The 51,462-nt window shown below is 71.7% G+C and carries 58 protein-coding genes, 1 tRNA gene and 3 pseudogenes; 38 read left to right on the plus strand and 24 right to left on the minus strand.

Annotated features, from left to right (window positions below; genetic code table 11):
* From D3105_RS04450 to D3105_RS04470, 6 genes and pseudogenes are all read left to right on the plus strand, one after another.
* A pseudogene (locus D3105_RS04450) lies at positions 1-930 on the plus strand (hypothetical protein); the annotation flags it as partial.
* Positions 931-1,080: 150 nt separating this feature from the next.
* Positions 1,081-1,770 carry an LmeA family phospholipid-binding protein gene (locus tag D3105_RS04455; protein WP_118900198.1) on the plus strand — a complete coding sequence of 230 codons (690 nt, stop codon included), beginning with the start codon at positions 1,081-1,083 and terminating at the stop codon, positions 1,768-1,770.
* Positions 1,771-2,050: 280 nt separating this feature from the next.
* Positions 2,051-2,131 (plus strand): putative leader peptide, encoded by an 81-nt coding sequence (locus D3105_RS35965; RefSeq protein ID WP_350310325.1) that lies wholly within the window; start codon positions 2,051-2,053, stop codon positions 2,129-2,131.
* Between the two features lie 187 nt (positions 2,132-2,318).
* Positions 2,319-3,158 carry a sulfurtransferase gene (locus D3105_RS04460; RefSeq protein WP_118900200.1) on the plus strand — a complete coding sequence of 280 codons (840 nt, stop codon included), beginning with the start codon at positions 2,319-2,321 and terminating at the stop codon, positions 3,156-3,158.
* A gap of 39 nt (positions 3,159-3,197) precedes the next feature.
* Entirely contained in the window at positions 3,198-3,485 is a 288-nt protein-coding gene (locus tag D3105_RS04465; protein ID WP_003968135.1) for a DUF1416 domain-containing protein, read from the plus strand.
* A 173-nt stretch (positions 3,486-3,658) separates the two neighbouring features.
* Complete coding sequence (locus D3105_RS04470; protein WP_118900202.1) at positions 3,659-3,916, plus strand: DUF3099 domain-containing protein; 258 nt, start codon at positions 3,659-3,661, stop codon at positions 3,914-3,916.
* 23 nt (positions 3,917-3,939) lie between these two features.
* Here the strand turns inward: D3105_RS04470 and D3105_RS04475 are convergent, their stop codons facing one another.
* Positions 3,940-4,302, minus strand: coding sequence for a DsrE family protein (locus D3105_RS04475; RefSeq protein WP_010063599.1), 363 nt, complete (start codon positions 4,300-4,302; stop codon positions 3,940-3,942).
* Between the two features lie 153 nt (positions 4,303-4,455).
* Here D3105_RS04475 and D3105_RS04480 point away from each other — a divergent pair, with 153 nt between their 5' ends.
* The 6 genes from D3105_RS04480 to D3105_RS04510 all read left to right on the plus strand — a co-directional run bounded on the left by D3105_RS04480 (position 4,456) and on the right by D3105_RS04510 (position 9,327).
* A complete protein-coding gene (locus D3105_RS04480; RefSeq protein WP_165890961.1) occupies positions 4,456-5,208 on the plus strand; it encodes a hypothetical protein in 753 nt (250 codons plus the stop codon).
* Complete coding sequence (locus D3105_RS04485; RefSeq protein WP_240646798.1) at positions 5,205-6,011, plus strand: hypothetical protein; 807 nt, start codon at positions 5,205-5,207, stop codon at positions 6,009-6,011. The genes D3105_RS04480 and D3105_RS04485 overlap by 4 nt, the downstream gene beginning before the upstream one ends.
* On the plus strand, positions 6,008-6,988 hold the full coding sequence (locus tag D3105_RS04490) for a hypothetical protein (RefSeq protein WP_118900204.1): 981 nt from the start codon (positions 6,008-6,010) through the stop codon (positions 6,986-6,988). The genes D3105_RS04485 and D3105_RS04490 overlap by 4 nt, the downstream gene beginning before the upstream one ends.
* Before the next feature lie 276 nt (positions 6,989-7,264).
* Positions 7,265-7,837, plus strand: a complete 573-nt coding sequence (locus D3105_RS04500; RefSeq protein ID WP_118900207.1) for an FABP family protein — start codon at positions 7,265-7,267, stop codon at positions 7,835-7,837.
* A gap of 56 nt (positions 7,838-7,893) precedes the next feature.
* Complete coding sequence (locus D3105_RS04505) at positions 7,894-8,352, plus strand: Fur family transcriptional regulator (RefSeq protein WP_118900210.1); 459 nt, start codon at positions 7,894-7,896, stop codon at positions 8,350-8,352.
* 9 nt (positions 8,353-8,361) lie between these two features.
* The gene (locus D3105_RS04510; RefSeq protein ID WP_118900212.1) at positions 8,362-9,327 is read left to right on the plus strand and encodes a YgfZ/GcvT domain-containing protein; all 966 of its coding nucleotides are present in this window, start codon (positions 8,362-8,364) and stop codon (positions 9,325-9,327) included.
* Between the two features lie 24 nt (positions 9,328-9,351).
* Here D3105_RS04510 and dtd read toward each other — a convergent pair whose 3' ends face one another.
* Entirely contained in the window at positions 9,352-9,801 is a 450-nt protein-coding gene (dtd, locus tag D3105_RS04515) for a D-aminoacyl-tRNA deacylase (RefSeq protein ID WP_073825347.1), read from the minus strand.
* A gap of 115 nt (positions 9,802-9,916) precedes the next feature.
* Here dtd and D3105_RS04520 point away from each other — a divergent pair, with 115 nt between their 5' ends.
* Genes D3105_RS04520 through D3105_RS04530 form a run of 3 tightly spaced genes read left to right on the plus strand, consistent with a single transcriptional unit; the run spans position 9,917 to position 12,889 of the window.
* On the plus strand, positions 9,917-10,570 hold the full coding sequence (locus tag D3105_RS04520) for an ABC transporter substrate-binding protein (RefSeq protein ID WP_240646799.1): 654 nt from the start codon (positions 9,917-9,919) through the stop codon (positions 10,568-10,570).
* A gap of 51 nt (positions 10,571-10,621) precedes the next feature.
* The gene (locus D3105_RS04525) at positions 10,622-11,608 is read left to right on the plus strand and encodes an asparaginase (protein ID WP_118900216.1); all 987 of its coding nucleotides are present in this window, start codon (positions 10,622-10,624) and stop codon (positions 11,606-11,608) included.
* Positions 11,609-11,632: 24 nt separating this feature from the next.
* Positions 11,633-12,889 (plus strand): GNAT family N-acetyltransferase, encoded by a 1,257-nt coding sequence (locus D3105_RS04530; RefSeq protein WP_118900218.1) that lies wholly within the window; start codon positions 11,633-11,635, stop codon positions 12,887-12,889.
* 31 nt (positions 12,890-12,920) lie between these two features.
* On the opposite strand, the gene D3105_RS04535 is transcribed toward D3105_RS04530, so the two are convergent.
* A complete protein-coding gene (locus D3105_RS04535; protein ID WP_118900220.1) occupies positions 12,921-13,754 on the minus strand; it encodes an ABC transporter permease in 834 nt (277 codons plus the stop codon).
* On the minus strand, positions 13,747-14,748 hold the full coding sequence (locus tag D3105_RS04540) for an ATP-binding cassette domain-containing protein (protein ID WP_118900222.1): 1,002 nt from the start codon (positions 14,746-14,748) through the stop codon (positions 13,747-13,749). Before D3105_RS04540 ends, D3105_RS04535 begins: the two co-directional genes overlap by 8 nt.
* A gap of 132 nt (positions 14,749-14,880) precedes the next feature.
* On the opposite strand from D3105_RS04540, the gene D3105_RS04545 reads away from it, so the two are divergent.
* Both D3105_RS04545 and D3105_RS04550 read left to right on the plus strand, forming a co-directional pair.
* Positions 14,881-15,663, plus strand: coding sequence for a TetR/AcrR family transcriptional regulator (locus D3105_RS04545; protein WP_118900224.1), 783 nt, complete (start codon positions 14,881-14,883; stop codon positions 15,661-15,663).
* A 19-nt stretch (positions 15,664-15,682) separates the two neighbouring features.
* Positions 15,683-16,402, plus strand: coding sequence for a TetR family transcriptional regulator (locus D3105_RS04550; protein ID WP_206272652.1), 720 nt, complete (start codon positions 15,683-15,685; stop codon positions 16,400-16,402).
* Positions 16,403-16,438: 36 nt separating this feature from the next.
* Here D3105_RS04550 and D3105_RS04555 read toward each other — a convergent pair whose 3' ends face one another.
* Genes D3105_RS04555 through D3105_RS04565 form a run of 3 tightly spaced genes read right to left on the minus strand, consistent with a single transcriptional unit; the run spans position 16,439 to position 18,812 of the window.
* Complete coding sequence (locus tag D3105_RS04555) at positions 16,439-17,269, minus strand: phosphotransferase (RefSeq protein WP_412080930.1); 831 nt, start codon at positions 17,267-17,269, stop codon at positions 16,439-16,441.
* Positions 17,266-17,961: an HAD-IA family hydrolase gene (locus tag D3105_RS04560; protein WP_118900228.1), complete on the minus strand. Its 696-nt coding sequence runs from the start codon at positions 17,959-17,961 to the stop codon at positions 17,266-17,268. The genes D3105_RS04555 and D3105_RS04560 overlap by 4 nt, the downstream gene beginning before the upstream one ends.
* Positions 17,958-18,812: an alpha/beta fold hydrolase gene (locus D3105_RS04565; protein WP_118900230.1), complete on the minus strand. Its 855-nt coding sequence runs from the start codon at positions 18,810-18,812 to the stop codon at positions 17,958-17,960. Before D3105_RS04565 ends, D3105_RS04560 begins: the two co-directional genes overlap by 4 nt.
* A gap of 111 nt (positions 18,813-18,923) precedes the next feature.
* Here D3105_RS04565 and D3105_RS04570 point away from each other — a divergent pair, with 111 nt between their 5' ends.
* From D3105_RS04570 to D3105_RS04585, 4 genes are all read left to right on the plus strand, one after another.
* A complete protein-coding gene (locus tag D3105_RS04570) occupies positions 18,924-20,102 on the plus strand; it encodes an alpha/beta fold hydrolase (RefSeq protein WP_118900232.1) in 1,179 nt (392 codons plus the stop codon).
* Between the two features lie 343 nt (positions 20,103-20,445).
* Positions 20,446-20,925 carry a helix-turn-helix domain-containing protein gene (locus D3105_RS04575; RefSeq protein ID WP_118900233.1) on the plus strand — a complete coding sequence of 160 codons (480 nt, stop codon included), beginning with the start codon at positions 20,446-20,448 and terminating at the stop codon, positions 20,923-20,925.
* A gap of 35 nt (positions 20,926-20,960) precedes the next feature.
* Complete coding sequence (locus tag D3105_RS04580; RefSeq protein WP_118900234.1) at positions 20,961-21,644, plus strand: hypothetical protein; 684 nt, start codon at positions 20,961-20,963, stop codon at positions 21,642-21,644.
* Between the two features lie 139 nt (positions 21,645-21,783).
* Positions 21,784-22,119, plus strand: coding sequence for a DUF2516 family protein (locus D3105_RS04585; RefSeq protein WP_118900235.1), 336 nt, complete (start codon positions 21,784-21,786; stop codon positions 22,117-22,119).
* Here D3105_RS04585 and D3105_RS04590 read toward each other — a convergent pair.
* The 3 genes from D3105_RS04590 to D3105_RS04600 form a co-directional block, all read right to left on the minus strand.
* The gene (locus D3105_RS04590) at positions 22,101-23,450 is read right to left on the minus strand and encodes a PP2C family protein-serine/threonine phosphatase (RefSeq protein ID WP_118900236.1); all 1,350 of its coding nucleotides are present in this window, start codon (positions 23,448-23,450) and stop codon (positions 22,101-22,103) included. The two genes, D3105_RS04585 and D3105_RS04590, sit on opposite strands and share 19 nt — an antisense overlap.
* Positions 23,451-23,837: 387 nt before the next feature.
* Positions 23,838-24,923, minus strand: coding sequence for a C40 family peptidase (locus tag D3105_RS04595; protein WP_118900238.1), 1,086 nt, complete (start codon positions 24,921-24,923; stop codon positions 23,838-23,840).
* A gap of 228 nt (positions 24,924-25,151) precedes the next feature.
* Positions 25,152-25,937, minus strand: a complete 786-nt coding sequence (locus D3105_RS04600) for a class I SAM-dependent methyltransferase (protein WP_118900240.1) — start codon at positions 25,935-25,937, stop codon at positions 25,152-25,154.
* Positions 25,938-26,139: 202 nt separating this feature from the next.
* Here D3105_RS04600 and mshA point away from each other — a divergent pair, with 202 nt between their 5' ends.
* Entirely contained in the window at positions 26,140-27,492 is a 1,353-nt protein-coding gene (gene mshA, locus D3105_RS04605; RefSeq protein ID WP_118900242.1) for a D-inositol-3-phosphate glycosyltransferase, read from the plus strand.
* A 91-nt stretch (positions 27,493-27,583) separates the two neighbouring features.
* Entirely contained in the window at positions 27,584-28,096 is a 513-nt protein-coding gene (locus D3105_RS04610; protein WP_118900244.1) for a YbjN domain-containing protein, read from the plus strand.
* 19 nt (positions 28,097-28,115) lie between these two features.
* Here the strand turns inward: D3105_RS04610 and D3105_RS35170 are convergent.
* A pseudogene (locus D3105_RS35170) lies at positions 28,116-28,319 on the minus strand (aminoglycoside phosphotransferase family protein); the annotation flags it as partial.
* Positions 28,320-28,584: 265 nt separating this feature from the next.
* On the opposite strand from D3105_RS35170, the gene D3105_RS04620 reads away from it, so the two are divergent.
* The gene (locus D3105_RS04620) at positions 28,585-29,394 is read left to right on the plus strand and encodes a hypothetical protein (protein WP_118900246.1); all 810 of its coding nucleotides are present in this window, start codon (positions 28,585-28,587) and stop codon (positions 29,392-29,394) included.
* 63 nt (positions 29,395-29,457) lie between these two features.
* Here D3105_RS04620 and D3105_RS04625 read toward each other — a convergent pair whose 3' ends face one another.
* The 4 genes from D3105_RS04625 to D3105_RS04640 all read right to left on the minus strand — a co-directional run bounded on the left by D3105_RS04625 (position 29,458) and on the right by D3105_RS04640 (position 30,739).
* Positions 29,458-29,700 (minus strand): hypothetical protein, encoded by a 243-nt coding sequence (locus D3105_RS04625; RefSeq protein WP_069738112.1) that lies wholly within the window; start codon positions 29,698-29,700, stop codon positions 29,458-29,460.
* Positions 29,697-29,945 carry a hypothetical protein gene (locus tag D3105_RS04630; protein WP_010063563.1) on the minus strand — a complete coding sequence of 83 codons (249 nt, stop codon included), beginning with the start codon at positions 29,943-29,945 and terminating at the stop codon, positions 29,697-29,699. Before D3105_RS04630 ends, D3105_RS04625 begins: the two co-directional genes overlap by 4 nt.
* A gap of 150 nt (positions 29,946-30,095) precedes the next feature.
* On the minus strand, positions 30,096-30,482 hold the full coding sequence (locus tag D3105_RS04635; RefSeq protein ID WP_118900287.1) for a YunG family protein: 387 nt from the start codon (positions 30,480-30,482) through the stop codon (positions 30,096-30,098).
* Positions 30,483-30,529: 47 nt separating this feature from the next.
* Positions 30,530-30,739, minus strand: a complete 210-nt coding sequence (locus D3105_RS04640) for a hypothetical protein (RefSeq protein WP_240646800.1) — start codon at positions 30,737-30,739, stop codon at positions 30,530-30,532.
* A 100-nt stretch (positions 30,740-30,839) separates the two neighbouring features.
* Here D3105_RS04640 and D3105_RS04645 point away from each other — a divergent pair, with 100 nt between their 5' ends.
* Positions 30,840-31,580: a class I SAM-dependent DNA methyltransferase gene (locus D3105_RS04645; protein WP_118900250.1), complete on the plus strand. Its 741-nt coding sequence runs from the start codon at positions 30,840-30,842 to the stop codon at positions 31,578-31,580.
* A gap of 34 nt (positions 31,581-31,614) precedes the next feature.
* Here D3105_RS04645 and D3105_RS04650 read toward each other — a convergent pair whose 3' ends face one another.
* A complete protein-coding gene (locus D3105_RS04650) occupies positions 31,615-32,037 on the minus strand; it encodes a hypothetical protein (protein WP_118900252.1) in 423 nt (140 codons plus the stop codon).
* A 250-nt stretch (positions 32,038-32,287) separates the two neighbouring features.
* Between D3105_RS04650 and D3105_RS04655 the strand changes: the two genes are divergently transcribed.
* Positions 32,288-32,827: a hypothetical protein gene (locus tag D3105_RS04655; RefSeq protein ID WP_118900254.1), complete on the plus strand. Its 540-nt coding sequence runs from the start codon at positions 32,288-32,290 to the stop codon at positions 32,825-32,827.
* A 124-nt stretch (positions 32,828-32,951) separates the two neighbouring features.
* Here the strand turns inward: D3105_RS04655 and D3105_RS04660 are convergent, their stop codons facing one another.
* A complete protein-coding gene (locus tag D3105_RS04660; RefSeq protein ID WP_010063558.1) occupies positions 32,952-33,713 on the minus strand; it encodes a phosphoglyceromutase in 762 nt (253 codons plus the stop codon).
* 211 nt (positions 33,714-33,924) lie between these two features.
* Between D3105_RS04660 and D3105_RS04665 the strand changes: the two genes are divergently transcribed.
* Positions 33,925-35,253: an MDR family MFS transporter gene (locus D3105_RS04665; protein ID WP_118900256.1), complete on the plus strand. Its 1,329-nt coding sequence runs from the start codon at positions 33,925-33,927 to the stop codon at positions 35,251-35,253.
* 83 nt (positions 35,254-35,336) lie between these two features.
* Here the strand turns inward: D3105_RS04665 and D3105_RS34450 are convergent, their stop codons facing one another.
* Together D3105_RS34450 and phoU are read right to left on the minus strand one after the other, a co-directional pair.
* Positions 35,337-35,486, minus strand: coding sequence for a hypothetical protein (locus tag D3105_RS34450; RefSeq protein ID WP_165890962.1), 150 nt, complete (start codon positions 35,484-35,486; stop codon positions 35,337-35,339).
* A gap of 275 nt (positions 35,487-35,761) precedes the next feature.
* Entirely contained in the window at positions 35,762-36,439 is a 678-nt protein-coding gene (gene phoU / locus D3105_RS04670; RefSeq protein ID WP_006125649.1) for a phosphate signaling complex protein PhoU, read from the minus strand.
* Positions 36,440-36,636: 197 nt separating this feature from the next.
* Between phoU and D3105_RS04675 the strand changes: the two genes are divergently transcribed.
* Both D3105_RS04675 and D3105_RS04680 read left to right on the plus strand, forming a co-directional pair.
* Positions 36,637-37,899 carry a sensor histidine kinase gene (locus D3105_RS04675; protein ID WP_006125648.1) on the plus strand — a complete coding sequence of 421 codons (1,263 nt, stop codon included), beginning with the start codon at positions 36,637-36,639 and terminating at the stop codon, positions 37,897-37,899.
* Positions 37,896-38,576 carry a response regulator transcription factor gene (locus D3105_RS04680; protein WP_003968183.1) on the plus strand — a complete coding sequence of 227 codons (681 nt, stop codon included), beginning with the start codon at positions 37,896-37,898 and terminating at the stop codon, positions 38,574-38,576. Before D3105_RS04675 ends, D3105_RS04680 begins: the two co-directional genes overlap by 4 nt.
* A gap of 112 nt (positions 38,577-38,688) precedes the next feature.
* On the opposite strand, the gene D3105_RS04685 is transcribed toward D3105_RS04680, so the two are convergent.
* Positions 38,689-39,417: a DUF461 domain-containing protein gene (locus D3105_RS04685; RefSeq protein WP_118900258.1), complete on the minus strand. Its 729-nt coding sequence runs from the start codon at positions 39,415-39,417 to the stop codon at positions 38,689-38,691.
* 687 nt (positions 39,418-40,104) lie between these two features.
* Between D3105_RS04685 and D3105_RS04695 the strand changes: the two genes are divergently transcribed.
* The 7 genes and pseudogenes from D3105_RS04695 to D3105_RS04725 all read left to right on the plus strand — a co-directional run bounded on the left by D3105_RS04695 (position 40,105) and on the right by D3105_RS04725 (position 46,836).
* Positions 40,105-40,587 (plus strand): CarD family transcriptional regulator, encoded by a 483-nt coding sequence (locus D3105_RS04695; protein ID WP_003953493.1) that lies wholly within the window; start codon positions 40,105-40,107, stop codon positions 40,585-40,587.
* Between the two features lie 355 nt (positions 40,588-40,942).
* Entirely contained in the window at positions 40,943-41,710 is a 768-nt protein-coding gene (gene ispD / locus D3105_RS04700) for a 2-C-methyl-D-erythritol 4-phosphate cytidylyltransferase (protein ID WP_118900262.1), read from the plus strand.
* Positions 41,700-42,215, plus strand: coding sequence for a 2-C-methyl-D-erythritol 2,4-cyclodiphosphate synthase (gene ispF, locus D3105_RS04705; protein WP_118900265.1), 516 nt, complete (start codon positions 41,700-41,702; stop codon positions 42,213-42,215). Before ispD ends, ispF begins: the two co-directional genes overlap by 11 nt.
* Before the next feature lie 108 nt (positions 42,216-42,323).
* Positions 42,324-42,572 (plus strand): annotated as a pseudogene (locus tag D3105_RS35970) (hypothetical protein); the annotation flags it as partial.
* 3 nt (positions 42,573-42,575) lie between these two features.
* Positions 42,576-43,976 (plus strand): cysteine--tRNA ligase, encoded by a 1,401-nt coding sequence (cysS, locus tag D3105_RS04715; protein WP_118900267.1) that lies wholly within the window; start codon positions 42,576-42,578, stop codon positions 43,974-43,976.
* A 113-nt stretch (positions 43,977-44,089) separates the two neighbouring features.
* Positions 44,090-45,046, plus strand: a complete 957-nt coding sequence (gene rlmB, locus D3105_RS04720) for a 23S rRNA (guanosine(2251)-2'-O)-methyltransferase RlmB (RefSeq protein WP_118900269.1) — start codon at positions 44,090-44,092, stop codon at positions 45,044-45,046.
* 161 nt (positions 45,047-45,207) lie between these two features.
* A complete protein-coding gene (locus tag D3105_RS04725; protein ID WP_240646801.1) occupies positions 45,208-46,836 on the plus strand; it encodes a DoxX family membrane protein in 1,629 nt (542 codons plus the stop codon).
* A 107-nt stretch (positions 46,837-46,943) separates the two neighbouring features.
* Here D3105_RS04725 and D3105_RS04730 read toward each other — a convergent pair whose 3' ends face one another.
* The 3 genes from D3105_RS04730 to D3105_RS04740 form a co-directional block, all read right to left on the minus strand.
* On the minus strand, positions 46,944-47,660 hold the full coding sequence (locus D3105_RS04730) for a nucleotidyltransferase family protein (RefSeq protein WP_118900274.1): 717 nt from the start codon (positions 47,658-47,660) through the stop codon (positions 46,944-46,946).
* A gap of 119 nt (positions 47,661-47,779) precedes the next feature.
* Positions 47,780-48,193, minus strand: a complete 414-nt coding sequence (locus tag D3105_RS04735; RefSeq protein WP_069739788.1) for a hypothetical protein — start codon at positions 48,191-48,193, stop codon at positions 47,780-47,782.
* A gap of 233 nt (positions 48,194-48,426) precedes the next feature.
* Positions 48,427-49,563 carry an ABC transporter ATP-binding protein gene (locus D3105_RS04740; RefSeq protein WP_069739789.1) on the minus strand — a complete coding sequence of 379 codons (1,137 nt, stop codon included), beginning with the start codon at positions 49,561-49,563 and terminating at the stop codon, positions 48,427-48,429.
* Positions 49,564-49,740: 177 nt separating this feature from the next.
* Here D3105_RS04740 and D3105_RS04745 point away from each other — a divergent pair.
* A tRNA-Thr gene (locus D3105_RS04745) sits at positions 49,741-49,814 on the plus strand.
* A gap of 153 nt (positions 49,815-49,967) precedes the next feature.
* Complete coding sequence (locus tag D3105_RS04750; protein WP_118900276.1) at positions 49,968-50,990, plus strand: ArsR family transcriptional regulator; 1,023 nt, start codon at positions 49,968-49,970, stop codon at positions 50,988-50,990.
* A gap of 78 nt (positions 50,991-51,068) precedes the next feature.
* Here D3105_RS04750 and D3105_RS04755 read toward each other — a convergent pair whose 3' ends face one another.
* A complete protein-coding gene (locus D3105_RS04755) occupies positions 51,069-51,389 on the minus strand; it encodes a hypothetical protein (protein WP_118900278.1) in 321 nt (106 codons plus the stop codon).
* Positions 51,390-51,462: the final 73 nt, after the last annotated feature.

Below are 51,462 nucleotides of genomic sequence, written 5' to 3' on the forward strand. Positions count from 1 at the left end.
CCCCAGGGGGCCTCGGGCTCCTACCCGCTGCCGCCCGAGGTCCCGGCCACGCCCGCCGCCCCGGCCGCTCCCGCTCCCGCACCCGAGCCGGTGACCGCGCCCGCGCCCGCCACCGCGCAGGCGGGCCCCGGCGACACCGGCTACAGCGCGCCCACGACGCTCGGCAACGCCCGGATCACCGATGCCCAGCGGGCCCGCGCCGAGGGGCGCTCGCCGATCATCCCGCCGGGGATCCAGCCCGCGGCGCTCACCGCCGCGCTCGGCCTGCTGCTCGCGGGCGGCGCGGCGATCGGGACGTACGCCCTGCTCGTCCCGGTGGTGCTCCTCCAGGCGGTGACGGCCGCCGGCTGGTTCCGGCTCAACGGCATGTGGCCCGCCCGCCAGGGCATCGCGCTCGCCTTCGCCGGGGGCCTGGTCGCCGATGTCGCCCTGCTCGCGGCGGGCCGGGAGCACGGCCCCGCGGCCCTGCTGGGCACCCTCGGCGTCTGGGTGCTGCTCACCGTGGTGCTCCAGCTCCGCAGCCACGCGGGGGCCGACGAGCGGATGTACGGCCTGATGGCCACCGTCGTCTCGGCGTCCCTCGCGGTGCTGGCGGGCGGATTCCTCGCGGCGGACCCGGACGCGGTGGTCGTCGGCGGGGCGGCCGTCGCGGCGGCCACGCTCGTCCGCGCCCTTCCGTTGCCCGGCGTGGCCTCCCTCGGGATGGCGCTGGTCACGGGGGTGGGCACGGGCCTCGTCTTCGGCAACACGACCGGCATCGGGCAACAGGGCACGCTGCTCGGTCTCGCGGCGGCCGGCTGCGCGCTCATCGGGCTGCGTGTGGCGAGCTACGACTACCCGTCGCGTTTCGTGCACATGACCGCCGGGGTGGCGCTCCCGCTGACCCTGGCGGCCCCGGCCGTGTACCTGGTCGGCCGCGCCCTCCTCTGACCGCCGCCCCCTGCCGCGTACGGCTGCTGACGGCCCCTCGGGAACCACCGGGGGGCCGTCGGTCGTCGATCATCCAGGGCGTCCACTCCTGCCGCAGTAGGCTCACGGGCGCCGGGGGGACCGGATCGGCTCAGGGTGGGGAATCGAGACATGCGCGCACTGCGAATACTGCTGGTCCTGGTGGTGGTGCTCGGCGGCCTCTTCCTCGCCGTCGACCGCGCGGCCGTCTGGTACGCCGAGTCCGAGGCCGAGGACCGGGTCACGATCAGCGGGGGCGGCCCCGCCACGACGGAGATCTCGATCAAGGGGTTCCCCTTCCTCACCCAGCTCGCCGGATCGCGTCTGGACCGGGTCGACGTCAACCTCACCGGCATGAAGACCAGCGCCGCGGGTCGCACGATCCGGGTCAGCGAGGTCCGGGCCCGGCTCCACGACGTGAAGCTCGGCTCCGGCTACCGCAGCGCGACCGCCACCCGCGCCACCGGCACCGCGCTCGTCACCTACGAGGACCTCACGGCGGCCGCCAGCGACGGCGTCGTCGTGGAGTACGGCGGCAAGGGCAAGGCGAAGGTGACCGGCACGGTCGAGATCCTCGGCCGGCCGATCTCGCGCAGTGTGCTGTCCACCGTGACCCGCGTCGACGGCCACACGATCAAGGTGCGCGCGGACGAGGTGCCGGGCTCGGGGATCCCCGGTGTCGAGGACCTGGTCCGCAGCAGGACCGACTTCGAGGGCGACATCGACGGGCTGCCGAAGGGCCTGGAGCTCGAGGAGGTCAAGGTGACCGAGAAGGGCCTGGAGATCTCGGTGACCGGCTCGGACGTCTCCCTGACCGGCTGACGGGCCGACCGGCCGACCGCCCGAGCGCCTGACCGGCTGACGGGCCGACCGACTGACTGCCTGACCGGCTCGGACGCCGCCCCGACCGGCTGCTCCGCCCCCTCCGATCCGGATGCTGAGACATCCGCGTCCGGTCCGCAGATACGGGGAAGGCTCGGAGGGACCCGGCGGCGGATCCCCGGCTGGATCGCCGCTCTCCCGTCTCGCATGACGGATGATCGTGTCTCACCATGCGACACGACGGTGACATCTCCGTCCGTACCTCCCTACGATCGGACGCATGAAGCGACAGGCGGATCTCACGAAGCGGCGGGCAGTAGACCTGTGCCGCGTTGCCGCCATGCTCTGTCGCACCTTCTGAGCGGGACGCTCGCACCGCCGCAGCCGCCCCGCTTCCCCCGGCCCTCCGACCGTCGCCCCTCGACCGTCACCCAGGGCCGACCCCGTGCCCCGTACGCGCCGCGTTCCGTGCCTCCGCGCGTACACCCGCACCCAGCAACTCCGCATCTCGCACCACCCCGCCGCAGACTGCCCCGGAGGAGAACAACATGAGCCGCAGCGACGTCCTGGTAGACGCCGACTGGGTCGAGGCCCACATCGACGACCCGCAGGTCGCGATCGTCGAGGTGGACGAGGACACCTCGGCGTACGAGAAGAACCACATCAAGAACGCGATCCGGATCGACTGGACCAAGGACCTCCAGGACCCGGTCCGCCGTGACTTCGTCGACCAGGCCGGCTTCGAGAAGCTGCTCAGCGAGAAGGGCATCGCCAACGACACGCTGGTCGTCCTCTACGGCGGCAACAACAACTGGTTCGCGTCGTACGCCTACTGGTACTTCAAGCTGTACGGCCACGAGAACGTCAAGCTCCTCGACGGCGGCCGCAAGAAGTGGGAACTGGACTCCCGCGACCTGACCGACGTCGTCCCCACGCGCCCGGCCACCCAGTACACGGCCAAGCCGCAGGACGAGTCGATCCGCGCCTACCGCGACGACGTCGTCAAGGCCATCGGCAGCCAGAACCTGGTCGACGTGCGCTCGCCCGACGAGTTCAGCGGCAAGCTGCTCGCCCCGGCCCACCTCCCGCAGGAGCAGTCGCAGCGCCCCGGCCACGTGCCGAGCGCCCGCAACATCCCGTGGTCGAAGAACGCCAACGACGACGGCACCTTCAAGTCGGACGAGGAGCTGAAGGCCCTCTACGAGGCCGAGCAGGTCGACCTGGCGAAGGACACCATCGCCTACTGCCGCATCGGTGAGCGCTCCGCGCTCACCTGGTTCGTGCTCCACGAGCTGCTCGGCCAGGAGAACGTCAAGAACTACGACGGTTCCTGGACCGAGTACGGCTCCCTCGTCGGCGTGCCGATCGAGCTCGGCGCCAACAAGTAACCCACCGACCAGCACCACGACGACCCGAAGGACAGAACCATGTGTGGAGCACAGGCCGGTGGCCCCGACGCTTCGACGATCAAGCCCGGTGAGACCACCATCCAGGGCAGCGTGACCCGCGACGGCGAGCCCGTCACCGGCTACGTGCGCCTCCTGGACTCGACCGGCGAGTTCACCGCCGAGGTCCCGACCTCCGCGACCGGACAGTTCCGGTTCTACGCCGCCGAGGGCACCTGGACGCTCCGCGCCCTGGTTCCGGGCGGCAGCGCCGACCGCACGGTCGTCGCGCAGACCGGCGGACTCTCCGAGGTCGCCATCGCCGTCTGATCCCGCACGGGATCGGAAGGACCGCCGTCACGAACGGCACGCCGTCTCCCACGGCACGCCGTTTCTACGGCACACAGAACGGCCGGAGGGCCGCACCCCAGGGGGTTGGACGCCACCTGACGCGGGGTGCGGCCCTTCGTGCCGTCCGGCGGCCGGAGTCCTAGGCTGGAAGCATGTACGCCCGACGCAGGAGGAACTACTTCCTGATGATGGGCGGATGCATCGTGCTCTTCGTGTCCGCCTGGGCCGTGGTGCGCCTGTGGTCCATGCCCGCCGCCATCGCCATGTGCGTCGTCGCCATGGTGATCCCGCCGATCGCCGCGATGGTCGCCAACCGGCGGGGCCCGGAGGACCGTTGGTGGGACGACCCCTCCGGCGACCCGAAGTCCGACGAGTGGTGGGACGAGCTGGACGGCAAGAAGCGCCACTGAGACCGCCCCGCCCCGGGCGGGGATCAGTAGACGAGCGCCTGCGTGTCGTCCGCCAGGGCCTCCTGCACGAACACCTGCGCACCCGCGATGCGTACGCCCTCCAGCACGTCCTTCTCCGTGATGTCGCGCCGCGCCGCGCACTGGGTGCACAGGGTGATCCGGCCGCCTGCCAGGATCGAGTCCAGCAGGTCGGGCAGCGGGGCGGCGTGCGGCAGTTCGAACTCGGCGGCCCGGCCCGGCAGCGCGAACCACGAGGACTCCCCGGTCAGCCAGAGCGAGACCTCCACCCCGCTGGCGACGCCCACGGCCGCCACGGTGAAGGCCTGCGAACAGCGCTCGGCGGCCTCGGGTCCGGCGGTCACCTTGATCACGAGCTTCTTCGGCATATGCCGAACTGTAATCCTCAGGGAGGCAACCTCCTTGCCCCCCTGAGGGTCACTTGTGCGCGCAGGTAAGGGAACCCGCGCTTCAGGTCTCTTGGGGGGACCCTTTTGGAACCGAACGACACCATTCCTGCCGCACCGGAGGCTTCCGCCGCCGTGCCCGCGCATCGGCCCCGGCCTCGTGGCCGTACGACGCTGATCATCGCGGCGGCGGCGCTGCTCGGGATCGTGGGCGGGGTCGCCGTGGGCTACGGCGTCCAGGCGGAGCGGGAGCCGACGCCGCTGGCCGCCCTGTCGCAGCCCGGCCTCGGCTACCCGGCGAAGCCGCTCTCCGCCGACCGGGCACCGGCCCCGCTGCCCGCCGCCCAGGACCGGCGGGTCAGGACGGACGGGGACCTGCGCAAGCTGCTCGTCGACCGGCCCAAGGGCACGCGGAAGACGCTCATCGACGAACTGGGCATCGGCGACGGCTGGGAGCCGCTCGACGAGTACGTCGAGAGGTATTACGAGGACCCGCACTACATGTTCGAGTCGCTGTCCGGGCTCGACCTGCGCCGGGTCGCCTCGGTCGCCTGGGAGCAGGGGCAGCACCGGGAGACCGAGGTCTGGCTGCTCCAGTTCCGGTCCGGCGACCAGCACGGTGCGTCGGAGCAGTTCGACGACCAGATCATGTACATGCCGTGGGACAGTGACGGCGCGGGCAACACGGGCGACGCGATCAAGGGCAGCCGCGAGGGCCGCTACTTCCTCTACCCGGTCGAGCGGAAGGCCGGGTACCTCCCGTCCTACCGGGCCAGGGCCCTCGCCGTACGCGGCGACATCGCCCTCGACATCAGCATTTTCGACACCTCCCCGATCAGCAAGAAGGACATCCGGACGCTGGCCGAGCGACAGCTGGAGCGGCTGTGACCGACGACGACACGAACGCCGTGACCGAGCCCGCCCCCGAGGGGGAACTCCGGGAACACCGGAGCCGCCGGGTGCGCCGCGTGCTGCTGACCGCGCTGCCCGTCGTCCTGGTGCTCGGGGCGATCGGCGGCGCGGCCGGCTACACGAAGAACACCGTGGACGCCGCCGACCGGACGGTCACGACGACGATCTGGGACAAGGACCACGTAGCGAAGGGCAAGGACCCGGCGGGCGATCCGTCCCGGGGCCGCCACGACACCGAGCTGGCCAAACTGCTGCTCCCGGTGCCGAAGGGCTACCGGCTCGGCCCGGACATCGGTGACCTCGGCAACGACAGCGAGACGAGCGGCGCCAAGGCCTCGGCGGCGATGAAGGAGATGGGACGCGGCCTGGCGGGGAAGGAACGCCGGGAGCTGAACAAGTTCATCGAGAAGCTGCGCATCCAGGGCATCGCGAAGCGCTCGTACCTCGCGGACTCCAACGACCTCCTCGTGAACGTCGAGGTCGTCAAGATGCGGGACAAGCGGGCGGTCCACCGGAACTACGCCGACCGCAAGAAACTGCTGGACGGCGTCGACGAGCTCCGCAAGGGGCCGTCGATCGAGGGCCACAAGAAGGCCGCCTGCTACCGGCTGCCCAAGGGCGACAAGGACACCCTCGACGGTGTCCTCTGCATCGCGTACGAGGGTGAGGTCTCGGTCTCCGTCGAAGCGAGTGGCAGCAAGCCGTTCAGCCCGTCCGAGGTCGGGGACCTGGTGAAGGACCAGCTCGACCACATCGCGTCCCCGGGGGAGTACATATGAGCGAGCAGACGGTGACCCCCGAGGAGGAGGCGACGGTCGCGCCGGCGGAGGCCGTCACGCCGGAGAAGGCCGAGGCGACTGTCACACCCGAGGCGACTGTCACGCCGCGGGAGGCCGAGGCGCCCCCCGCGCCCGCCCCGCACGCGCTGCCCGACGGCGCACCCCCGCTGCCCGAGGCCCCGCCCCTGGTGCCCGTCGCGGCCGACGCCTCGCCCGAGGCGCCCCGGCGGGTCCTGCGGGCCGTGGCGCGGTGGACGGCCGCCGCGCTCGCCTTCGGGGTGCTCGGCACCGGTACGGCCTTCGGGATCGCCTCGCTGGAGCGCACCGACGTCCCCGGGCTCGCCACCGAGGGCGACGGCCGCTGGGACTACCCGGACCTGTCCCTGCCCGCGCTGCCGGCCGGCTCGCCCCGGCCGTTCTCGTCCGGCAACCCGGCCGAGATCCACCACGCCGACCTGCGCGAACTGCTCCTTCCGGCCCCCGCCGGAGCGAAGCCCGACAAGAAGCTGACCGGAGGCTGGATCTCCACGGAGACCTTCCTCGACGCCTACCGGGAGCAGGACCGGCGGTCGGTGGCCCAGCTCCTGAAGGACGCCGCCCCGCGACACATCGCGGCGCGCGGCTGGACCATGCCGGACGGCACGACGTCCCGGATCTACCTGGTGCGGTTCAACTCGACGGCGTTCGCGAGCCGCATGATCGACGACCTGAACGTGGGATCGTCGGCCGGTACGCCCCTGGCCCGTACGGACACCACCGACCTCGACACCACCTGGGGCTCGGCCAACGACATCGAGAACCTGTCCTCGTTCGTCTTCGCCGAGCAGGCGCCCTTCGGGGCCGAGCACGTCCGGCAGGCGTACACCCTGGCGGGGGACACGATGGCTCTCGTCGTGCACGAGCGTCCCGGAAAGCGGGAGACGGCCCGCATCCCCTTCCAGCAGACGCTGATCCTGCAGAACCAGCTGCTCGCCTGAGGCGCGCGCGGGCGCGGCCCGCGACCGGCACCTGGACGAGAAGACCGGGCCCCCACCCATTAGGCTGGGGGCCCGGCCATGCCGCCGCCAACCGCTCGTCACGAGGAGCCCCCTGTGCTTGAGGCATTCTTCACCGCCCTGCTGGTCCTGGTCTGCGTGGGCGTCACCGCCTTCGCCGCGCTCACCGTGAAGAAGCTGTACCAGGGCCAGCGCTGACCCTCGCCGCGCAACGGTTCCCCGCCCACCCCGCACCCTCACAGATCGTCTGAGCCGCTCATGATCGAGATTCCGTCCGACCTTCACCCGGACCTCGTCCCGCTGGCCTTCCTCCTCGGCAACTGGGCGGGCGCGGGCGTGTCCGACTTCCCCGGCGCCGAGAAGTGCAACTTCGGCCAGGAAGTCACCTTCAGCCACGACGGCCGGGACTTCCTGGAGTACGTCTCCCACACCTGGGTCCTGGACGAAGAGGGCAAGCAGGTTCGGCCGCTGGAGACCGAGAGCGGCTACTGGCGCATCGACAAGGACCGCAAGGTCGAGGTCGTCATGTCCCGCGACCAGGGCGTCATCGAGATCTGGTATGGCGAGCTTGCCGACCAGAAGCCGCAGATCGACCTGGTCACCGACGCGGTCGCCCGTACGGCGGCCTCCGGCCCGTACAGCGGTGGCAAGCGGCTCTACGGGTACGTCAACAGCGACCTCATGTGGGTCGGCGAGAAGGCCACCCCCGACGTCGAACTGCGCCCGTACATGTCGGCGCACCTGAAGAAGGTCGTCACCCCCGAGGAGGTCGCCGAGATGGCGCGGAACCTCGAGGACATGCCGGACGACGGCATCGCCTTCTTCAAGTAGAGCTCAGGGAACACGGGACCCGGCCGGGGTTTGACCACACGCCCTAGACTGGGCGTGTGGTGACCACCGACTGGAAGACCGACCTCCGGCAGCGCGGCTACCGGCTGACGCCCCAGCGGCAGCTCGTCCTGGAGGCGGTCGACGCCCTGGAGCACGGCACTCCGGACGACATCCTGTGCGAGGTGCGCAAGACGGCGTCCGGCGTGAACATCTCCACCGTGTACCGGACCCTGGAGCTCCTGGAGGAGCTCGGGCTCGTCAGCCACACGCATCTCGGCCACGGCGCCCCGTCGTACCACCTCGCCGACCGGCACCACCACATCCACCTGGTCTGCCGGGACTGCAAGGGCGTCATCGAGGCGGACCTCTCCGTCGTCACCGAGTTCACGCGGAAGCTGCGCGCCGACTTCGGCTTCGACACCGACATGAAGCACTTCGCGATCTTCGGCCGCTGCGCGGACTGCACGGCGGCGAAGGCGCAGGACGCCGCGAAGGACACCGCCGCCAAGTCGTAGGCTGGGCGCATGAAGAGCCCCCTGCTGTCCCTGCCCGGCGCCGTCCCCGCCGAAGGCCGCGACGAAGGTGTCGCCGCGCACTACGGCGACCTGTTCCGCGAGCAACGCGCCCTCGCCGACGGCAACGGCTTCGTCGACCTCTCCCACCGGGGCGTCGTCACCGTCACCGGCGACGACCGGCTGAGCTGGCTGCACCTGCTGCTCACCCAGCACGTCAGCGACCTCGCCCCGCACCAGGCCACCGAGGCCCTCATCCTCTCCGCCAACGGGCACATCGAACACGCCATGTATCTGGTGGACGACGGCACGACGGTGTGGATGCACGTCGAACCCGACACCCAGGCCGATCTGATCGCCTACCTGGAGTCGATGAAGTTCTTCTACCGGGTCGAGGTCGCCGACCGCACCGCGGACATCGCCGTCGTCCACCTCCCGGCCGGCTCCATCGCCCAGGCCCCGGAGGGGGTGACCGTACGGGAGACCCCGCAGGGCCGGGACCTGTTCCTGCCGCGCGAGGATCTGGAGGCGTTCGCCGCCGCCCACGGGCCGGCCGCCGGGATCCTGGCGTACGAGGCGCTGCGCGTAGAGGGGCACCGGCCGCGCGTCGGCTTCGAGACCGACCACCGCACCATCCCGCACGAGCTGGGCTGGATCGGCACCGCCGTCCACCTCCAGAAGGGCTGCTACCGGGGCCAGGAGACCGTGGCCCGCGTCCACAACCTGGGGAAGCCGCCGCGCCGCCTCGTCTTCCTCCACCTGGACGGCAGCGAGGTGCACCTGCCCGGCCACGGCACGCCGGTCCGGCTGGCCGCCGACGGCCAGGAGGGCCGCCAGCTCGGCTTCATCACCACCTCGGCCCGCCACCACGAGCTGGGCCCGATCGCCCTGGCCCTGGTCAAGCGGAACGTGGCCGTCGACGCGGAGCTGATCGCCGGGGACACGGCGGCCGCCCAGGAGACGGTCGTCGAGCCGTAGGAACCCTGTTCCGACGGCGTACGGCTACACCTCGACGATCACCGTGAACGGGCCGTGGTTCGTGAGCGAGACGCGCATGTCCGCTCCGAACCGGCCCGTCTCCACGTGCGCCCCGAGCGCCCGCAGCTGGGCCACCACCTCGTCCACCAGCGGCTCGGCGACCTCGCCCGGCGCGGCGGCGTTCCAGGTGGGCCGGCGCCCCTTGCGGGCGTCCCCGTAGAGAGTGAACTGAGAAATCACCAGGAGGGGCGCATTCACGTCGGAACAGGACTTCTCGCCCTCCAGGATGCGCACCGACCAGAGCTTGCGGGCCAGCTGCGCCGCCTTCTCGGGGGTGTCGTCATGGGTGACCCCGACCAGCACACACAGGCCCTCGCCGACGATCTCCCCGACGACTCCGGGGGCCGAGGGGTCGTCCGTCGCGCCGGCGACGGAGACGCTCGCGCCATCCACTCTCTGTACCACTGCACGCATACAGACCAACCTATCTTGGGCTGAACGGGTACAGAGCACCTGCGTCGGCCCCTCGCGGGGTGGCACGATGCACGATGTCGGTGTGCCGACGCACCGGTCGAGGGGACGGAACAGCATGAGTACATATGGAGCCGGACAATCTCCCGGTGCCGTACCGGGCGCACGTCACCGCGCCGGCACCCTGCGGTCACCCGTACAGCGCAGTCTGCCGGGACAGGGTCCCGTACTGCCACCCGCCACGCCCGCCACCGCCACCGTGCCGGAGCAGGCCGGCGGCGACGCGGGGTTCGGCGGGCTGCGACTGCCGGAGCTGCGGACGCTGCGCCGGGAGGCCCAGCGCGACGAGGCCGATCTCAGTTACGTACGCCGGCTCGTACAGGGCCGGATCGACATCCTCCGGGCCGAACTGGCCCGCCGCCGGGACCCGCAGGCGCCGGTCGAGGACGCCGCGGTGGTCGACCGGCTCTCGGAGATCCTGGCCGACACCCCGTCCCGGCACCGCACCTCCGCCCGGCACGTCACGCTGACAACGCCGCGCGGCGACGAGTTCCGGCAGCTCGCCGCCGAGAACCTCGCCGAGGTCGAGCTGTCCGACCTGGACGCCCGGACGGACGAAGAGCTGCACACCGCGATGGGCCGGCTCGTCCGTTACGAACAGCAGGTCTCCCGGCGCCGTCACGAGCTCCAGCGCACGGCCGACGATTGCGGCGCGGAGATCGCCCGCAGGTACCGTGACGGGGAAGCACAAGTGGACGACCTGCTCGCCTGAAGCGACCCTTCCGGGCGCGGGTCCCGCACCCCCGTCCCCGGAAGGTCACCCATGACGTCGAGCGACGCCCCGTCCGCCATATCCTCCGCCCCGGCGGCCGCCCCGCCCGTCCTGGCCGAGGTCGTGCGCTCCGGGTTCACCGAGGGCCACCACCGGGGGTCGCTGGTCCTGCTGGCCGCCGACGGCAGCGTGGAGCGGGCGATCGGCGATCCGGCGGCACCGGTCTTCCCCCGGTCCTCCAACAAGCCGATGCAGGCCGCCGCGATCCTGCGGGCCGGCCTCGACCTGGCGGGCGAACGGCTGGCGCTGGCCGCCGCGAGCCACTCCGGGGAGCCCTTCCACCTCGACCTCGCGCGGAAGATGCTCGCCGAGCACGGACTGAGCCCCGCCGACCTCCGGACCCCGCCCGACCTGCCGCTGGACCCGGTCGAGGCGGAGACGTACCTCGCGGCCGGGAACGTACGCGAGCGGATCACGATGAACTGCTCCGGCAAGCACGCGGCGATGCTCGCCGTCTGCGTCCGCAACGGCTGGGACACCGCCACCTACCTCGACCCCGCCCACCCCCTCCAGCAGCTCGTCGGCCAGGTCGTCGCCGAGGCCGCGGGCGAGCCCGTCGCGGCGGTCGGCACGGACGGCTGCGGGGCCCCGCTGATGGCGATCGGGCTGACCGGCCTGGCCCGCGCCTTCCGCTCCTTCGTGCTCGCGGAGCCCGGGAGCGCCGAGCGCCGGGTCGCGGACGCGATGCGCGCCCACCCGGAGTACGTCGCGGGCACCCGGCGCCCCGACACCTGGCTGATGCGCGAGGTGCCCGGGACGCTCTCCAAGATGGGAGCCGAGGCGGTCCAGGCGGTCGCCCTGGCCGACGGGCGGGCCCTCGCCTTCAAGATCGACGACGGATCGGCCCGGGCGCTCGGCCCGGTGCTCGCCCGCGCCCTGGAGCTGCTGGGCGTGGACGCCCCGGTGGTCTTCAGGATCGGACGTTCGCCGCTGCTCGGCGGGGCGGCCGAGGTCGGGGAAATTCGCGCGACATTCTGAACCGTGCCTGCCTAGCGTGGAGGGATGAGCCTTGATGTCCGCCCCGTCACTCCGTCCGAGATCGCCGACTGGATGAAGGCGGTGGGCACCGGCTTCCTGACCCCCGCCGCCGAGAAGCCGGGTGAGGAGCTGGTCGCCGACCGGTTCGGGCACACGGACCTCTCCCGTATGCAGGGAGTCTTCGACGACGGGCGGTGCGTGGCGACGTTCCGCTCGTTCGCCCAGCAGCTGACCGTGGTCGGCGGGGCCACCGTGACGGCCGACGCGGTCACCGGCGTGACCGTGTCGCCCACGCACCGCCGGCGCGGACTGCTCAGCCGGATGATGGCCACGGACCTGGCGGCGGCCAAGGAGCGCGGCGAGGTGGTCGCCTCGCTGATCGCCGCCGAGTACCCGATCTACGGGCGGTACGGCTTCGGCCCCGCCTCCTGGACCGCCGAGTGGGAGATCGCGGTGCACCGCGCCGGGCTCGACCCGCGCCGCTCCGGGCAGCCGGCGGGCGGCGGCCGCGTCGAGATGGTCGACGGCGCCGACGTCCGCAAGACCGGCCCCGAGGTGCATGCCGCGCTGGCGGCCCGGCAGCCCGGCATCGTCGGCCGCGGTGAGCGCTGGTGGCGGACGCGCACGGGGGTCGCGCCCCGGGCGGAGCACGAGACCTGGACCGAGCCGTTCTACGTGGTGCACCGCGCCGCGAACGGCGAGGCCGACGGCCTGCTGGTGTACGGCGTGGACGACAAGTGGGGCGACTCCAAGCAGCCGCTGAACACCGCTTCCGTACGGGACATGATCGCGCTGAACCCGGCGGCGGAGCGGGCTCTGTGGCACTACCTCTGCTCGGTGGACTGGATCACCACGGTCCGCTCGGGCTACCGCGCCCCCGACGACCTGCTCCCGCTGCTGCTCCCCGATCCGCGTGCGGCCCGCATGGTCACCCACGCGGACTGGCTGTGGCTGCGGATGCTGGACGTGCCGCGCGCCCTGGAGGCCCGTACGTACGCCGTCGGGGCCTCGCTCGTCCTCGACGTCCGGGACGCGGCGGGCCTGGCCGGGGGCCGCTTCCTGCTGGACGCCTCGGACTCCGGCGCCCGCTGCACCCCCACCACCCGGAGCGCCGATCTCGCCCTGGACGTGGCGGAGCTGTCCACGCTGTACCTGGGCGACGAGTCCGTGCGGCGGCTGGTGGACCTGGGCCGGGTGGAGGAGCTGCGGCCGGGTGCGGCGACGACGGCGGACGCGGTGTTCCGTACGGGCCGGCGGCCGTGGTGCCCGGACGTGTTCTGAGCGGTCCGGGTCACGTGCCCGTGCCCCGGGGTCAGCGCGTCCGGATCCGGAACAGCGTCCCCGAGGCGCCGACCGCGACCGCGAGCATCCCCGCCGCCCAGGCGAGCGCGATCCAGGGGGTGTTGCCCACGCCCTGGCCGAGCAGCAGTCCGCGCAGCGACTCGATGGCCGGGGTGATCGGCTGGTGGTCGGCGAAGCCGTGCAGCCAGTCCGGCATGTTCTCGGTCGGGACGAACGCGCTGCTCGGGTAGGGCAGGAACGACATGAAGAACGTGAAGCCGCTGGCCGCCTCGGGGGTCCGGGCCAGCAGGCCGATCGCCGCCGAGATCCACGACAGGGCCACGATGTAGGCCACCAGCACGGCGCCGACCACGAGCCAGCCGCTCCAGGAGGCGGCGGGCCGGAAGCCGATGAGCAGCGCGACGCCGAAGACCAGGGCGGTGGAGCAGAGGTTGCGGACGGTGCTGGCCGCCACATGTCCGGCCAGCACGGGCGTACCGCCCACGTCCAGGGAGCGGAAGCGGTCGATGATGCCGCCCTTCATGTCCTCGCTGACGGCGGTGGCGGTGGTCGCGGCGCCGAACCCGGCGGACAGGAGCAGGACGCCCGGGACGACGTACATGACGTACGAGTCGTAGTCCGTCCCGGTGTCGATCGCGCCGCCGAAGAAGTAGACGAAGATCAGCATCATCATGATCGGCAGGGCCAGGGACGTGATCAGCGCGTCGATGTTGCGGCTGCTGATGCGCAGGGCGCGGGCGGCCATGACGGCGGTGTGGGTGAAGGGGCCGGGCCCGCGTCCGGGAGTGTGGGCCCGCTCGGGGAGCCGGTCCGTGCCTCTGTGTCGAACGGCGGTGTCAGACATGGGCGGATGCCTCCGGAGTCGTGGGCGCGTTCGGCGTCGGGGTGTTCGACGTCAGGGCCAGGAAGACGTCGTCGAGGGTCACGCTGTGCAGGCCGAAGCGTTCGATCTCGCGGCCGGCCGGGTCGATCTCGTCGAGCAGGGCGCGCACCTGGGCCGCCGATCCGTCGGTGGGGATGCCGAGCGTCAGGGTCTCGGGGGAGTGGTGGACGGCCCGGCCGGCGAGCTTCATATAGGCCTCCTGGCTGGTGAGGACCAGGTCGAGGCGGTGGCCGCCGACGCGGGACTTGAGGTCGGCCGCGGTGCCCTCGGCGGCGATCCGGCCCCGGTTCAGCAGGGCGATCCGGCCGGCGAGGCGGTCGGCCTCCTCCAGGTACTGGGTGGTGAGCAGGACGGTCGCCCCGCGTGCGGCCAGCTCGCGGACGGCCTCCCAGAGCTCCTGACGGCTGCGCGGGTCGAGGCCGGTGGTCGGCTCGTCCAGGAAGAACACCCCGGGCTCCGGCGATCCGACGAGTCCGGCGGCCAGGTCGAGCCGGCGGCGCATCCCCCCGGAGTACGTACGGACGGGGCGACGGGCGGCCGCGGTGAGGTCGAAGCGCTCCAGCAGCTCCGCCGCCCGGCGCCGCGCGGCGGCCCGGGGCTGCCCGGTGAGCCGGGCCATCATCCGCAGGTTCTCCTCGCCGGTCTGGGTCTCGTCGACGGCGGCGAACTGGCCGGTGAGGCTGATGGAGCGGCGTACCGCGCTCCGGCCGGCGACGACGTCGTACCCCGCGACCCGGGCGGTGCCGGAGTCGGCCTCGGTCAGCGTCGCGAGGATCCGCACGGTGGTGGTCTTGCCCGCGCCGTTCGGCCCGAGCAGGGCGAAGACGGTGCCGCGCTCGATCCGGAGATCGATGCCGTCGAGAACCCGGACGGCGGGCTTTCCGTAGGACTTGGTGAGGCCGTACGCCTCGATGGTGGCGGCGGAGTCTCCGCCCGGGCGGATCGGGTCGGTCATGTCCGGACCCCCTTCTGCGTATGACATACGCGTTATTGCGTAAGCCTTACGCATCTCTAGGATGGGGTCAAGGCGTACGCGGGCACGGGGCAGGGCGCCGGGCAGGGCCGGGAGCCGGGCGAAGGGGATGCGGTGGCGGAGAAGAGCAGCTCGGGCGGCGGTGACCTGCCGGCCAGCCTGGAGGCGGCCTGGGGGCTGCGGGCCCGCCCGGCGAAGGGCCCGAAGCCCGGCCTGAGCCTGGAGAGGATCGTGGCCGCGGCGGTGGACGTCGCGTCGGCCGACGGGCTCGCGGCCGTGTCGATGGGCCGGGTCGCCCAGGAGGTCGGCGCCTCCACGATGTCGCTGTACCGGTACGTCTCCGCCAAGGACGAGCTGTACGTCCTGATGCAGGAGGCCGCCTTCGGCCCCCCGGAACCGCTGTCCGCCCTGGAGTCCGGCGCAAGCTGGCGGGAGGCGCTCGCCGAGTGGGCGTCCGCGCAGCGGGACCGGCTCCACGCCCACCTCTGGCTGCTCCGGATCCCCGTCGGGGGCCCGCCCGCGACCCCGAACTCGCTGGCCTGGTGGGAGCAGGGGATCCAGGCCCTGGAGGGCAGCGGGCTCGACGAGGGCGACAAGACCTCGGTGGTCCTCCTGGTCTCCAACTTCGTCCGCAGCGAGGCGCTCCTGATGGCCGACCTGGCCGCCGCGGTGACCGCGCGCGGGGCGTCGCCCGACGAAGTGACCGCGTCCTACGAGCGCACCCTCAAGCGCCTCGTCGACCCCGTCCGGCACCCCGGGATCTCCCGGCTGCTGGAGTCCGGGGCGATGAGCGAGCCGGACGACCCGGACTACGAGTTCACCTTCGGGCTGGAGCGGCTGCTGGACGGGGTGGAGGCGCTGATCCGCAAGATGGACGGCGGCGTCAAGTCCGCTTGAGGCGGGGCGCGTACGCTTCATGGTCATGAACGGAGAGAACCCCGCGAACGGCGACCGTTCCGCTTCCGCTCCCGCTGCCGATTCCGGTTCTGATTCCGGTTCCGGCGACGGGCCGGCGCCGGTCGGTCTGCGGGAGCGCAAGAAGCGGCTGACCTACCAGGCGGTCTCCGACGCGGCGATCAGGATGTTCCTGGAGCGGGGCTTCGACAAGGTGTCGGTGGCGGAGGTGGCGGCCGCGGCGGACATCTCCAAGCCGACACTGTTCCGGTACTTCCCCGCCAAGGAGGACCTGGTCCTGCACCGGTTCGCCGACCACGAGGACGAGGCGGCCCGGGTGGTCACGGCCCGCGCCCCGGACGAGACCCCCCTGGACGCCCTGCGCCGCCACTTCCTCGACGGCCTCGACCGCCGCGACCCGGTGACCGGACTCTGCGACGCACCCCAAGTGCTGGCGTTCCTGCGCCTGCTGTACGGAACACCGTCCCTGGTCGCCCGCCTCCACGCCTACCAGGGCCGCTCCGAGGCGGCCCTCGCCCGCGCACTCGGCGGCGCGTTGTCCGGCCGCCTCGCGGCCGGACAGATCATCGCGGTCCTGCGCATCCTGGCCCTGGAGAACTGGCGGCGGATCGACGCGGGGGAGAGCGCGGACCGGGTCTACGCGGGGGCGGTCCAGGCGGCCGAGGAGGCGTTCGTGCAGCTGCGGACGGGGCTGGAGCCTCAGTCGCAGCCTGGCGACTGAGGGGCGTGGGACGCCGGTGAGCACGTGGGGCGGTGGTCAGTCGGCGAGCAGGGCGGCGGTGAGTACGGGGCGGTGGTCCGCCAGCCAGTCCTGGTGCCGGTCCCACACGGCACGCCCGCTCTGCTCGTACGCCGCCGTGTACGCCGCGTCCCCCCGCTCCACCCGCCGCTCGACGAACGCCCGGCACACCGCGGTGGCCTGCTCGATCGCCCGGGGCAGGGCGGCCCGGTCCGCGCGCCCCAGCCCGTAGCCGTCGGCCAGGGCCCGCAGGCGTTGCGCCGGGTCGAGACCGGGGCGGCCCCGCATCGGCACCCAGTAACGCGCCGCCATCGCCACGTCCCACACCGGGCGGCCGGGCGCGGCCAGGTCGAAGTCGATCAGGGCGGCGGCGCGGCCGTCCCGGAACACCACGTTCTCCAGGCACGCGTCGTTGTGGCAGACCACCGCGCCGGAAGCCGTCGCCCCCTCCGGATCGGCCAGGTCGGAGGGCCAGCCGCCCGCGCGGTCGAACGGTACGTCCGCGGCCGCGTCGTGCATGCGCCGCAGGAGTGCCCCCACGGAGCGCAGGGCGTCGTCCGCCCAGGCCCATTCCGGATACGGACTGACGGCGACCTCGCCGCGAACGTACGAGAGCCGCTCGCGATGCCCGGAGACTCCTAGCGGTACGGGCACGTCGTGGAACCCTCGCTCCCGGAGAGCCCGGAGGTGGGGGCGGAGGAGGGCCCCGTGCGGCGGGGCGGGACGTTCGACGGTGTCGCCGTGGCGCAGGACGGCCCCGGCGTTGGCCAGCCCGCCGGACAGCACTTCCGGTTCCTGGCCCGTTTCCGGTTCACGGTCCGCTTCCGGTTCACGGTCCACGGGGCTCACATCTCCCGCCCGGCGCGCTGCACCTCCACCGCGGCACCCCCCGCCGCCTTCTCCGCGCAGGGCCCCAACGCCCGCCGCAGGTCCTCCGCTTCGCGGTAGAGGGCGGTCGTCATGCCGAGGGCGGCGGCCGCATCGATGTTCTCCTGGCGGTCGTCCACGAACAGGCACCGCTCCATCGGTACGCCGGCCCGCTCGGCCGCGATGCGGTAGATGGCCGGGTCGGGCTTGGCCACCTGCTCCACCGCGCTGCTCACGACCGCGTCGGCGAGGTCGGTCAGGCCCAAAAGCGCCAGGTCCGCGTCCAGTCGGAGGGTCGCGTTGGTGACGAGAACCAGCGGGACGTGGGCCCTGGCCCGGCGCAGCAGCGACACCACCTCCTCGTCGGCCCGGAACGGCGCGTCCGCGAGCGCCCGGCCCAGCTCGCGGGCCCGCTCCGCCCCGACCCGCTCCGTGAGCCCGGCGGCGATGGACTCCACCCAGGCGTCCGGGGTGATCCGGCCGAGCAGCAGGGGGAGGTCGATCTCGGGCGCGTAGCCGATGTCCGTCGTGGTGCCTTCCGGCAGTCCGGCGGCCCGCTCCAGGCCGGCGAGAGGGGCTGTGTCGTAGAAGCGGATGACGTTGTCGAGGTCGCAGAGCACGGCGTCGAAGGCGCGGCCGGTGGAGTCGGGCGATGGGGCGGGGGCGGGTGTCACAGCGCGGCGAGTCCGGCGAGCAGCTCGGCGGCCGGCTTCGGGCGGACGAGCCAGCGCAGATGGCTGCCTTCGAGGGTGCGGACGTCGAAGGGGTTGTCGGGCGTGAGCGCGTCGGCCTCGCGGATCATGCGGTCCTGCAGGGCGGGCGGAAGGCTGGTGTCGGCGGCCAGGCGCACATAGGTCCGGGGGATCCGGCCCCAGGTCGCGGCCTGCGCCCGGTCGGCCGACGTACCGACGTCGAGGTTCTCGTCGGGCTGGAAGGTGTTGAGGAAGGTGCGGAACTCGTCATCGGTGAGGTCCGCGGCGAACGCCTGCCGGAACGCGGCGAGCGCCGCCGGGTCGGCCGTACGGAAGTTGACCCGCAGCAGCCCGAGTTCGGCCGGATTCCCGACCAGGGCGAGGGCGAGCGCTCCGGGGTCGACGTCGGCCATCTCCGGTTCTGCGTAGTAGTCGCCCACGTCCAGAGCGACGGGGCACCAGGCGGAGACGTAGACGATCCGGTCGATCAGGTCCGGCCGGGCGTTGGCGACGGCGGTGGCCGTGGCCCCGCCCCGGCTGTGGGAGACGAGGATGGTCGGCCCGTTCCGCTTGGCGCGTTCGAGGACCTCGATCACATGGGCCACGTTGTCCGCGAGGGTGACGCCCTTGATGGCCCCCGGCTCCGCGGCCAGCGCACCGAGATCCTGGGGTGTCTGGTAGGCGGCGGGGTACGTGGCCGCGAAGCCGTGCCCCGGTAGGTCGACCGCAGCCGACCGGTGGCCGAGCAGGGCGAGTTCTGCCTGGAGCGGCGCGAAGGAGAACGAGTTCGCGAAGGCTCCGTGGACGAGGACGAAGGTCGGTGGATTCTGCATGCTTCAGCCTCCAACAGAACGATCTTCGGGACAAGGGTCGGGAAGTCGGAAGGGGGCGCGGACTTCCGTCCCGCTTGACCTGGACCGAGGTCCAGGGGCGAGGCTTGCGGCATGAGTGAGGCAGATGAGCTGTTCGGTATCGCGGAGGTCTCGGCAGCGATCGGTCTGGAGCCCGACACGTTGCGGTACTTCGAACGTCAGGGGGTCGTACCGTCTCCACGGCGCGACGGTGCGGGACGTCGCCGGTACACGACGGCCGACGTCGAGCTGATCCGCATGCTGGTCCATCTCCGCGAGACGGGGATGCCCCTGGCCGATATCGCGCAGTTCACCGGCGCCGACGGCAAGGCGACTGATCCGGCCAGGCTCCGGGTGGAGTTGCTGACGGCCCATCGCCGTCGTATCCACGACCGGCGCGAGGAGCTGGACCGTGCGCTCGACGTCATCACCCGGAAGATCGCGGACTTCAGCGACCGGATCGCGAGCCCGGTGGACCTCCTCGAACGCCCCGACTGCGCGATCGCCTACGGCGTCCAGGGTGAGGGCCCCCTGCTGTTCCTCGTCGGCGCGCCCGTCGGGCGGGCCGGGTTCGCGGCGCTGGCGCACGAACTCGCGGGCAGGTTCACCGTTGTCACCCACGACCCGCGCGGTGTCGGCGCCAGCCGCGCCGTCCCGGGGATGGCCGCGCCCACGCCCGAGGTCCTGGCCGAGGACCTCGCCGCACTGGTCGACAGTTTCACCGGAGGACCCGCCCTGTTCGCCGGTACCAGTGGCGGTGCCGTAACCCTGCTTGAGCTGGGTAAACGGCATCCCGACATGATCGGCCGGGCCGTCCTGCACGAGCCGCCCCTGGTGTCGCTCCTGGATGACGCGGACCTGGCCGCCCGGGCCGCGGCAGCGTTCGGCGCGGCGGAGGCCGACCCTCAGCGGGCCGTGCAGGAGTTCTTCGACCTCAGCGGCGCTGCTCACCGCACAGGACCGGATCAGACGCCTCCGGCGCATATGGCGCTCCCCGCGCTGCCGGCCGAGGAACTCGACAAGAACCGCTACTTCCTGGGGCGGATGGCCGGCCCCACGGTCTTCTACGATCCCGACATCGAGGCCGTCCGCCGCGTGCCGGTGACGCTGTGCGCCGGCTCGCTGAGCCACCACCAGATGGCGCGCCGGGCGACCCGGGCACTCTCCGGACTTCTGGAGCTGCCTCTGATCGACATGCCCGGCAACCACCTCGGCGCGAGCGCCGAGCCGGCGGAGTTCGCCCAGGCCCTCGGGCTCCTGCTCGAACCCTGAGCGCGCCCTCGTGCGATCGACGATGCTCTCGAACCGCTCGCTGTCCTGTTCTGCGATGTCGAAAGCCCCGAACCCGCCCTCACCGCTTCGGATCTGCACGTGGTGATGTGCTGTGCGCTGTGCACCTTTACCCGTACGCCGTGCTGAGCTGCCCTGTTGATGGGGAGTCGAACCCCCGCGTTGCTCTTCACGCGCCAGGAGTGGGCCGCAAAACCGCCTGAGTACACGAACGGGTCCGTCTCGCTCGATCCGTACTTCTGAGCGCCAGGTCTCGCTCGCGCCACGCGACACTTTTGCAAGCGCCTGCTTGCAAAAGTTAGCAAGGGTGTTGCACCATCGAGTCATGGCATCACTCAACGTCGGCAATCTCGGTGAGTACCTGCGGGAGCAGCGCCGTGCAGCGCAGCTCTCGCTGCGGCAGCTCGCCGATGCCACCGGGGTGTCCAACCCGTATCTCAGCCAGATCGAGCGCGGTCTGCGCAAGCCCAGCGCGGACGTGCTCCAGCAGGTCGCCAAAGCGCTGCGGATCTCGGCCGAGACCCTGTACGTCCGTGCGGGGATCCTCGACGAGCGGGAGCGGGAGGAGCTGGAGACGCGGGCGGTCATTCTGGCCGATCCGTCGATAAACGAGCGGCAGAAGAACGTTCTGCTGCAGATCTACGACTCCTTCCGCCGCGAGAACGGGTTCGCGCCCGGGCCCGACGGCGACATGAGCGCGGACGCGGACGCCGGCGCCGGCAGCGACGCGGGCGGCGATGCCGGGAGCCGTAACGGCGACGACGCCGGTACGGGCACCACCAAAGACCACGACCCTCACAGCTAGCAGCTGGTTCCGAGTGATCCGGGAGGACCACAGTCATGGCCATCACCGATGACCTGCGCAAGACCCTCACCGACCCCACCCCCCTCTACTTCGCCGCCGGTACGGCCGACCTGGCCGTCCAGCAGGCGCGCAAGGTTCCGGCGCTGATCGAGCAGCTGCGGGCCGAGGCGCCCGAGCGGATCGACGCCGTGCGCAACACCGACCCCAAGGCCGTGCAGGAGAAGGTGACCACGCAGGCCAAGGAGGCCCAGGCCACCGTGCAGGCGAAGGTCACCGAGGTCTTCGGTTCGTTCGACGCCGCCGACCTGAAGAAGCTCGGCGAGAACGCTCAGGACCTGGCGCTCCGCAGCGTGGGCGTGGCCGCCGAGTACGCGATCAAGGCCCGTGAGGCGTACGAGAAGGTCGCCGAGCACGGTGAGCAGACCGTACGGACCTGGCGCGGGGAGACGGCCGACGAGATCGTCGAGATCGCCGCCGTCGTCGAGGCCGAGCCGAAGGCCGCTCCGAAGCCCGCCACCTCCAAGGCCGCCCCGAAGAGCGCGGTCAAGAGCACACCGGCCGCCGGGGGCTCCGTGAAGGCCGCCCCGGCCAAGCCCGCCGCGACGAAGGCCGCGCCCGCTTCGGTGAAGGCCGCCGAGGCCAAGGCCGCGCCCGCCAGGAAGACGCCCGCGCCCCGCAAGCCCGCGGCGAAGAAGACCCCGCCGGCCGACGGCAAGTGACCCTCACGGGTCCTCGCGCGACGCTGTACGCGTGACCGGGGCTCGGGGCGGGCACCTTTACGGGTGGCCGGTTCGTTGTCCCGGTACCTTGGCCCTCTCGGCCGCAGGGCGCTCATCCACTCACTAGGCGGTACACAGCATGTTGCTCTCAGCATTCGGCTCACTCCTCCAGCTGCTCTATCTGGCGATGCTGGTGCTGGCCGTGGTCGCGTTCGTCTTCGCGGCGACCGCCCGTGAGGACGCCTACCGTGCCGCCGACAAGAAGAAGAAGTCGTTCTGGCTGATCATTCTCGGCATCGCCGTCGCCGTGAACCTGCTCATCCCGATGCTCTTCCTGCAGCTCGCGGGCGTCGTCGCGTCGATCGTGTTCATGGTCGACGTGCGCCCCGCGCTCAAGGAGGTCTCGGGCGGCGGCGGTCGCCGCGGCGGTTCCAGCAGCGACGGCCCGTACGGTCCCTACAACGGCGGGCGCTGAGCGCCCAGGGGGCGTGCGACGACGGGTGAGGCGGGGCGGGAGCGCGGTGCGCTGCCGCCCCCTCGTCGTATCCGCTCCGGATCGCGGCCCAGCAGCAGGACCGCCACATCGTCGGTCAGCTCGCCGCCGTTCAGCTCCCGCACCTCGGCGACCGCCGCCTCCAGCAGTTCCTCGCCCGCCAGGCCCTCGTCCAGCCGGCCGTTGACCATCGCCACCATGCCGTCCTGGCCGAGCCGCTCGCTGGTGCCGGCCCCCACCCGCCCCTCGATGAGCCCGTCGGTGTACATCATCAGGCTCCAGGCGGCGCCCAGCTCGACCTGGCGGCGCGGCCACCGGGCCCGCGGCAGCAGCCCCAGCGCCGGGCCGCCGTCCTCGTAGGGGAGCAGCCGGGCCGGCCGGCCGTGGCGGGCCAGCAGCGGCGCGGGGTGTCCGGCCAGGCAGAGTCCGGCCCGCCGCCCGTCCGGCGCGATGTCGACGGTGCACAGCGTCGCGAAGATCTCCTCGCTCTGCCGCTCGTGCTCCAGCACCTGCTGGAGCGTGGAGAGCAGCTCGTCCCCGCACAGCCCGGCCAGGGTCAGCGCCCGCCAGGCGATCCGCAGCTCGACGCCGAGCGCCGCCTCGTCCGGGCCGTGGCCGCAGACGTCGCCGATCATCGCGTGCACCGTGCCGTCCGGGGTGCGGACGACGTCGTAGAAGTCGCCGCCGAGGAGCGCGCGGCTGCGGCCGGGGCGGTAGCGGGCGGCGAAGCTGAGCCCGGAGCCCTCCAGCAGCGGGGTGGGGAGCAGGCCGCGTTCCAGGCGGGCGTTCTCCTGGGCGCGCAGCCGGGACTCGGTCAGCTGGTGCTGCGCCGTGTCGGCGCGCTTGCGCTCCACGGCGTACCGGATGGCGCGGCTCAGCACGCGGGCATCCAGCTCGCCCCGGAAGAGGTAGTCCTGAGCCCCGACGCGTACCGCCTCGGCCGCCAGCTCCGTGTCGTCCTCGGCGGTCAGCGCGAGGACCGCGTGCAGCGGGGCGATGCGCAGTACGTGGGTGAGGGCCGCCAGCTCGTCGGCCCGCCCGGAGACGGGGCCGTCGCCGGGGCCGCTGTCGGAGCCCGTGACCGGCAGGGCCAGGTCGAGCAGGATGCAGTCCACGTCGTCGGTGAGCAGCCGCGCCGCCTCGGTGAGGTTGCGGGCGGTACGGATACGGACCCGGGTCCCGGCCGCCGCCGAGAGCTCGGGGACGGTGATGGTGGTGCCCGCCGGGTCGTCCTCGATCACCAGCAGGGTGAGGTCGCCGTGGGAGGTCTCCGCAGCGGGCACGGAGCGCTGCTGCGGTACGGGTACGGGCATCGGTTCTGGTTTCCTTCCCTCCCCCCGAGGGCGCGGCGGGTCGACGATCGACGATCCGCCAGTCGGGGACGATAGCGGTCCGCGGTGGGGGAACGGAATGGCGCACGGGGACCGGTCCCTGTCATATGCGCCGTCATAAGCCGCGTCCCGACACGGATCCGGCGCGCTGGGCGGCCGTACGGGGGCGGAAGCGCCCATGACAAACATCACGCGCCCGCGGGCGGCGGCGTGGCCCCGCTCACAGGCGGCCGGGCCGCGGAGTTCACGGGCCGCTCCGGTCGCCCGGTTCGCGGCGCCCGGGTCACCTCGGTGGGACCCCTGCTCACGTGCCCGGGTCCCTCGGTGGGTTCCCCGTTCACCTGGCCCGGCGGCCCTGGGGCGGGCCCCCTACTTGTCCGGGCGGACCACTCCGAGGATCTTCATCGAGCCCGCGCCCGCCAGCGTGACGTTGCGGCCGGGGCGCGGTGAGTGAACGATCGCGCCGTCGCCGACGTACATTCCGACGTGGCTGGCGTCGGCGTGGTAGATGATCAGGTCGCCGGGGCGCATGTCCTGGATGTCGATGCGCGGCAGCAGCCGCCACTGCTCCTGCGAGGTGCGCGGGATCGGCCGCTTCGCCGCCAGCCAGGCCTGGGAGGTCAGACCGGAGCAGTCGTACGATCCGGGGCCCTCGGCCCCCCAGACGTACGGCTTGCCGATCTGCGCCGTCGCGAAGGCCACCGCCGCCGCGCCGGCCTCGCTCGCCTCGCCGCTGACGTCCTTGATCGCACCGGAGGAGAGCCAGGCGGCCTGTGCCTCGTTCGCCGCGTCCTGCTCCAGCCGGCGCAGCCGGTCGCGCTCCTTCTTCTCCAGCTGCGATTCGAGCTTCTCCGCCGCCTTGATCTGCGCGTTGATCTTCTTCTTGGCCTTGGCCTGCTTGACCCGGTTCGCTTCCAGCTTCTCCCAGTTGGCGCTGGCGTCCTGGGTGTACGTCTCCAGGTCCTGCTGCGTCTGGTTCAGCTCGGTCAGCAGCGACTTGGAGGCCTGCTGGCCCTGGCGGACCTTGTTGATCCCGTCCAGGAAGAGCTTCGGGTCGTTGCTCAGGGCCAGCTGCGCGCCGGGCGGCAGACCGCCGTTGCGGTACTGCTCGCGGGCCTGGGCGCCGGCCCGGTCCTTCAGCGCGGCGATACGCGCCTGGCCGTCGACGATCGCCTTGGCCAGCTTCACGATCTCGCCGGACTGCTTCTTCGTCTGCTCCTCGGCGAGGTTGTACGCATCGGTCGCCGCGCCCGCCTTCCGGTACAGCGTCTCGATCTGCTCGCGGACCTTCTCCAGGTCCGCGTTGGAATAGCGCTGCGGCGAGTCGGCCGGTGAGGAGGACGACGAGGGCGAGGGTTCCGGAACCGGGGCGGCCGCGGCCTGGCCCGTGGACGTCAGCAGGGCCAGCGCACAGACCAGCGTGATGGCGGCCGTGGCGCAGTGGCGTCGGTTCACGAGCTCCCCCTCCGGGCGCGTATCTGACTTACCGTCAGTAACTTTTCGGCAACGTCGCGATCGTGCCATGCCGTCCCCCAAAGCAACAGAGGCCGACGGCACCTGACGCGTCACATACCGCCCCTACAGGGCCACTTCGTCATCCCTGTCCGTCCCCCATCCACTGGGACGAACGATGCCCCCATGGCGTTCCCGTAGCGGGCGATCTCTGCCCGATCGGGGAAAAGTTCAGTGTCCGGTGGGCCGCAGCGCGTCCCACTCCACGGTGATCTCGCCCTGCCGCCACCGCCGTACCCCGTCCACCACCGGCCAGTCGGCCGCCACCGCCCGCACCGCCGCGATCCAGCGCTGCCGCGCACCCAGCGAGGCGTACGGGGAGGCCGCCGCCCACGCCCGGTCGAAGTCCCGCAGGAACGCGTGGACGGGTTCGCCCGGCACATTGCGGTGGATCAGGGCCTTCGGCAGCCGTTCCGCGAGGTCCGACGGGCGATCCAGCGAGCCGAGCCGGGTCGCGAAGGTGACCGTGCGCGGCCCCTCGGGGCCCAGGGCCACCCAGACGTGCCGGCGGCCGATCTCGTCGCAGGTCCCCTCCACCAGGAGCCCGTCCGCGTCGAGGCGGGTACACAGCCGCGCCCAGACCTCGGCGACCTGGTCCTCGTCGTACTGGCGCAGCACGTTCGCCGCCCGGATGAGCAGGGGCCGTACCGCCAGGGGCACCTCGAAGCCCCCGTGCGCGAAGGTGAGCCCCTCCCGCTCGTACGGCTTCGCCGCCGCGACCCGGTCCGGGGCGATCTCGATCCCCACCACGGCGGTGCGCGGCTCGGCGGTACGGAGCCGGTCCAGCAGTTCGACCGCGGTCCAGGGGGCCGCCCCGTACCCGAGATCGACGGCCACCGGCGTCCCGGCGCGGCGCAGCGCATGTCCGTGTACGTCGGCGATCCAGCGGTCCATGCGGCGCAGCCGGTTCGGGTTGGTGGTCCCGCGGGTGGCGGTGCCGATGGGGCGCTGGCGCATGGGTCGAGCGTATGCGACGTGGTGCGGGGTACCCGGTTCCGCCTGATCCGGCCCGGGCCGGGCGGGCGCGCGGTGCGACGCGCCGTGGGCCGCGTAATGATTTGGCAAAGCGGAAATGAAAGGCGGCATTCCACTGTTTCGACCTTCGGAGGGCCCCCAGGCCTTCCCCCGCAGCATGCCCCTATCGAGGAGGACCGACGAGGTGAGCCAGTACGTCTCCCGGCTCGGCTCCACCCGGACGGCCGCGCGGCTCAGGTTCCCCGGAGGCTTCTCCGGGGCCTCCCGCAAGCCGCGCCGCATCGCGATGCTCTCCGTGCACACCTCCCCGCTCCACCAGCCCGGTACCGGCGACGCGGGCGGGATGAACGTCTACATCGTCGAGCTGGCCAAGCGCCTCGCCGCGATCAACATCGAGGTCGAGATCTTCACCCGGGCCACCACCGGCTCCCTGGCGCCCGCGGTCGAGCTGGCCCCCGGCGTCCTGGTCCGGCACGTCGACGCCGGACCGTACGAAGGTCTCGCCAAGGAAGACCTGCCCGCCCAGCTCTGCGCCTTCACCCACGGTGTGATGCAGGCCTGGGCCGGTCAGCGCCCCGGCTACTACGACCTCGTGCACTCCCACTACTGGCTCTCCGGCCAGGTCGGCTGGCTGGCGGCCCAGCGCTGGGGCGTCCCGCTCGTGCACGCCATGCACACCATGGCCAAGGTCAAGAACGCCGCGCTCGCCGAGGGCGACACCCCCGAGCCGCCCGCCCGGGTCATCGGCGAGACCCAGATCGTGAACGCCTCCGACCGGCTGATCGCCAACACCGCCGAGGAGGCCGACGAGCTCGTCCGCTTCTACGGTGCCGACCCGGCCGCCGTCGCCGTCGTGCACCCGGGAGTCAACCTGGACCGCTTCCGCCCCGCCGACGGCCGCGCCGCCGCCCGGGCCCGGCTCGGCCTGCCCCAGGACGCACTGATCCCGCTCTTCGCGGGCCGCATCCAGCCGCTGAAGGCCCCGGACGTGCTGCTGCGCGCGGTGGCCGTGCTGCTGGAGAGGGATCCGTCGCTGCGCTCGCGCATCGTGGTGCCGGTGGTCGGCGGGCCGAGCGGCAGCGGGCTCGCCAAGCCCGAGGGGCTCCAGAAGCTGGCCGCGCGGCTCGGCATCGCCGATGTCGTACGGTTCTGTCCGCCGGTGGGCCAGGACCTGCTGGCGGACTGGTTCCGGGCCGCGTCGGTGCTGGTCATGCCGTCGTACAGCGAGTCCTTCGGCCTGGTCGCCATCGAGGCCCAGGCGACCGGTACGCCGGTGGTCGCTGCGGCCGTGGGCGGGCTCCCGGTCGCGGTGCGCGACGAGGTCAGCGGCTTCCTGATACCCGGGCACGAGCCGGAGGCGTACGCCCGCGCGCTCGGGCGGTTCGCGGACGCGCCGGAGCTGGTCGAGCGGATGGGGGCGGCCGCCGCGGCGCACGCCCAGTCCTTCGGCTGGGACACAGCGGCATCGGCGACCGCCGACGTGTACACGGCCGCGCTCTGCGACCACCGCCGCCGGGCCCGGGCGCACCACGGCTGACCCGCCCGGGGCGCATCAGGGCCGAGGTCCGGCGCGCACCACGGCCGAGGCCCCTCCTGCCGCCCGCACCGGGCTGTCGTACGCTCGCTGCATGGCTGACGCACCCGACGAGACAGCAGCGGCCCAGGTCATCGAGGCGACGCTGAACGATGCCGGACTCGCATGGGAGAGCCCGGAGCGCGGCAACTACGTCGTGACCCTGCCGGGCACCCGCAAGCTGTCGACGACCTGTTCCCTGATCGTCGGCAAGCACTCCCTCTCCCTCAACGCGTTTGTCGTCCGGCACCCGGACGAGAACGACGCCGAGGTGCACCGCTGGCTCCTGGAGCGCAACCTCCGCCTGTTCGGGGTGAGTTACGCGATCGACTCGCTCGGCGACGTCTACCTGGTCGGCAAGCTCCCCCTGTCGGTGGTCACCGCCGAGGAGCTGGACCGGCTGTTCGGCGTGATCCTCGAAGCGGCCGACGGGGCGTTCAACACCCTGCTGGAGCTGGGTTTCGCGAGCTCGATCCGCAAGGAGTACGCCTGGCGGGTGGCGCGCGGCGAGTCCACCCGGAACCTGGACGCGTTCAGCCATCTGACCCGGGACGTGTCGGGCAGCTGACCAACCGGCGCTCGCCTCCATCTGGGGTGGCGACGCACCCGCCGCGGGCTTCGGCGTACCCGGCGAGGGAATCCCCGTCCCGCTCGATGTCCCCGAAGAGCACGAGCGAGACGAAATCGGCCACCGGGTCGCCCGTGACCAGCAGGTTTCCCGGCCACAGGTCGAAGTGCACGAGGGCGGGCCGGGTCACCTCGTTCAGGACGGGGGTCTCGGCGTCGGCGAGGCGGCGGTGCAGAACGCGACCTCGTTGACCAGGAGATCGCGCGACACGCGGATGACGTCCTTTCGGGAGGGTTGTACAGCCCTTCCGCACAGTGCATTCACAGGATGATCACAACGGAATCACGATCACGGAAGGGCGTTGCCGGACCGGACTTCGCTCACGGGTTCGATCGTAAGGTGTGCATCACTGCGACGGCCCGTCCCAGACGGCGTCGAAGTGCCGTACGGAAGAGGGGCGGTTGCTCACCGAACCGGAGAGAAGAACCATGCGCGCCACTGCCGTACGACGTACCGCCCTCGCCGCCTCCGCGGCCGCCCTCGCCCTGCTGGCCACCGCCTGCAGCGGCTCGTCGGACGCCGACGCCAAGGACGGCAAGGACGAGAAGGGCGCAGCGAACGGAAGCAGCTCGGCCCCGAAGACCCCGGCCAAGGCGCTCACCGCCGCCGAGCTGGAGAAGGCCACCCTCGCCCAGGGCGACGTGGAAGCCACGAAGATCACCAAGGCCGGTCCGGCCGACGAGGTCCCGGCGGACGGCGTCAAGGTCGACAAGGAGGCCTGCCTTCCGGTCGCCCACGCCATGTACGGCGTGGCGCAGGACGGGGCGGTGGCCACCACGAAGCGCAAGGTGATCGACGAGCCGAAGGCCGACGGCAAGAAGTCGCTGGAGGACGTGGCGAAGGGCGAGGGCGCTGACGCGTTTGCCGACGCCTTCAACCTGACGTCCACGTCGGTCGCGCTGCACTCGTACGAGGGGACGGCGGGCCCGGACGCGTTCGCCGCGCTGAAGAAGGCCGCGGCGGAGTGCGCGGGCGGCTTCACCGCCACGGTGGCGGGGACGTCGACGAAGGTCGTCTCGATGACCGAGGAGAAGGTCACCGGCGGCGACGAGGCCCTGGCCTGGACGGTCACCTCCGAGAACGACGGCACCGCCATGCCGGTCAAGCTGGTGGCCCTGCGCAAGGGCGGCAGCATGGCGACGTTCTTCGCCTTCAACCTGGCGGCGGCGGGCGGCGGCGACGTGAAGTTCGGGCTGCCGACCGCGGTCGTGGCGGCGCAGGACAAGAAGCTCGCCTGACGAACGCCCGCGGCGCCTCTGTCCTGATCCACCACGGGGCGGGGGCGCCGCGGCCGTGGGGGATCAGGGCAGAGGCACGAGCCGGACGACGGTCACGGTCAGGACGGACCGGGAGACGTAATAGAGGACGATGGCCCCGGCGACGGTCGCCTCACGGCGGTCCCGCTCGCTCTTGACGGCGGAGGAGGCGTGCCCGTACGGCTCCTCGCCGAGGGTGCGGACCATCTCGTCCCGGAAGGACTCGCCGCCGCGCATCTTGGCCAGGGTGTCGTCGGCGGGCGGTGCGTAGGAGATGCGGAAGCTCAAGCGACGCTCCGCCTCTCGGCCTCATCCCGCGCCAGCCGGTCCAGGATCTTCTCGGCCTCGGGATCGGGGACGGCCTCCAGCATCCAGTGCCGCATGACGGCCTGGATCTCGTGCACCCCCGCCTCGTTGATCGCGAGATCGAACTCCTCGCGTCTCTCCTCGGGGAGCGTGGCCCGGATGTCCGGGATGCTGTTAGGCACCTCGACCTCGGTACCGCCGACGAAGGTCTTCAGAGACTCACCCATGATCGCTCTCCTCGATCTCCTTGCCCTGGAGGGTCGCCGTCACGGGCGGTGTGACGGCATGGGCTCACCGTAGTGCGTACGAGGCGCGTTTCGGCCGACCCGGCCGGGCACGGATCGGCCACGGATCAGGTCCGACGCGGCACTTCGGCCTCAGCTCCGCCCGAGCTTGGCCGCGACCCGGTCGCGCAGGAGCGCGTACTCCTCCTGGAGCCTCGGCAACTCCCCGGGCGGCCGGACGACGACCTCACCGCCCACGACGACCTCCTCGGGCCCGAACTGCTCCCGGGTCAGATCGATCTCGACGCCCATGCCCAGCCGGTTCCACCAGTGGAAGTCGGTACGCACCCCGTCGACATGCACCTCACCCCGGACCAGCTCCCCGCCGAGCAGGTCGTTGAGCACCATGGCGGTGACCCCGCACTGATCACGCGCCGGATTGTCCGGGGTCCAGCGGTCGCGGGACTCCGGAGTGCAGGTCTCGGCGCTCCAACTGCTGCGCAGGGCCTGCTCGATGTCGGTGAGAAGGTGAATCGTCATGATGGCCATCGTGGCAGGGGGCACTGACAACGCGGCCGCTCCGCGCCTCAGCTGCCGTCGGCGACCGTACGGCGGTCGCGCCGCCGCTTGACCAGGAGGACGGCCAGGTGGGCCGTGGCGAGGGCGGCGGTGATGCCGGCCAACGCCCGTACGTAGAGAGGGCTTCCGGAGCTCGCCGCGGCCCAGAACGCCACGACGGCGAGGAACGCCAGGTAGCCCGGTGTGTCGAGATACGACCGCTTCCCGGCCACTGCCACCCCCACTTCCTCGGCCCACCGACCGGCGGAACCGACCGCCCCCATTGTCCCCGATAATTACGTCGACAGAGGCTGCGGGCGCCCTGCAGAGTGGTCGCCCGTGACCAGCAGCGAACTGTGGACCCGAGAGACCGCCGACCGCTACGACGCCGAAGAGGCCGAGAACTCCTCCCCAGCCGTCCTCGAACCGACCCTCGACTTCCTCGCCGAACTCGCCGGCGACGGCCGGGCCCTGGAGTTCGCCATCGGCACGGGCCGCGTGGGCGTACCTCTGCGGCAACGCGGCGTACCGGTGACGGGCATCGAACTCTCCGAGCCGATGGCGGCGGTGCTCCGCCGCAAGGTAGACGAGGAGACACTCCCGGTGGTGATCGGGGACATGGCCACGACGGCCGTCCCCGGCGAGTTCACCCTGGTCTACCTCGTCTACAACACCATCGGGAACCTGCTCACCCAGGACGAACAGGTCGCATGCTTCGAGAACGCGGCCCGTCATCTGGCCCCCGGCGGCCGGTTCGTCATCGAACTGACCGTACCGCCGCTGCGATTCCTGCCGCCCGGCCAGGTCGCCGTGCCGTTCGACGTGTCCGAGCGGCACCTCGGCTTCGACACCTTCGACCTGGTCGAGCAGACCCTCGTCTCGCACCACTTCACCCGCGACGGCGACGACGGCCGCTACCGCCGAGGCACCTGCCGCCAGCGCTACGCCTGGCCGGCCGAGCTGGACCTCATGGCCCGCATCGCGGGACTGGACCTGGAACGCCGGGTCGGGGACTGGGACGGGACGCCGTTCGCGGACAGTTCCGGCAAGCACATCTCTGTGTGGCGCAAGCCGGTCTGAGGTCATCCTGGGGTGGGCGGCCCGCTCAAGGAGCTCACATGCGCTTGAGCCCGATGCACTGGAGGACGGCGAAGCCGCCGACCGTCAGGCTCTGCAGCACGATCCAGACCGCACCGACGCCCGTCGGAGACAGCGCACCGGAGATCACGACCACCAGGCTGAGCACGACCCAGAGCATGTTCGCCACGATGACCGCGATCAGTCCCGTGCGGCTGACCTCCTTCCGCGTCCCGATGGCAAGCACTCCCACCGCGTAGAGGAGCAGGAACGCCCCGACGGGGTACTGGACTGCCGTCGGGACGCCGAAGAAGGAGTCGAGGACCGTGGCGAGCGCCAGGTACGCGATGCCGTTGAGGCCGGTGGCCACCGCGTCCAGCTTGAGCGCCAGCCGCGCGAAACCGTCGGTTCCCGTTGCCCTTGCGTCTGAGGCAACCCGGTCGTACTGCGTCGAAGCCATTGTTGTCTTCCTTTCGTGCACAAGGGAGTTGCCCGATACGGAAGAGGAATCTCCGCGGGGCCGCCGAACAGTGCTGAAGTTAGGCGGCCCCCTGGAGGGCATCAATTACCTCCGAGGTAATCAGCCCGGAGCACCCGGCGGTCCGCGCTCACACGGCCTCGGGACTGGTGGACTCGCAGGGTGAGGCCATGCGTCTTCCGGCCACGAAACCTGCTCGACCGAGACGCGCCCCGAAGGCAAGGATGAGCGAGTGACGTCGACCGAAGCAGCAGCAATCGCGCTACAGGACAATGCCGCTCTCTGGAGTGCGGGGGAAATCAGTGCGAGCGAAATCGTCGATGCCGCCTGTGATGCCCTCGTCGCGGGACTCGACACTCCCGGCCTTCGGATCCTCGCCGCCCGCACGCGCGCCGAGGCGGACTACGACGTCCACGACCTGCTTCCCCCAGCACTTGACGAACTCGGCCTCACCTTCCGTCCGGCAGCCGACGAGGCCGCCCAAGAAGCCGTCGTGCGAGCGCTCGCACGACGCATGCTCGCCGGCGACCTGGAACCTCGGGAGCTCACGTTCCGGATCCACCAGCGCTACGGACACGAACTGCCCCTGACGGAACGGCTTGCCGAGCTCGACGACGAGTACGACATTCTCGAATACGGCGACAGAACCGTGGACCAGGTCGACGCCGAGGTCACGGCCGAGGCCCGCCGCCTGGCCGCCCGTCCCCGCGTTCCCGCCGAACACAAGGGCGTCCCCGGTGTCGGGGACGAGTGGAACAGCCAGTCTCGGTGAGAAGCATCCTGGTCCGTGCTTTTCGCAGATGACCAGCTGTTCTGGCTACCGCCCCGGCGGGCCGAGAAACGCGATGGCCCCTCACCTGCCCGAAAAACGCAGGTGAGGGGCCTGATCACTTTCGCTACTTCTTCTTGCCCTGGTTCTTCACGGCCTCGATCGCGGCCTTCGCCGCGTCCGGGTCGAGGTACGTGCCGCCCGGCTTCAGCGGCTTGAAGTCGGCGTCGAGCTCGTAGGAGAGCGGGATGCCGGTCGGGATGTTGAGGCCCGCGATGTCCTCGTCCGAGATGCCGTCCAGGTGCTTCACCAGGGCGCGGAGGCTGTTGCCGTGCGCGGCGACCAGGACCGTGCGGCCCGTGAGGAGGTCCGGGACGATGCTGTCGAACCAGTACGGGAGCATGCGGACGACGACGTCCTTCAGGCACTCCGTGTCCGGGCGCAGCTCCGGGGGGAGCGTCCCGTAGCGCGGGTCGTCGAACTGGCTGTACTCCGCGTCGCGGGCCAGCGGCGGCGGCGGGGTGTCGTACGAGCGGCGCCACAGCATGAACTGCTCCTCGCCGAACTCGGCGAGCGTCTGCGCCTTGTCCTTGCCCTGGAGCGCACCGTAGTGGCGCTCGTTCAGGCGCCAGGAGCGGCGGACCGGGATCCACAGGCGGTCGGCGGACTCCAGGGCCAGCTGCGCGGTGCGGATCGCGCGGCGCTGGAGGGAGGTGTGCAGGACGTCGGGGAGCAGACCGGCGTCCTTGAGCAGCTCACCGCCGCGGACTGCTTCCTTCTCGCCCTTTTCGGTGAGGTTGACGTCCACCCAACCGGTGAACAGGTTCTTCGCGTTCCATTCGCTCTCGCCATGGCGGAGGAGGATCAGCTTGTACGGTGCGTCGGCCATGAGCCCGAGCGTAATCGAACCCGTGCGAACCCCGCGCGCCCGCCCGTAACGCGGACAGCGCCGGGCCCCGGGCGCCCGGCGTGCGGACGATTGACGGGCGGCGTCAATCCAGTGGCGGGCGGGGAACCGGGCTTCGTAATGTCTCGAACGGTGTCGGGGGTGTTACCCGAGGCCCGTCTAAACGTCCGTACGTCCCGTGGGGGGAATCCTTATGTCCGTCGCCGGTCTGCGCACAGCCGCCCGCGAGACCGTCTCCGGGATGCCCCGCGAGTTCTGGTGGCTGTGGACCAGCACCCTGGTCAACCGCCTCGGCGCGTTCGTCGCGACCTTCATGGCCCTCTACCTGACCCTGGACCGGGGCTACTCCGCCTCGTACGCGGGTCTCGTCGCCGCCCTCCACGGGCTCGGCGGGGTCATCTCCTCGCTCGGCGCCGGCGTGATGACCGACCGGCTCGGGCGGCGGCCCACCATGCTGATAGCCCAGACGTCCACCGCCGTCTCCGTGGCGGTGCTCGGGTTCATGCAGCACCCCTTCGCCATCGCCGCCGTGGCGTTCTTCGTCGGCATGGCGAGCAACGCGTCCCGCCCCGCCGTGCAGGCGATGATGGCGGACATCGTGCCCCCGAAGGACCGCGTCCGGGCCTTCTCGCTCAACTACTGGGCCATCAACCTCGGCTTCGCGATCTCCTCCGCCGGGGCCGGTTTCATCGCCGAGTACAGCTACCTCGTCGGCTTCATCGGCGAGGCCCTCATGACCCTCGTCTGCGCCGTCCTCGTCTTCCTGAAGGTGCCGGAGTCACGGCCCGAGGAAGCCGTGGTCAAGACCGTCGCCGGCAAGCGGCCCCAGGACGAGGTGCGGCTGACCACCGTCCTGCGAGACGGCCGCTTCATGGGCGTGGTGGGGCTGTCGTTCCTGGTGTCGCTGATCTTCCAGCAGGGGTACGTGGGGCTGCCGGTGGCCATGGGCACGGACGGGCTGTCCAGCTCCGACTTCGGCACCGCCATCGCCGTCAACGGCGTGCTGATCGTGGTCCTCCAGATCCCCGTCACCCGCTTCATCCAGGACCGCGACCCGCGCCGACTGCTGATCATCTCCTCGCTGCTCGCCGGGTACGGCTTCGGGCTCACCGCCTTCGCCGGGTCGGTCGCGGCGTACGCCCTCACCGTCTGCGTCTGGACGCTGGCCGAGATCGTGAACGCGCCCACCCAGACCGGGATCGTCGTCCAGCTCTCGCCCGCGAAGGGCCGGGGCCGCTACCAGGGCATGTACACGATGTCCTGGTCGGTGGCCGCGCTCGTCGCGCCGCTGATGTCCGGCTTCGTGATCGACCACTACGGCGCCGCCTGGCTCTGGGCCGCCTGCGCCGTCATCGGGACCGTCGCCGGACTCGGCTACTGGCTGCTGATGCGCAACCTGCCGCGCGAGGAGCACCCCGCGGCGGACGCCCTGCCCGGGCCCGCGCCCGTCCCGGCCGAGGCCCGCCCGGACCAGGCCGAACCGGAGGCCGCACCCGCGGCGGCGGTCGAGCGGGCCTGCTGAAAAGCGGCGCGCGGTGCCCATCCGGAACGGGGGTCCGGGCGGGCACCGCGCGCTTCTCGTACGTGTACCTGTCCGGGGACGGGTCAGCCGCAGCAGCCGCCGCACTGGCACGGGGCACCGGACTGGCAGCCGCACCCGCAGCCCGACCCGCATCCGCAGGCGCCGAGCAAGGTCAGGTGCACCACTTCGGTCGGGGTCTCCTGCTGGGGTTCGGTCGTGGGGGAATCGGCCATGGTCCCTCCTCAGGGCATACGGCTGGGCGGCGGACGCCGGTGCGCCGCCGCCGGGGACGTACGGCACGACCCACCGCTCACGGCCATGGCGCCGCCCCCGCCCCATTGCATGCCCATCCCGGCGGGCGCATCAACGGCGCACACGCGCAGGAACGTAAGTGCGACTCGCGTGCGCCGGTGGAGCGCCGGTGGTACGCCGGAGGCGCCCCGGCCCGTCCCCCGCACGCCCTCGACCGTGCGCCGGCGACCGTGCCCCGCCGACCCCACGCCCTCGCTTACGCGCCCTCGACCGGCGCCGCCGCCTGGATCTCGTCCGCGTGCTCACCCGTCACCAGGTAGACCACGCGCTTGGCGACCGACACCGCGTGGTCGGCGAAGCGCTCGTAGTAGCGGCCCAGCAGCGTCACGTCGACGGCCGTCTCGATGCCGTGCTTCCAGCGGTCGTCCATCAGGTGCTGGAACAGCGTGCGGTGCAGCAGGTCCATCTCGTCGTCGTCCTGCTCCAGCTGGAGCGCCAGATCGACGTCCTTGGTGATGATGACCTCGGCCGCCTTCGCCATCAGGCGCTGGGCGAGCTGGCCCATCTCCAGAATGGTGGCGTGCAGGTCGTGCGGGACCGCCGACTGCGGGAAGCGCAGCCGGGCCAGCTTCGCCACGTGCTGGGCGAGGTCGCCCGAGCGCTCCAGGTCGGCGCTCATCCGCAGCGAGGTCACCACGATGCGCAGGTCCGTGGCCACCGGCTGCTGGCGGGCCAGGAGCGCGATGGCGCGGGCCTCCAGGTCGTGCTGGAGGTCGTCGACCTTCTGGTCGCCGGCGATCACGTTCTCCGCCAGCGTCAGGTCGGCGTCGAGCATGGACGTGGTCGCCCGCCCGATCGCCGAGCCGACCAGCCGGGCCATCTCGACCAGGCCTTCGCCGATCGAATCGAGTTCCTCGTGGTAAGCGTCGCGCATGGAAGTCCCTCTCCAGTTCCAACTGAGGCCGGGGTCTCGGACCGACCCCCACGGTGCCACGGTGGGGCCGTAACGCGTCCGGATCCGGCCCCCTAAGTGAACCGGCTCCTACCCCTCGGTGAACTCTGGGCGACGAGTGTTCGAGATGGCACTCGGACGGCTGGGAGGGACTCGTCGCACCCGCATAACCTTGAAGCATGGACGTGAACGCGGCGGTCGCCGCAGCTGCGGCGATTGCCGGTCTCCTGACCGGTGTGATCGCCATGCTGGCGTTCCGCTGGAGCGAGCGCGACCTGAAACGGCCCACGCGCACCTCGCTGCGGCCCGACAGCAACGCCGCTCTTCCCCCCGGAGTGGACACCGTCCTCTCCGTTCTCAGCTCCTCCGCCGTCGTCCTCGACGAGAGCGACAGCGTGGTCAAGGCCAGCTCGGCGGCGTACGCCCTCGGCCTGGTGCGAGGCGGCCGACTGGCCGTCGAGCCGATGCTCAACATGGCCAGGGACACCCGGCGGGACGGCGAGATACGACAGGTCGAGCTGGACCTGCCCCGGCGCGGTACGGGCCGGGGGGACACCCTCGCCGTCTCCGCCCGGGTCGCCCCGCTCGGCTCGCGGCTGGTGCTGCTGCTCGTCGAGGACCTCACCGAGGCCCGCCGGATAGAAGCGGTGCGGCGCGACTTCGTCGCCAACGTCAGCCACGAGCTCAAGACCCCGACCGGAGCGCTCTCCCTGCTCTCCGAGGCGGTCATGGACGCCTCCGACGACCCGGAGGCGGTCGAGCGGTTCGCCGGGCGGATGCAGATCGAGGCAACCCGGCTCACCAACCTCGTCCAGGAGCTCATCGACCTCTCCCGGGTGCAGAACGACGACCCGCTGGAGGACGCCGAGCCGGTCAAGGTGGAGACGCTGGTCGCCGAGGCGATCGACCGCTGCCGCCAGCAGGCCGGCTCGAAACAGATCACCATGGCCTCCGCGGGCGCCGAGGGCCTCACGGTCTGGGGCAACCGCGGCCAGCTCGTCGGGGCCCTCGGCAACCTCGTCGAGAACGCCGTCAACTACAGCCCCGCCCACACCCGCGTCGGCATCGCCGCACGCCGCCTCGCCTCGCCCGGCGGGGACCTCATCGAGATAGCCGTCACCGACCAGGGCATCGGCATCTCCGAGAAGGACCGCGAACGGGTCTTCGAACGCTTCTACCGCGTCGACCCGGCCCGCTCACGGGCCACCGGTGGCACCGGTCTCGGCCTCGCCATCGTCAAACACGTGGCCGCCTCGCACGGCGGGGAGGTCACCGTCTGGAGCTCCGAGGGACAGGGCTCCACCTTCACCCTCCGGCTGCCCGAAACGGGCGCCACGAGGGAGCGCACCACCGGCGGACCGCTTATCGTCAACGGCGACGACGAGGGGCCGTACGAGACCGACACCTTTGACCCCTTCCCTGCCCCGGAGGCTCTTCCGTGACCCGAGTGCTTGTCGTCGAGGATGAGGAATCCTTCAGCGACGCCCTGTCCTACATGCTGCGCAAGGAAGGTTTCGAGGTCGCCATCGCGGCGACCGGCCCCGACGGTCTGGACGAGTTCGAGCGCAACGGCGCCGACCTGGTCCTCCTCGACCTGATGCTGCCCGGCCTGCCCGGCACCGAGGTGTGCCGCCAGCTCCGCAGCCGGTCCAACGTCCCGGTGATCATGGTCACCGCCAAGGACAGCGAGATCGACAAGGTCGTCGGGCTGGAGATAGGAGCCGACGACTACGTCACCAAGCCCTTCTCCTCCCGCGAGCTCGTCGCCCGCATCCGGGCCGTCCTGCGCCGCCGCGGCGAGCCGGAGGAGGTCACCCCGGCCGCCCTGGAGGCGGGCCCGGTCCGGATGGACGTCGACCGGCACGTCGTCACCGTCTCCGGCGGCAAGGTCGACCTCCCGCTCAAGGAGTTCGACCTCCTGGAGATGCTCCTGCGCAACGCGGGCCGCGTGCTCACCCGCATGCAGCTCATCGACCGGGTCTGGGGCGCGGACTACGTCGGCGACACCAAGACCCTCGACGTCCACGTCAAGCGCCTGCGCGCCAAGATCGAGCCCGACCCGGGCGCCCCGCGCTACCTCGTCACCGTGCGGGGCCTGGGGTACAAGTTCGAGCCGTAAGCCGTAAGCCGCACGGTCCCGTGTACGCCGAAGGGGCGCTTCCCGGCCGGGAAGCGCCCCTTCGGCGCGCTGTGCGCGTGTGCCGCCGGCCTTACGGGTTCGGCGGCGGCGGTCAGTCGGCCGCGGGCACCGAGGCGGCGTCGCCCGCGCCCTGCGTGGCCGCATCGCCCTGCGTGCCGGTCTCGCCCTGGCCCGTGGCGCCCTCGACGGCCGCGCCGTCCGCCGGCGTACCGCCCGTCGCGCCCTCGGCCGTGCCGGGGGTCTCGGCTTCGCCGGTCGCGCTGCCGGACGGCGTCGGGGTCGGCTTCGGGGCGGGCGCCTCGGCCTTGGGGCTGGGACCGAAGTCCTTGAAGAAGCCCTCGGCCGGGAAGACGCTCGCGCCGAGGCCGACATCGCCGGTCCGGCTGAGCTTGAAGACGACCTGCTGCACGTCGCCGTTGCGGGCGGCCTCGCCGCTGTTCTCGATCACGGCTGCGGCGTTGCCCTTGCCGCCGATGATGACCTGACCGCCGGCCGGGACCACGATGGGGCCCTTGCCGGCGGCCGCCTGGAGCTTCACCTCGACGTCGCTGCCGGGCAGCGTGATCGCCTCCAGCACCTCGCGCTCGGTGCCGTCGTTGAACAGCGTCGCGGCCACGACGGCGGGGCCGTCCGAGCCGGCGCCGGGCTGCGTGATCACGTTGACGTTCTGGACCTTGATGTTGCCCACCGTCGTGGCCGGGTTGTCCGGCCGGATCTTGAGCGTCTCGGCGTTGTTGCCCGCCGCACAGGCGGACAGGGAGAAGATCGAGAGCGCGGTGGCGGTGGCGGCGAGAGCGCCGTGTCGAAGGCTGCGGCTCACGGCGGCGGCAACTCCTTGAACGTTCGGACTGCGGACTTCGGACGTCGGGCGTCGAGCGGTGGTGTAAAGCCGCCCTAAGGGTGTGTCAGCGGCCTTAGGCTACCGAGCCGCCGCGCCCGCCCTGCACCCGACCCGCCTCTAGGGGGTGTCTCGTCGGCCGGGGGAGGGTCCGATCGACGATCAACGGTAGGACCGGGCCGCCGCAGGGGCGTTCTACCGGCCGGTAGGTCATGCGCCGTTCACATAATCCGCGTGATCAATTCTTCCGGGCGTCCCGCCGCTTCTTCGTTCTTTTCCGCCGCGCGGCTTCTTCGCCTTCGCGTTCGTCTCCGCGTTCCGGGCGGAAAGTGCCGGACGGCACTTGGCTTGATCAAATTCATTGCGGCCGGGCAGTTACGCCCGTACGAGTGAGCGATCACCGAACGGAGTAGGGAATGATCGCCATCTCGAACCCGACAAAACGGGACTTTCACCCTCTTCTGCGGGGCTTCCGGGCCGTGTGACGTGGATGTTTCACCTCGGGTGCACAGCGGCTCCGACCTGCGAATACCGTCCTCCGGACGCCTTCCGCAGCACGTTCGTGTCGCTGTTGTCAAGCCCCGAGATATGCCCTGACCTGCGAAAACGCCATTCAGGAGAGTCGATTCTCGTGTTACTCTGGATAGCCACGGAAGGGGTACCTGTCACATGACGTTCAAGGTTGGCGACACCGTGGTCTATCCCCATCACGGGGCCGCGCTGATCGAGGCTATCGAAACTCGCCAGATCAAAGGCGTGGACAAGACCTACTTGGTGCTCAAGGTCGCCCAGGGCGACTTGACGGTTCGTGTGCCGGCGGACAATGCGGAGTTCGTAGGCGTGCGCGACGTGGTCGGGCAGGACGGGCTGGACCGGGTCTTCGAGGTGCTGCGTGCACCGTACGCCGAAGAGCCGACGAACTGGTCCCGGCGTTACAAGGCAAATCTCGAGAAGCTCGCCTCCGGCGATGTCATCAAGGTCGCGGAAGTCGTCCGTGACCTGTGGCGTCGGGAGCGCGAGCGCGGTCTCTCCGCCGGAGAGAAGCGCATGCTCGCTAAGGCCCGCCAGATCCTGGTGAGCGAGCTCGCCCTCGCGGAGAACACGAACGAGGACAAGGCCGAGGCCCTGCTCGACGAGGTCCTCGCGTCCTGAAACCGGATCACACCGGTCGTATGAATGTGCCGCGGTGCCCGCTGACCAGTCGTTTTCACGCTGTGTCGTCGGGCGCTGCGGCATGTTCGGACCCGAATCCGCGTATCCCGGATCCGTGAACCACCCGAATCCGTGTACACGGGGCCGTCGAGCACAAGGCGGCCCCGATGTCGTGTGAGCCCGGTGCGACCCGCGCTCGACCGGGCGGATGGTCACGGAAGGGGCCCGGTGCGAGTCAGGGTGTCACTCCCGGCTCGCTGGGCCCCTACCCATGTCGGTCGTGGAAACAAACCTGCCGAACCTCGGGACCTTCCTCCCGGAACCTCGGACCCCTCGGACCTTCGGAGTGCAACCGATGTCAGCGACGCCACCCCCGACCGACCGGCCGCGCCCTCCCCGTACCGCCGCGGTGATCCCCGCGGCCGGCCGGGGCGTGCGGCTCGGCCCGGGCGCGCCCAAGGCCCTCCGGGTGCTCGGCGGCACGCCCATGCTGATCCATGCCGTCCGCGCCATGGCCGCCTCACGCGCCGTCTCCCTCGTCGTGGTCGTCGCCCCGCCGGGCGGCGCGCCCGAGGTGAAGCACCTCCTCGACGAGCACGCGCTGCCCGAGCGCACCGACTACCTGGTGGTGCCGGGCGGTGAGACCCGCCAGGAGTCCGTCCGCCTCGGCATCGAAGCGCTGCCCGGGGATGTCGCCGTCGTCCTGGTCCACGACGCCGCCCGCCCGCTGGTGCCGGTCGACACGGTGGACGCGGTCGCCGCCGCCGTACGGGACGGGGCACCCGCCGTCGTCCCCGCGCTGCCGCTGGCGGACACCGTCAAGGAGGTCGAGCCCGCCCAGGCACCGGGCGAGCCGGAACCGGTGCTCGCCACCCCCGTACGGGCCAGGCTGCGCGCGGTCCAGACGCCACAGGGGTTCGACCGGGAGACGCTGGAGCGGGCGCACGCCGAGGTCGCGGTCGACGGCGAGGGCGCCACGGACGACGCGGGCATGGTGGAACGCCTCGGGAAGCCCGTGGTCGTCGTCCCCGGCCACGAAGAGGCGTTCAAGGTGACCCGGCCGCTCGATCTGGTGCTGGCCGAAGCGGTACTCGCCCGCAGGAGGGCCAACGATGGTTTCTGACACCTCTGCGGCGGGGCCCGCCCCCGCCGTCATCCCGCTCGTCGGCATCGGCACCGACATCCATGCCTTCGAGGAGGGCCGCGAGCTGTGGTGCGCGGGCCTGAAGTGGGACGGCGAGGGCCCGGGACTCGCCGGACACTCGGACGCCGACGTCGTCGCGCACGCCGCGTGCAACGCGCTCTTCTCCGCCGCGGGCCTCGGCGACCTCGGGCAGCACTTCGGCACGGGCCGCCCCGAGTGGTCCGGGGCCGCGGGCATCACCCTGCTCACCGAAGCCGCCCGGATCGTCCGCGCCGAGGGCTTCGAGATCGGGAACGTCGCCGTCCAGGTCGTCGGCCTCCGTCCGAAGATCGGCAAGCGGCGCGAGGAGGCGCAGAAGGTGCTGTCCGCCGCGGTGGGCGCCCCGGTCTCGCTCTCCGCCGCCACATCCGACGGCCTCGGCTTCACCGGTCGCGGCGAGGGCATCGCCGGCATCGCCACCGCCCTGGTCTACCGGACCCGCTAGGACCCTCCGGCGGGGCGCCGCGTTCACCCTTCCGGCCGGACGCGGCGGGAAGGATGCGGGACCGCGCGGTTGTCGGGCAGGAGCAGCATCGGAACACCGGACCGCTCCGACGCCCCGTACGGCTACGCCGAGATCCGCGGCGAGGCGACGCTGACGGCCGACGGCGGGCAGGAGCTGATCGACGAGCTCTCGGTGAAGTACACCGGCAAGCCGTACGGGGAGCTCCGAGACCCGGGGACTCCCCCTCGTACGGCCGGAAAACGCTCTCCGGGGTGTCCAGAACCATCCCGGTACCAGAAAGTTGTCCCCGCGATCCCCAAGGGTCGCGGGGCACTGGTGTCGGCCTACTACCCTTGAGGCGTGACTATTCGCCTGCACGACACCAGCGCCCGGCAGATCCGTGACTTCGTCCCGCTCACCGCGGGCTGTGTCTCGATCTACCTCTGTGGCGCCACCGTCCAGGCGGCACCGCACATCGGCCACATCCGCTCGGGCCTGAACTTCGACATCATGCGCCGCTGGTTCACCTACCGCGGCTACGACGTCACGTTCATCCGGAACGTCACCGACATCGACGACAAGATCATCGCGAAGTCCGCGGAGCAGGGCCGCCCCTGGTGGTCGATCGGCTACGAGAACGAGCGCGCGTTCAACGACGGCTACGACGTGCTCGGCTGCCTGCCGCCCACCTACGAGCCCCGCGCCACCGGCCACATCCCCGAGATGATCGAGATGATGCGCGGCCTGATCGAGCGCGGCCACGCCTACGAGGCCGACGGCAACGTCTACTTCGACGTGCGCTCCCTCCCCGGCTACCTGCAGCTCTCCAACCAGGAGCTGGACGATCTGCGCCAGCCCTCCGGCGACGGCGAGACCGGCAAGCGCGACCCGCGCGACTTCGCCATGTGGAAGGCCGTCAAGCCGGGCGAGCCCAGCTGGGAGACCCCGTGGGGCCGCGGCAGGCCCGGCTGGCACCTGGAGTGCTCCGCGATGGCCCACAAGTACCTGGGCTCCGCCTTCGACATCCACGGCGGCGGCATCGACCTGATCTTCCCGCACCACGAGAACGAGATCGCCCAGGCCAAGGCGTACGGCGACACGTTCGCCAACTACTGGGTGCACAACGGCTGGGTCACCCTGGCCGGCGAGAAGATGTCGAAGTCGCTGGGCAACTCCGTCCTCGTCAGCGAGATGGTCAAGCACTGGCGCCCCATCGTCCTGCGCTACTACCTCGGCACCCCGCACTACCGGTCGATGATCGAGTACAGCGAGGAGGCCCTGCGCGAGGCCGAGTCCGCGTTCGCCCGCATCGAGGGCTTCGTCCAGCGCGTCACCGAGAAGGTGGGGGAGACCGTCGCCCCCGCCGCCGAAGTACCGCCCGCCTTCGCCGAGGCGATGGACGAGGACCTGGGCGTCCCGCAGGCGCTGGCGATCATCCACACCACCGTCCGCCAGGGCAACAGCGCACTGGCCGCCGACGACAAGGAAGCCGCCGCGGGCCGCCTCGCCGAGGTCCGGGCCATGCTCGGCGTCCTCGGCCTGGACCCCCTCGACCCGCAGTGGGCGGGCGAGGGCGACCGCGGCGAGGACCTGCACGGCGTCGTCGACACCCTCGTGCGCCTCGTCCTCGACCAGCGGCAGTCGGCCCGCGCCCGCAAGGACTGGGCCGCCGCCGACGCCATCCGCGACCAGCTGGGCCAGTCCGGCCTCGTCATCGAGGACAGCCCCACCGGCCCCCGGTGGACGCTGGGACCGCGCTGAGCGAACCTCTGAGCAGGGCAATGGTGCCGCCCGGCGATCCGGGCGGCACACTGATGAGACGTACACGATCCACATCCGCGTGCGGATCGAGGATTTACAGGAACAGGTAGGTCATGGCCGGGAACAGCCAGCGCAGGAACCGCCGCACGTCCAACAAGAAGGGCGCGCAGGTCGGCAGCGGTGGCAAGCGACGCCGTGGCCTGGAGGGCAAGGGCCCGACCCCGCCCGCGTCCGCTCGCAAGGGACACAAGAAGAACCGGGTCGCCAACGCCCAGGCCAAGCAGGCCGCCGCCCGCCGCCCCGCGCCCCGGCGCGGCGGCGCCAAGGGCACCTCGGAGATGGTCGTCGGCCGCAATCCGGTCTACGAGGCCCTGCGCGACGGCGTCCCCGCCGTGACGCTGTACGTCCAGCAGTACATCGACAACGACGAGCGCGTCCGCGACGTCCTCAAGCTCGCCGGCGACCGCGGCACCATCAACCTGATGGAGGCCCCGCGCCCCGAGCTCGACCGGATGACGAACGGCCTGAACCACCAGGGCCTCGTCCTCCAGGTCCCGCCGTACGAGTACGCGCACCCCGACGACCTGCTCGCCGCCGCCGACGACGCCCACGAGGATCCGCTGATCGTCGCCCTCGACGGCGTGACCGACCCGCGCAACCTCGGCGCCATCGTCCGCTCCGTCTCCGCGTTCGGCGGCCACGGCGTCGTCGTCCCCGAGCGCCGCGCGGCCGGCATGACCGCCGGAGCCTGGAAGTCCTCCGCCGGCACGGCCGCCCGCACCCCCGTCTCCCGGGTCACCAACCTCACCCGCGCCCTGGAGGGCTACCAGAAGGCGGGCCTCACGGTCGTCGGCCTGGCCGCCGACGGCGAGCACACGGTGGAGGACCTGGAAGAGCTGGACGGCCCGGTCGTCATCGTCATCGGCAGCGAGGGCAAGGGGCTGGGCCGCCTCGTCGGCGAGACCTGCGACTACCGGGTGCGGATCTCCATGCCGGGCGGCGCCGAGTCGCTCAACGCCGGTGTCGCCGCGGGCATCGTGCTGTACGAGGTGGCGCGCCGCCGCGCCTAGAACGTCAGGGGTTCGCCCGTCGACAGGCCCGCCCGCCGGGCGAGTCGACGGGCGAACGCCGAACATCCATCCAGGATGCCCGAGTTTGGCCTGATCTTGACGGGTCTCGGACACATTCGGTGCGGTCAAGGCAGTGTCCTAAACACACATCACTCGGTTAGATGAGTGTGGACACCAGAACGCCTCGGTTCGACGAACAACCCGCCCTGAGCATGACCAAGGTGGACAGCGACCCCGCGCAGGTCATCGTCAACCACGCCAGCTTCCGGGTGCAGCTCGCCCCGGGCCAGCGCGCACGGCTGCGCGGTGCCCCCGCGGGCACGGCCCGCATCCCCGCCATGAGCGGCGCGGGCGGAGGCCGCAGGCGGGCACCCGTCGTCTGGAGCGGCAAGTCCGCTCCCGGCGACCCCGGTGCGACGGGCCTCCTCCAGGCCGTGCGCAACTCCACCGCCGGACACCTCGACGCCGGACTCGGCGGAGCCCCCGGCGGCCACGAAGCGGGCGCGACCCAGGTCATCCCGCTCCTGGAGGAGACGCAGCCCAACCCCGTACTGACCGCCCCCCACCAACCGGGACGCACCGGCCCCCTGCTGCCGCCCATGCGACAGGCCGTCGGCGCGTACGACGACCCGCTCGACGGACCCGAAGCCCCCGGCGACGACTACGACGCCGACGCCCCGGAAGCCGACGACACCGACGCCCACGCCCGGCGCGGCACGGGCGACCCCGTCCGGCACGCCTACTACCCCGGCCACCGGATGAACCTGGGCGTCGTCCTGCTCCCCATGCGGGTCCTCCTCGGCTTCATCTCCATCTACGCCGGCATGGGCAAGCTGTGCGACCCCGTCTACTTCGACGGCGGCGAACGCGGCTCCATGGTCAAGTGGCTGACCTCCCTGCACCCGTGGGCCGTCGCCGAACCCCTGCGCGACTTCGCCCTCTCCCACCCGGTCGGCGCCGGACTGACCGTCGCCTTCCTCCAGGTGGTCGTCGGCGTCCTCACCGTCCTCGGCCTCTGGCAGCGGGTCGCCGCCGCTTTCGGCGCCCTGCTCTCCGCCGCGCTCCTGGTGACGGTCAGCTGGCGCACGGTCCCGGTGTACGACGCCCCCGACATCATCCTGCTGGCCGCCTGGAGCCCGCTGATCATCGCCGGCGCCCCCGTCTACTCCGTCGACGGCCGACTCGCCGGCGAGGCCTGGCGCAAGCTCGGCCCCCGATCGGAACTCTGGGACCTGCGCCGCCGGGTCCTGCGCCGGGGCACCGTCGTCGCGACCGTCGTCGTCGGCCTCACCCTGCTCATCGGCTCCATCCTCGGCGGCGCGGTCCGCTCCACCGAGGTCGTCACCGTCCCCGGCCGCAACGACAACCCCACCAATCGCCTCCCCGGCATGCCGCTGCCCCAGGAGTCCACCGGGGAACGCCAGGCCTCCCGCACCCCCGAGCAGCAGCGACAGCCCGAACCCACCAGCTCCGGCGCGGCGAGCACCCCCGCCACCGGCCAGGCCGACCCCGGCGCCACCCGCGACACCGGCGGCGGCCAGAGCACCGGCCAGGGCACCCAGCCCAGCCAGACCCAGGGCACCGGCCAGGCACCCCCGCAGCAGACCACCCCGCAGCAGCCCCCGGCCGCCACCAGCGCCGGACCCACCTCGTCCGGCTCCACCAGCGGCGACGCCTCCACGGGCGGCGGCGGCGAACCGGACCCCACCGGCGGCTCCACCTCCTCCGGCGGCGAAGGATCCACCTCGGGCGGCGGCGGCCGGAACCCGATCGGCGGCCTCCTCGGCTGACCCGCACGACCACGCGACGAGGGCGGCGCCCACCCGGTTCTCCTGCCGGGTGGGCGCCGCCCTCGTGAGCTGAGCAGCGTACGGGCGACTGCGCGTACGGGCCCCTGTCAGACGCCGTGGGACCCCAGCTCGCGAGCCGCCTCGGTCAGATCCTTCGCGGTGTCGATGGCCCGCCAGTACGCTCCGTTCGGCAGCGGATACCCGGCCAGCCGGCGCTCGCGCGCGAGCCGCGGGAACGTCGTCCGCTCATGGTCACCGCGGTCCGGCAGCAGCTTCGTGAACGCGGGCGAGAACACGTACACCCCGGCGTTGATCAGATACGGCGACGGCGGCGACTCGATGAAGTCGGTGATGTGCCCGAACGCGTCCGTCTCCACCGCACCCCACGGGATGCGCGGCCGGGCGAGGGCCAGGGTGGCGGTGGCGTCGCGCTCCGCATGGAAGGCCGCCATCTCCCGCAGCGGGAAACGGGTCCAGATGTCACCGTTCGTCGCGTACCACGGCTGATCGGCGTCGGGCAGCCGCTCGGCCGCGTACCGCAGCCCGCCGCCCCGCCCCAGCGGCTCGGTCTCCACGACCGTCGTGACCCGGAGCGGCAGAACGGCCTCCTCCAGCCACTCCTGGAGCACCTCGGCCAGATGCCCGCAGGAGACCACGGCGTCGGTGACCCCCTCGGCGGCCAGCCAGGACAGCTGATGGCCGATGATCGGAGTCCCGGTCCCGGGGATCTCGACCATCGGCTTGGGGCGGTCGTCGGTGTACGGCCGCAGCCGCGACCCCTGGCCACCGGCAAGGATCACGGCCTGCGTCGGATACGTATGCATGGCAGGCACGATATGCGGTGCCCGCCCACGGAAGGCGGCGCCCGGCGCGACCGCCTCCCGGACTCAGCCTCCGGAGCTCAGCCTCCGGGGCTCAGCCTCCGGGGCTCAGCCTCCGGAGCTCAGCTGAACTGCGCGACGCCGGAGGCGAACGAGGTGTCGCAGACCGGACGGGAGAAGCGGTGCGCCCGGGTCGGGCCGTACTGCTCCACGGCCGCCTTGCCGAGCGCCTTGGCGATCGACATGCAGTGGCGGGCGAGCGACGGACGCTGCTCGACGGCCCGCTGGAGGCCCGTGAGCGCGGCGCCCGGGTCCTTCTCCTGAAGCTCCACGAGCAGCTTCTCGCGCAGGACGTCCTGCGGGGCGTGCGGCTTCGCGGGCTTGGACACGGTCTCCGAGGAGGCGGCCAGCAGCTGGGAGTCCTTGTCCGACGCCGCCCACGGAACGCTGGTGACCGCGAGGGTCCCGGACAGAACCATGACGACGGGCAGGACGAGAGCGAGGGATCGGCCGATGCGGCGCGCGGTGTGGGTCACGCAGCGAGCGTAGCGGCCGGTGATGACTTGGCGACAATTCGTCACCCTCGCGGGGGATGGTTCGACGCGCCCTTTCGAATACGAGGTTGACGCCCCGGGGTGAAATGCCCAGTGTGCCGGGGTATTTGACGCCGCGCGGCGCCGAAACCCAAACCCGCCGGGACCACGCAAACGGCCCCGCGCCGCCGGGCGATGCCGGGGGACGCGGGGCCGTGCGTACGGCAGGAGGCGGGTCAGTTGGTGAGCCGCTCGCCGGTGGAGGTCGCGAAGACGTGCAGCTCGTCCGGGCGCGGGACGACGTGCAGCTCGGTGCCCTTCTCCGGGACGGCACGGCCGCCGACACGGACGACCAGGTCCTTGTGCTCGCCGCCGACCTGCGTGGAGCCGTAGACGAACCCGTCGGCGCCGAGCTCCTCGACGACGTTGACGGAGACGGCCAGACCGGCGGGCTCGTCCGAGGTGTCCTTGGTCAGCGACTTCGCGGCGGCGCCACCGTGCTCGACGATGTCGAAGTGCTCGGGCCGGATGCCGACCGTGACGGTGGTGTCACCGCGGTCCGCGGCGGCCGAGAGCGCCTCACGCGACACCGGCACCACGCTGTTGCCGAACTTCACGCCACCGTCGGTGATCGGCACCTCGACGAGGTTCATCGCGGGCGAGCCGATGAAGCCGGCGACGAAGAGGTTCGCCGGGCGGTCGTACATGTTGCGCGGCGAGTCGACCTGCTGGAGCAGCCCGTCCTTCAGCACCGCGACCCGGTCACCCATGGTGAGGGCCTCGACCTGGTCGTGGGTGACGTACACGGTGGTGATGCCGAGACGGCGCTGCAGCGAGGCGATCTGCGTACGGGTGGAGACGCGGAGCTTGGCGTCGAGGTTCGACAGCGGCTCGTCCATGAGGAAGACCTGCGGCTCACGCACGATGGCCCGGCCCATCGCCACACGCTGCCGCTGACCACCTGAGAGCGCCTTCGGCTTCCGGTCCAGGTACTCGGTGAGGTCCAGCATCTTGGCGGCCTCTTCGACCTTCGCCCGGATCTCGGTCTTGTTCACACCGGCGATCTTGAGCGCGAAGCCCATGTTGTCCGCGACGGTCATGTGCGGGTAGAGCGCGTAGTTCTGGAACACCATGGCGATGTCCCGGTCCTTCGGCGGCAGGTGCGTGACATCGCGGTCACCGATGCGGATCGCGCCGCCGTTGACGTCCTCGAGACCCGCGAGCATGCGCAGGGAGGTCGACTTGCCACAACCGGAGGGACCGACGAGGACGAGGAACTCACCGTCCGCGATGTCGATCTCGAGCTGGTCCACGGCCGGCTTCGTGGAGCCGGGGTAGACGCGGGACGCCTTGTCGAACGTGACACTGGCCATGATGGATCTTCTCCTCAACCGGCAGGAACGTGCCGGACGATCCGAGTAGGGAGTGGTCTGGTCCACTGAGTGAACCTGCGGTGACGTTACCTGGCGTTTCCCGATCTGTCAGTAGTCCGGGGCACCCGGGAAATCGCGGTCGCCGGAGGCCAGGCGTTGGTTAGACTGCTCCGGCACGCCTCCTTAGCTCAGCTGGCCAGAGCAACGCACTTGTAATGCGTAGGTCGTCGGTTCGAATCCGACAGGGGGCTCAGCGCGAAGCCCAGGTCGGATCCTGTCCGACCTGGGCTTCTGTCGTTGGTCCGGCGTGGGCGGCGCAGGCTCGTTTATGTGGCGTCCATCGGACCCTTATCGCGTTTCCCTACGGTCACGGGCGAGGTCCGAACCCGATGGGGGGAAACCACATGCTCCGCATCCACTTCAATGACGCGGATCTGGCAAGGACCCGGCTCGCCCCCGCTCCCGACCCGCTGTTCGAGGTGGCCGCGAGCATGCATCGGCTGCAGTCCAGTCGTGGTCGGTGGGCGTACGCCGGGTGGTATCGGGCGGCGCGGCAGGGGCTGCGGGAGAAGGGGCTGGAGCGGGCGCTGCGGGGTGTTCTGTTGCCGCTGTATCCCAGGGCCGCGTACTTCCCGGACTTTTTGACGCCGTGCTCCGGGGTGGAGGGGCTGGATGCGGGGCTGGAGGCGTTGCTGGCCACGCCGGCGGAGCGGGTTGCGGAGGAGGTCGGCATTCTTGACCGGCTCATCGGGGCGCCGGGGTGGGCCGGGCGGTTGGCTGAGTGTGAGGTGCGTCGGGAGTTCGTGGGGGTGCTGCGTGCCTATTACGGTGCCGTCGTCGTGCCCCATCAGGAGCTGATCCAGGCGCGGATCGAGGCTGAGCGGGCGGTGCGGGGGCGGGGGCTGCTGCTTGGTGGGGTCGAGGGCATGCTCGCGGGGCTCGGGCCCATGTTCCGGTGGGGTCCGCCGGTGTTGGAGGTCGCGTATCCGCGGCAGACGCAGGACCGGGATCTGTATCTGAACGGGCGTGGGCTCACGCTCGTTCCCTCGCATTTCAACTGGGGTGAGCCGGTCGCGTTCGCCGATCCCGGGCTGCCGCCGGTGCTCTGGTACTCGCTGTTGCACGAGCCTGCGGCCCGGCCCTTGCGGGAAGAGGATCCCGAGCGGTCTCTGACCAATCTGCTCGGGCGGGCCCGGGCGGTGGCTCTGCGGGTGGCGGCCGGTGGTGCCACTACGGGGGAGATCGCCCGGGCGGCCGGGGTTTCGGCTTCCGCCGCCAGTCGGCATGCCACGGTGCTGCGTGATGCGGGGCTCATTTCGACCGTCCGTATGGGGCCGGCTGTTCTGCATACGCTCACCCCTGCTGGTGCGGCTGTTCTGCGTGCGGCCCGGGGTGAGGCGGGCGACGGGGCCGTTGAGCTGAGCTGATGCGTCTGGTTGCGGCGCGCCAGCGTGCTTCGGGGCCCTCGGGCCGTTGTGGCAGGGAGTCGGCGTGGCGTGGGGGGGTCAGGCGCGGTTCGGGGCGCCGATGGTCAGTTCCACGTCGTCCTCCTTCTGTGCGATCCCCTTGACGGTCCAGGTGCTGTCGTCGATGGGGGTGCCTGCCGCGGTGGTGTAGGCGGCGACCGTGAGGGTCGGTCCGGTCGGGGATCCGGTGTGGAGCTCCGCCGCGGTGGCCGCTCCGTCGGAGAAGCGCAGGTATGCCTCGATCGGCTCCGGTGCCGCTGCGAAGGCCGCCGGGTGGGGCAGGCCCTGGAGGCGGCAGCGCGCGCCGGGGAACAGGTGGGTGTGGGTGCAGAGGGCGGGGTAGGCCTGGGCGTCGGGCATGCGGGGTCTCCCGGGGTGGTGCTCGGTGCTGGGGCGGGTGGTGCGCCGTGCGTGCCGAGCAGGGCGTAAGTAC

The organism is Streptomyces globisporus (assembly GCF_003501885.1).
Lineage (GTDB): Bacteria > Actinomycetota > Actinomycetes > Streptomycetales > Streptomycetaceae > Streptomyces > Streptomyces globisporus_D.

Bases quoted from the DNA above. Each gene is read 5' to 3' on its own strand.
- D3105_RS04630 (WP_010063563.1), bottom strand. From the start codon at position 29,945: ATGGGTGAGTCTCTGAAGACCTTCGTCGGCGGTACCGAGGTCGAGGTG.
- D3105_RS04475 (WP_010063599.1), bottom strand. From the start codon at position 4,302: ATGCCGAAGAAGCTCGTGATCAAGGTGACCGCCGGACCCGAGGCCGCC.
- D3105_RS04490 (WP_118900204.1), top strand. From the start codon at position 6,008: ATGAGCGAGCAGACGGTGACCCCCGAGGAGGAGGCGACGGTCGCGCCG.
- D3105_RS04610 (WP_118900244.1), top strand. From the start codon at position 27,584: ATGGCTGACGCACCCGACGAGACAGCAGCGGCCCAGGTCATCGAGGCG.
- D3105_RS04590 (WP_118900236.1), bottom strand. From the start codon at position 23,450: ATGCCCGTACCCGTACCGCAGCAGCGCTCCGTGCCCGCTGCGGAGACC.
- D3105_RS04535 (WP_118900220.1), bottom strand. From the start codon at position 13,754: ATGTCTGACACCGCCGTTCGACACAGAGGCACGGACCGGCTCCCCGAG.
- D3105_RS04470 (WP_118900202.1), top strand. From the start codon at position 3,659: ATGTACGCCCGACGCAGGAGGAACTACTTCCTGATGATGGGCGGATGC.
- D3105_RS04730 (WP_118900274.1), bottom strand. From the start codon at position 47,660: ATGCATACGTATCCGACGCAGGCCGTGATCCTTGCCGGTGGCCAGGGG.
- ispD (WP_118900262.1), top strand. From the start codon at position 40,943: ATGTCAGCGACGCCACCCCCGACCGACCGGCCGCGCCCTCCCCGTACC.
- D3105_RS34450 (WP_165890962.1), bottom strand. From the start codon at position 35,486: ATGGCCGATTCCCCCACGACCGAACCCCAGCAGGAGACCCCGACCGAA.
- D3105_RS04725 (WP_240646801.1), top strand. From the start codon at position 45,208: ATGAGTGTGGACACCAGAACGCCTCGGTTCGACGAACAACCCGCCCTG.
- dtd (WP_073825347.1), bottom strand. From the start codon at position 9,801: ATGCGTGCAGTGGTACAGAGAGTGGATGGCGCGAGCGTCTCCGTCGCC.
- D3105_RS04650 (WP_118900252.1), bottom strand. From the start codon at position 32,037: ATGGCTTCGACGCAGTACGACCGGGTTGCCTCAGACGCAAGGGCAACG.
- D3105_RS04620 (WP_118900246.1), top strand. From the start codon at position 28,585: ATGCGCGCCACTGCCGTACGACGTACCGCCCTCGCCGCCTCCGCGGCC.
- D3105_RS04585 (WP_118900235.1), top strand. From the start codon at position 21,784: ATGTTGCTCTCAGCATTCGGCTCACTCCTCCAGCTGCTCTATCTGGCG.
- D3105_RS04580 (WP_118900234.1), top strand. From the start codon at position 20,961: ATGGCCATCACCGATGACCTGCGCAAGACCCTCACCGACCCCACCCCC.
- D3105_RS04540 (WP_118900222.1), bottom strand. From the start codon at position 14,748: ATGACCGACCCGATCCGCCCGGGCGGAGACTCCGCCGCCACCATCGAG.
- D3105_RS04525 (WP_118900216.1), top strand. From the start codon at position 10,622: ATGACGTCGAGCGACGCCCCGTCCGCCATATCCTCCGCCCCGGCGGCC.
- D3105_RS04550 (WP_206272652.1), top strand. From the start codon at position 15,683: ATGGTCATGAACGGAGAGAACCCCGCGAACGGCGACCGTTCCGCTTCC.
- D3105_RS04660 (WP_010063558.1), bottom strand. From the start codon at position 33,713: ATGGCCGACGCACCGTACAAGCTGATCCTCCTCCGCCATGGCGAGAGC.
- D3105_RS04750 (WP_118900276.1), top strand. From the start codon at position 49,968: ATGCTCCGCATCCACTTCAATGACGCGGATCTGGCAAGGACCCGGCTC.
- D3105_RS04755 (WP_118900278.1), bottom strand. From the start codon at position 51,389: ATGCCCGACGCCCAGGCCTACCCCGCCCTCTGCACCCACACCCACCTG.
- rlmB (WP_118900269.1), top strand. From the start codon at position 44,090: ATGGCCGGGAACAGCCAGCGCAGGAACCGCCGCACGTCCAACAAGAAG.
- D3105_RS04740 (WP_069739789.1), bottom strand. From the start codon at position 49,563: ATGGCCAGTGTCACGTTCGACAAGGCGTCCCGCGTCTACCCCGGCTCC.
- D3105_RS35965 (WP_350310325.1), top strand. From the start codon at position 2,051: ATGAAGCGACAGGCGGATCTCACGAAGCGGCGGGCAGTAGACCTGTGC.
- D3105_RS04510 (WP_118900212.1), top strand. From the start codon at position 8,362: ATGAAGAGCCCCCTGCTGTCCCTGCCCGGCGCCGTCCCCGCCGAAGGC.
- D3105_RS04635 (WP_118900287.1), bottom strand. From the start codon at position 30,482: ATGACGATTCACCTTCTCACCGACATCGAGCAGGCCCTGCGCAGCAGT.
- D3105_RS04565 (WP_118900230.1), bottom strand. From the start codon at position 18,812: ATGCAGAATCCACCGACCTTCGTCCTCGTCCACGGAGCCTTCGCGAAC.
- D3105_RS04570 (WP_118900232.1), top strand. From the start codon at position 18,924: ATGAGTGAGGCAGATGAGCTGTTCGGTATCGCGGAGGTCTCGGCAGCG.
- D3105_RS04500 (WP_118900207.1), top strand. From the start codon at position 7,265: ATGATCGAGATTCCGTCCGACCTTCACCCGGACCTCGTCCCGCTGGCC.
- D3105_RS04675 (WP_006125648.1), top strand. From the start codon at position 36,637: ATGGACGTGAACGCGGCGGTCGCCGCAGCTGCGGCGATTGCCGGTCTC.
- D3105_RS04530 (WP_118900218.1), top strand. From the start codon at position 11,633: ATGAGCCTTGATGTCCGCCCCGTCACTCCGTCCGAGATCGCCGACTGG.
- D3105_RS04460 (WP_118900200.1), top strand. From the start codon at position 2,319: ATGAGCCGCAGCGACGTCCTGGTAGACGCCGACTGGGTCGAGGCCCAC.
- D3105_RS04665 (WP_118900256.1), top strand. From the start codon at position 33,925: ATGTCCGTCGCCGGTCTGCGCACAGCCGCCCGCGAGACCGTCTCCGGG.
- D3105_RS04455 (WP_118900198.1), top strand. From the start codon at position 1,081: ATGCGCGCACTGCGAATACTGCTGGTCCTGGTGGTGGTGCTCGGCGGC.
- ispF (WP_118900265.1), top strand. From the start codon at position 41,700: ATGGTTTCTGACACCTCTGCGGCGGGGCCCGCCCCCGCCGTCATCCCG.
- D3105_RS04465 (WP_003968135.1), top strand. From the start codon at position 3,198: ATGTGTGGAGCACAGGCCGGTGGCCCCGACGCTTCGACGATCAAGCCC.
- D3105_RS04575 (WP_118900233.1), top strand. From the start codon at position 20,446: ATGGCATCACTCAACGTCGGCAATCTCGGTGAGTACCTGCGGGAGCAG.
- phoU (WP_006125649.1), bottom strand. From the start codon at position 36,439: ATGCGCGACGCTTACCACGAGGAACTCGATTCGATCGGCGAAGGCCTG.
- D3105_RS04600 (WP_118900240.1), bottom strand. From the start codon at position 25,937: ATGCGCCAGCGCCCCATCGGCACCGCCACCCGCGGGACCACCAACCCG.
- D3105_RS04695 (WP_003953493.1), top strand. From the start codon at position 40,105: ATGACGTTCAAGGTTGGCGACACCGTGGTCTATCCCCATCACGGGGCC.
- D3105_RS04520 (WP_240646799.1), top strand. From the start codon at position 9,917: ATGAGTACATATGGAGCCGGACAATCTCCCGGTGCCGTACCGGGCGCA.